General features: G+C 33.2%; 52 protein-coding genes, 5 tRNA genes, 1 pseudogene, 1 riboswitch and 2 other annotated features. Of the genes and pseudogenes, 43 read left to right on the plus strand and 15 right to left on the minus strand.

What is annotated here, in order from left to right; all coding sequences use genetic code 11:
- The first annotated feature begins 314 nt into the window (after nt 1-314).
- The 8 genes and pseudogenes from BUB48_RS11730 to pdxR all read left to right on the plus strand — a co-directional run bounded on the left by BUB48_RS11730 (nt 315) and on the right by pdxR (nt 8,240).
- A complete protein-coding gene (locus BUB48_RS11730) occupies nt 315-1,031 on the plus strand; it encodes a FadR/GntR family transcriptional regulator (protein ID WP_073026432.1) in 717 nt (238 codons plus the stop codon).
- Between the two features lie 321 nt (nt 1,032-1,352).
- Nucleotides 1,353-1,442 (plus strand): annotated as a pseudogene (locus BUB48_RS19150) (hypothetical protein); the annotation flags it as partial.
- 226 nt (nt 1,443-1,668) lie between these two features.
- Nucleotides 1,669-3,081: a serine hydrolase domain-containing protein gene (locus BUB48_RS11735; protein WP_073026433.1), complete on the plus strand. Its 1,413-nt coding sequence runs from the start codon at nt 1,669-1,671 to the stop codon at nt 3,079-3,081.
- Nucleotides 3,082-3,136: 55 nt separating this feature from the next.
- Nucleotides 3,137-4,183, plus strand: coding sequence for a P1 family peptidase (locus BUB48_RS11740; RefSeq protein WP_073026434.1), 1,047 nt, complete (start codon nt 3,137-3,139; stop codon nt 4,181-4,183).
- 1 nt (nt 4,184) lies between these two features.
- Complete coding sequence (gene cuyB / locus BUB48_RS11745) at nt 4,185-4,889, plus strand: cysteate racemase (protein WP_073026435.1); 705 nt, start codon at nt 4,185-4,187, stop codon at nt 4,887-4,889.
- 13 nt (nt 4,890-4,902) lie between these two features.
- Nucleotides 4,903-5,700, plus strand: coding sequence for a M55 family metallopeptidase (locus BUB48_RS11750; RefSeq protein ID WP_073026436.1), 798 nt, complete (start codon nt 4,903-4,905; stop codon nt 5,698-5,700).
- A gap of 113 nt (nt 5,701-5,813) precedes the next feature.
- Nucleotides 5,814-6,716, plus strand: coding sequence for a D-alanine--D-alanine ligase (locus tag BUB48_RS11755; protein ID WP_073026437.1), 903 nt, complete (start codon nt 5,814-5,816; stop codon nt 6,714-6,716).
- Between the two features lie 75 nt (nt 6,717-6,791).
- The gene (pdxR, locus tag BUB48_RS11760; protein ID WP_073026438.1) at nt 6,792-8,240 is read left to right on the plus strand and encodes a MocR-like pyridoxine biosynthesis transcription factor PdxR; all 1,449 of its coding nucleotides are present in this window, start codon (nt 6,792-6,794) and stop codon (nt 8,238-8,240) included.
- Between the two features lie 14 nt (nt 8,241-8,254).
- Here the strand turns inward: pdxR and BUB48_RS11765 are convergent, their stop codons facing one another.
- On the minus strand, nt 8,255-9,208 hold the full coding sequence (locus BUB48_RS11765) for a C40 family peptidase (protein WP_073026439.1): 954 nt from the start codon (nt 9,206-9,208) through the stop codon (nt 8,255-8,257).
- Nucleotides 9,209-9,363: 155 nt separating this feature from the next.
- On the opposite strand from BUB48_RS11765, the gene BUB48_RS11770 reads away from it, so the two are divergent.
- From BUB48_RS11770 to BUB48_RS11790, 5 genes are all read left to right on the plus strand, one after another.
- Nucleotides 9,364-10,644 carry an ATP-binding protein gene (locus BUB48_RS11770; protein WP_073026440.1) on the plus strand — a complete coding sequence of 427 codons (1,281 nt, stop codon included), beginning with the start codon at nt 9,364-9,366 and terminating at the stop codon, nt 10,642-10,644.
- 5 nt (nt 10,645-10,649) lie between these two features.
- On the plus strand, nt 10,650-11,552 hold the full coding sequence (locus tag BUB48_RS11775) for a response regulator (RefSeq protein ID WP_073026441.1): 903 nt from the start codon (nt 10,650-10,652) through the stop codon (nt 11,550-11,552).
- A 118-nt stretch (nt 11,553-11,670) separates the two neighbouring features.
- Nucleotides 11,671-12,627 carry a TAXI family TRAP transporter solute-binding subunit gene (locus tag BUB48_RS11780; protein WP_073026442.1) on the plus strand — a complete coding sequence of 319 codons (957 nt, stop codon included), beginning with the start codon at nt 11,671-11,673 and terminating at the stop codon, nt 12,625-12,627.
- A 55-nt stretch (nt 12,628-12,682) separates the two neighbouring features.
- Nucleotides 12,683-13,183 (plus strand): DUF1850 domain-containing protein, encoded by a 501-nt coding sequence (locus BUB48_RS11785; RefSeq protein ID WP_073026443.1) that lies wholly within the window; start codon nt 12,683-12,685, stop codon nt 13,181-13,183.
- The gene (locus BUB48_RS11790; RefSeq protein WP_073026444.1) at nt 13,176-15,146 is read left to right on the plus strand and encodes a TRAP transporter permease; all 1,971 of its coding nucleotides are present in this window, start codon (nt 13,176-13,178) and stop codon (nt 15,144-15,146) included. The genes BUB48_RS11785 and BUB48_RS11790 overlap by 8 nt, the downstream gene beginning before the upstream one ends.
- 12 nt (nt 15,147-15,158) lie before the next feature.
- Here BUB48_RS11790 and BUB48_RS11795 read toward each other — a convergent pair whose 3' ends face one another.
- Nucleotides 15,159-16,547 (minus strand): peptidoglycan D,D-transpeptidase FtsI family protein, encoded by a 1,389-nt coding sequence (locus BUB48_RS11795; RefSeq protein WP_073026445.1) that lies wholly within the window; start codon nt 16,545-16,547, stop codon nt 15,159-15,161.
- The gene (locus BUB48_RS11800; protein WP_073026446.1) at nt 16,540-17,844 is read right to left on the minus strand and encodes an FtsW/RodA/SpoVE family cell cycle protein; all 1,305 of its coding nucleotides are present in this window, start codon (nt 17,842-17,844) and stop codon (nt 16,540-16,542) included. The genes BUB48_RS11795 and BUB48_RS11800 overlap by 8 nt, the downstream gene beginning before the upstream one ends.
- A 104-nt stretch (nt 17,845-17,948) precedes the next feature.
- On the opposite strand from BUB48_RS11800, the gene BUB48_RS11805 reads away from it, so the two are divergent.
- On the plus strand, nt 17,949-18,590 hold the full coding sequence (locus BUB48_RS11805) for an HAD-IA family hydrolase (RefSeq protein ID WP_073026447.1): 642 nt from the start codon (nt 17,949-17,951) through the stop codon (nt 18,588-18,590).
- A 9-nt stretch (nt 18,591-18,599) separates the two neighbouring features.
- Here BUB48_RS11805 and BUB48_RS11810 read toward each other — a convergent pair whose 3' ends face one another.
- The 3 genes from BUB48_RS11810 to BUB48_RS11820 all read right to left on the minus strand — a co-directional run bounded on the left by BUB48_RS11810 (nt 18,600) and on the right by BUB48_RS11820 (nt 21,379).
- A complete protein-coding gene (locus tag BUB48_RS11810) occupies nt 18,600-19,412 on the minus strand; it encodes an ABC transporter permease (protein WP_073026448.1) in 813 nt (270 codons plus the stop codon).
- Complete coding sequence (locus BUB48_RS11815) at nt 19,405-20,172, minus strand: ABC transporter ATP-binding protein (RefSeq protein ID WP_073026449.1); 768 nt, start codon at nt 20,170-20,172, stop codon at nt 19,405-19,407. Before BUB48_RS11815 ends, BUB48_RS11810 begins: the two co-directional genes overlap by 8 nt.
- Nucleotides 20,173-20,374: 202 nt before the next feature.
- On the minus strand, nt 20,375-21,379 hold the full coding sequence (locus tag BUB48_RS11820; protein WP_073026450.1) for an ABC transporter substrate-binding protein: 1,005 nt from the start codon (nt 21,377-21,379) through the stop codon (nt 20,375-20,377).
- Nucleotides 21,380-21,574: 195 nt separating this feature from the next.
- Between BUB48_RS11820 and BUB48_RS11825 the strand changes: the two genes are divergently transcribed.
- The 3 genes from BUB48_RS11825 to BUB48_RS11835 all read left to right on the plus strand — a co-directional run bounded on the left by BUB48_RS11825 (nt 21,575) and on the right by BUB48_RS11835 (nt 26,459).
- On the plus strand, nt 21,575-22,087 hold the full coding sequence (locus BUB48_RS11825) for a CDP-alcohol phosphatidyltransferase family protein (RefSeq protein ID WP_073026451.1): 513 nt from the start codon (nt 21,575-21,577) through the stop codon (nt 22,085-22,087).
- Between the two features lie 72 nt (nt 22,088-22,159).
- Nucleotides 22,160-22,372: a binding site (T-box leader), on the plus strand.
- Between the two features lie 132 nt (nt 22,373-22,504).
- A complete protein-coding gene (locus BUB48_RS11830; RefSeq protein ID WP_073026452.1) occupies nt 22,505-25,159 on the plus strand; it encodes a valine--tRNA ligase in 2,655 nt (884 codons plus the stop codon).
- A 10-nt stretch (nt 25,160-25,169) separates the two neighbouring features.
- The gene (locus BUB48_RS11835; protein ID WP_073026453.1) at nt 25,170-26,459 is read left to right on the plus strand and encodes a bifunctional folylpolyglutamate synthase/dihydrofolate synthase; all 1,290 of its coding nucleotides are present in this window, start codon (nt 25,170-25,172) and stop codon (nt 26,457-26,459) included.
- Between the two features lie 21 nt (nt 26,460-26,480).
- On the opposite strand, the gene BUB48_RS11840 is transcribed toward BUB48_RS11835, so the two are convergent.
- Nucleotides 26,481-27,002: a DUF4364 family protein gene (locus tag BUB48_RS11840; RefSeq protein WP_073026454.1), complete on the minus strand. Its 522-nt coding sequence runs from the start codon at nt 27,000-27,002 to the stop codon at nt 26,481-26,483.
- 112 nt (nt 27,003-27,114) lie between these two features.
- Nucleotides 27,115-27,339, minus strand: coding sequence for an alpha/beta-type small acid-soluble spore protein (locus BUB48_RS11845; RefSeq protein ID WP_073026455.1), 225 nt, complete (start codon nt 27,337-27,339; stop codon nt 27,115-27,117).
- A 241-nt stretch (nt 27,340-27,580) separates the two neighbouring features.
- Between BUB48_RS11845 and BUB48_RS11850 the strand changes: the two genes are divergently transcribed.
- Nucleotides 27,581-28,699, plus strand: a complete 1,119-nt coding sequence (locus BUB48_RS11850) for a polysaccharide deacetylase family protein (protein WP_073026456.1) — start codon at nt 27,581-27,583, stop codon at nt 28,697-28,699.
- Between the two features lie 137 nt (nt 28,700-28,836).
- Here BUB48_RS11850 and BUB48_RS11855 read toward each other — a convergent pair whose 3' ends face one another.
- Nucleotides 28,837-29,007 carry an alpha/beta-type small acid-soluble spore protein gene (locus BUB48_RS11855; RefSeq protein WP_073026457.1) on the minus strand — a complete coding sequence of 57 codons (171 nt, stop codon included), beginning with the start codon at nt 29,005-29,007 and terminating at the stop codon, nt 28,837-28,839.
- Between the two features lie 113 nt (nt 29,008-29,120).
- Nucleotides 29,121-29,543, minus strand: a complete 423-nt coding sequence (locus BUB48_RS11860) for a CBS domain-containing protein (RefSeq protein ID WP_073026458.1) — start codon at nt 29,541-29,543, stop codon at nt 29,121-29,123.
- Between the two features lie 192 nt (nt 29,544-29,735).
- Here BUB48_RS11860 and pdaB point away from each other — a divergent pair, with 192 nt between their 5' ends.
- The 5 genes from pdaB (at nt 29,736) to BUB48_RS11885 (ending at nt 34,074) form a co-directional block, all read left to right on the plus strand.
- Complete coding sequence (gene pdaB / locus BUB48_RS11865; RefSeq protein ID WP_073026459.1) at nt 29,736-30,506, plus strand: polysaccharide deacetylase family sporulation protein PdaB; 771 nt, start codon at nt 29,736-29,738, stop codon at nt 30,504-30,506.
- Nucleotides 30,507-30,571: 65 nt separating this feature from the next.
- Nucleotides 30,572-30,772: a hypothetical protein gene (locus BUB48_RS11870; protein ID WP_073026460.1), complete on the plus strand. Its 201-nt coding sequence runs from the start codon at nt 30,572-30,574 to the stop codon at nt 30,770-30,772.
- A 123-nt stretch (nt 30,773-30,895) separates the two neighbouring features.
- Nucleotides 30,896-32,254, plus strand: a complete 1,359-nt coding sequence (locus tag BUB48_RS11875) for a hypothetical protein (protein WP_073026461.1) — start codon at nt 30,896-30,898, stop codon at nt 32,252-32,254.
- Nucleotides 32,255-32,343: 89 nt separating this feature from the next.
- Complete coding sequence (locus BUB48_RS11880) at nt 32,344-33,033, plus strand: single-stranded DNA-binding protein (RefSeq protein WP_073026462.1); 690 nt, start codon at nt 32,344-32,346, stop codon at nt 33,031-33,033.
- Nucleotides 33,034-33,201: 168 nt separating this feature from the next.
- Nucleotides 33,202-34,074, plus strand: coding sequence for a YitT family protein (locus BUB48_RS11885; protein ID WP_073026463.1), 873 nt, complete (start codon nt 33,202-33,204; stop codon nt 34,072-34,074).
- A gap of 108 nt (nt 34,075-34,182) precedes the next feature.
- On the opposite strand, the gene BUB48_RS11890 is transcribed toward BUB48_RS11885, so the two are convergent.
- The 5 genes from BUB48_RS11890 to BUB48_RS11910 are packed head-to-tail and all read right to left on the minus strand — an operon-like array spanning nt 34,183 to nt 38,786.
- On the minus strand, nt 34,183-35,388 hold the full coding sequence (locus BUB48_RS11890; protein ID WP_073026464.1) for an aspartate kinase: 1,206 nt from the start codon (nt 35,386-35,388) through the stop codon (nt 34,183-34,185).
- An 11-nt stretch (nt 35,389-35,399) separates the two neighbouring features.
- Nucleotides 35,400-36,113, minus strand: coding sequence for a 2,3,4,5-tetrahydropyridine-2,6-dicarboxylate N-acetyltransferase (dapD, locus tag BUB48_RS11895; protein WP_073026465.1), 714 nt, complete (start codon nt 36,111-36,113; stop codon nt 35,400-35,402).
- Nucleotides 36,106-36,879, minus strand: coding sequence for a 4-hydroxy-tetrahydrodipicolinate reductase (dapB, locus tag BUB48_RS11900; protein WP_073026466.1), 774 nt, complete (start codon nt 36,877-36,879; stop codon nt 36,106-36,108). The genes dapD and dapB overlap by 8 nt, the downstream gene beginning before the upstream one ends.
- A gap of 12 nt (nt 36,880-36,891) precedes the next feature.
- Entirely contained in the window at nt 36,892-37,770 is an 879-nt protein-coding gene (gene dapA / locus BUB48_RS11905) for a 4-hydroxy-tetrahydrodipicolinate synthase (RefSeq protein WP_073026467.1), read from the minus strand.
- 11 nt (nt 37,771-37,781) lie between these two features.
- Nucleotides 37,782-38,786, minus strand: coding sequence for an aspartate-semialdehyde dehydrogenase (locus BUB48_RS11910; RefSeq protein ID WP_073026468.1), 1,005 nt, complete (start codon nt 38,784-38,786; stop codon nt 37,782-37,784).
- Nucleotides 38,787-38,925: 139 nt separating this feature from the next.
- Nucleotides 38,926-39,100: riboswitch (Lysine riboswitch) on the minus strand.
- Nucleotides 39,101-39,262: 162 nt separating this feature from the next.
- Between BUB48_RS11910 and BUB48_RS11915 the strand changes: the two genes are divergently transcribed.
- From BUB48_RS11915 to BUB48_RS12010, 20 genes are all read left to right on the plus strand, one after another.
- Nucleotides 39,263-40,570 carry a hypothetical protein gene (locus BUB48_RS11915; RefSeq protein ID WP_073026469.1) on the plus strand — a complete coding sequence of 436 codons (1,308 nt, stop codon included), beginning with the start codon at nt 39,263-39,265 and terminating at the stop codon, nt 40,568-40,570.
- Between the two features lie 20 nt (nt 40,571-40,590).
- A complete protein-coding gene (locus BUB48_RS11920) occupies nt 40,591-41,331 on the plus strand; it encodes a class I SAM-dependent DNA methyltransferase (protein WP_073026470.1) in 741 nt (246 codons plus the stop codon).
- A gap of 17 nt (nt 41,332-41,348) precedes the next feature.
- Nucleotides 41,349-42,233 carry an Hsp33 family molecular chaperone HslO gene (gene hslO, locus BUB48_RS11925; protein WP_073026471.1) on the plus strand — a complete coding sequence of 295 codons (885 nt, stop codon included), beginning with the start codon at nt 41,349-41,351 and terminating at the stop codon, nt 42,231-42,233.
- Between the two features lie 80 nt (nt 42,234-42,313).
- Nucleotides 42,314-42,389: transfer RNA gene (locus BUB48_RS11930), tRNA-Val, on the plus strand.
- Between the two features lie 7 nt (nt 42,390-42,396).
- Nucleotides 42,397-42,473: transfer RNA gene (locus BUB48_RS11935), tRNA-Asp, on the plus strand.
- A gap of 5 nt (nt 42,474-42,478) precedes the next feature.
- A tRNA-Phe gene (locus tag BUB48_RS11940) sits at nt 42,479-42,554 on the plus strand.
- A gap of 11 nt (nt 42,555-42,565) precedes the next feature.
- Nucleotides 42,566-42,640 (plus strand) — tRNA-Gly (locus tag BUB48_RS11945).
- 3 nt (nt 42,641-42,643) lie between these two features.
- Nucleotides 42,644-42,718, plus strand: a tRNA-Cys gene (locus BUB48_RS11950).
- 211 nt (nt 42,719-42,929) lie between these two features.
- Nucleotides 42,930-43,682, plus strand: coding sequence for a DUF6873 family GME fold protein (locus BUB48_RS11955; RefSeq protein ID WP_073026472.1), 753 nt, complete (start codon nt 42,930-42,932; stop codon nt 43,680-43,682).
- Nucleotides 43,683-43,765: 83 nt separating this feature from the next.
- Nucleotides 43,766-44,674, plus strand: a complete 909-nt coding sequence (gene ytxC, locus BUB48_RS11960; RefSeq protein WP_073026473.1) for a putative sporulation protein YtxC — start codon at nt 43,766-43,768, stop codon at nt 44,672-44,674.
- A 64-nt stretch (nt 44,675-44,738) separates the two neighbouring features.
- Complete coding sequence (locus tag BUB48_RS11965) at nt 44,739-45,332, plus strand: DUF445 domain-containing protein (RefSeq protein WP_084524564.1); 594 nt, start codon at nt 44,739-44,741, stop codon at nt 45,330-45,332.
- A 42-nt stretch (nt 45,333-45,374) separates the two neighbouring features.
- Nucleotides 45,375-45,572 (plus strand) — a binding site (T-box leader).
- A gap of 51 nt (nt 45,573-45,623) precedes the next feature.
- Nucleotides 45,624-47,534, plus strand: a complete 1,911-nt coding sequence (gene thrS, locus BUB48_RS11970) for a threonine--tRNA ligase (protein WP_073026475.1) — start codon at nt 45,624-45,626, stop codon at nt 47,532-47,534.
- Between the two features lie 300 nt (nt 47,535-47,834).
- Nucleotides 47,835-49,472 carry an ABC transporter substrate-binding protein gene (locus tag BUB48_RS11975; protein ID WP_073026476.1) on the plus strand — a complete coding sequence of 546 codons (1,638 nt, stop codon included), beginning with the start codon at nt 47,835-47,837 and terminating at the stop codon, nt 49,470-49,472.
- Between the two features lie 20 nt (nt 49,473-49,492).
- On the plus strand, nt 49,493-50,092 hold the full coding sequence (locus BUB48_RS11980; RefSeq protein WP_073026477.1) for a DUF6305 family protein: 600 nt from the start codon (nt 49,493-49,495) through the stop codon (nt 50,090-50,092).
- A 36-nt stretch (nt 50,093-50,128) separates the two neighbouring features.
- Nucleotides 50,129-51,526: a HAMP domain-containing sensor histidine kinase gene (locus tag BUB48_RS11985; RefSeq protein WP_073026478.1), complete on the plus strand. Its 1,398-nt coding sequence runs from the start codon at nt 50,129-50,131 to the stop codon at nt 51,524-51,526.
- 23 nt (nt 51,527-51,549) lie between these two features.
- Nucleotides 51,550-52,179, plus strand: coding sequence for a response regulator (locus BUB48_RS11990; RefSeq protein WP_073026479.1), 630 nt, complete (start codon nt 51,550-51,552; stop codon nt 52,177-52,179).
- A gap of 195 nt (nt 52,180-52,374) precedes the next feature.
- Entirely contained in the window at nt 52,375-53,571 is a 1,197-nt protein-coding gene (locus tag BUB48_RS11995) for a DUF3798 domain-containing protein (protein ID WP_073026480.1), read from the plus strand.
- Nucleotides 53,572-53,717: 146 nt separating this feature from the next.
- Nucleotides 53,718-55,319, plus strand: coding sequence for a sugar ABC transporter ATP-binding protein (locus BUB48_RS12000; RefSeq protein ID WP_073026481.1), 1,602 nt, complete (start codon nt 53,718-53,720; stop codon nt 55,317-55,319).
- Nucleotides 55,320-56,363, plus strand: a complete 1,044-nt coding sequence (locus BUB48_RS12005; RefSeq protein ID WP_073026482.1) for an ABC transporter permease subunit — start codon at nt 55,320-55,322, stop codon at nt 56,361-56,363. It abuts the gene before it with no gap.
- Between the two features lies 1 nt (nt 56,364).
- Nucleotides 56,365-57,477 (plus strand): ABC transporter permease, encoded by a 1,113-nt coding sequence (locus tag BUB48_RS12010; RefSeq protein WP_084524567.1) that lies wholly within the window; start codon nt 56,365-56,367, stop codon nt 57,475-57,477.
- Nucleotides 57,478-57,671 lie beyond the last annotated feature (194 nt).

Here is a 57,671-nt window from a genome sequence, read left to right on the forward strand (position 1 = left end):
TTTTTGTGGTTATTAATGATAGGTTACATAATATGTTGGAGTTTTTCATTCGTAGATTTTTGGTAATTCAAAGCTAGCACAACAAGTTAAATTATTAAAATATTGAGTTAAAGCAAAGAAGGAAAATGTACAGAGGCAGCGAATAAAATTAAAATATAAGATAGTAACTTGGTGACTAAGTTAGTTACTGGTTAAAAACTAATCTGATGTTTAGCAATTCTTAAATATCTGATGGCAAAAGCAGTTATAACTGTTTCTGGAATTTTGATACACTACTAACTAAGTTTTAAATGTTAATTAAGGAGCTGATGTTTTTGGTTGATAGCAAAGAGATCGAACTTACACCCATTAAGCGAATCAGGCTTTATGAAGAGGTTGAGAGTCAGTTGATGTCCTTGGTGAAGAATGGAAGGATTCAACCCGGTGAAAAGTTCCCTTCGGAAAGCGAACTAGTAGAGCAACTTAATGTTAGTAGAGCGGTATTAAGAGAGGCTTTCAGAATATTAGAAGCAAAAGGGCTGGTTTATTCAATTCAGGGAAGAGGACGCTATTTGCGCTTTGTGGAAGAACCTAAATCAGTTAATAGTGAATATTTAGCACTTGAATTAGAAAAGACATCAATAATCGAAATTTACGAAGTAAGATTAGGGTTAGAGCCGATTGCGGCGAAACTAGCAGCTCAACGCTGGAAAACAGAAGATATTGAGTGCATGGAGATCATTGTTTCTAAGTTAGAGACAGAGGAACAGCATAAACAGTTTGATTATCCATTTCATTTAGCTATAGCAAAAACATCTGGTAATTATGTTTTAAGAAAGCTTATTGTTATGCAGTTAAATCTAGTATATGGAGTCAGCAATGAAAAAGTAAATTTCATTCTCAATTCCAGGAAAATAGAAGACTATGTTAATGAACACAAAAAAATATTAGAAGCCATTAAAAAAAGAGATGGAGATATTGCTTCAAAATTGATGGAAGAACACTTGAGTAAATCTCTATACTTACTTATGAAAGATAGAAATGACTTTTAATTTTCATTTTGGTATGAGAGTACTAATTTTGCTGTTCTATTTTGTCATTGCATATATAAAAGAGATGATCCATTGAAAGAATACATTATAAAAGGCTATTAATTGGTGTGATTCTTATATTCACAGTTATTTAGCGTGCTAAATAATGTGGCAGGGAGTTCAATAGATTTGAGGGTTGACAGAAAAGTTATTTAGAGAGGTATGAGGCCTTGAGAGCAAAGTATGGCCTGGATTGTCTTTTACATAAGAAAAATATAACTTGGATATAAAAATAGTTGAAGACCTTCGCTTTGGTATTTTTCTTGAAACAGACAATCTGTATGGAATATAAGTAACCAAGTTTGTAGGAGATACACAGATGAAAATTTTGAAGGCTGTGTTATGGTTCCATTTTGCTCAGATGTTGAATAATGTACATATCGTAGTGGTATAGAAGGACTTGTTGTAACTGAAAGTAGCGGCATTTATTACAATGATATAAAATAAAATTAATTAAATAAGGAGTAATCTTATGGCTAGGTTACTCCTTAAACTTGCTTCATTATTATTACTGTAAGTAAATGATTATATTAATGCTGATATTTTTATTATGTTGAAAATTGATAAACCTACGTAATGATTAAAGGAGGAATATAGTATGTATTTTAATGTTAGTGAACTTGATCAAAAGCTAGCTGAAAAAATTAAGGAAAAGAATTTACCTGGAGTTTCAGTTTGTATTCGCGGTCCAGAAGGAGTAATACTTGAAAAAGGTTATGGCTATGCAGATGGAAATATGACTAGGCTTGTAGATGGAGATACAATTTATGGTATAGCATCTTTGAGCAAGTCTATGACAACATTGGCCTGCGCTATTTTAGCCACTGAAGGGAAATTGTCATTTGATGATCCTGTATACAAGTATTTTCCAAACTTTGAGGTACCAGGGAATCCTAAGGATAGTGTAACTCTCAGGCATCTGGCCATGCACACTGCTGGTATACCACCTATGGAGCCATTGGAATGGTCAATAGCAATGAACACTAGTGGTCGTAACAGTAGGTGGCTGAGAGAGATGCGACGAACTGCAATAAACAAGATGGATAATATACATCAAATTATTGATTATATTGCAGAAGGAAGATATCCTACATTAGGCGGTCCAGGTGAATATATGAGCTATTCAAATGAGGGATATGCAATCCTATCTTATGTAGTCGATATGGCGGCAGGAGTAACTTTGGAGGAGTTTTTGAAGGAGAGGGTATTTGAACCTATAGGAATGAACAGAACCGTTATTGATTACGATTGCAGCGAAGCTAAGGCTATATCAGGAGGAAATATTACTCAATTATTTGGTTATGATGATGATGGAAAGTTGTATGCAGATGATAATTGGTCTATATTACCTCCATTTAGAGGTTGCGCCTGCGTTAAATCTACAGCTCATGATATGGCGAGATACTACCAATGCTTATCCAATAATGGCATAATTGATGGAAGACAAGCCATACCTTCAAAAGCGGTTGAAATTCTGGTAGGTGATGAATTCCCTGAACAAGAGAAGGCTTTTTATTGTCTAGGACTAAACAAACGTGTAAAAAATGGACATGTTATTTGTGAACATTCAGGCGGGCTTCATGGAGTATCATCATTTGGTGGATTCTTTAAAGGTGAAAATTATGGTTTTTCAGTTCTTTGCAATATGAGCGAAGAAGATGTTGAAGATTTAGGCTGGATGATGTATAACATGGTTATGGGAAGACCTCTTGAAGAAGATCATTATTGGCTTCATCCTACAGGAACAGATTTCACGCAACCAGAAATGTTAGTTGGAACTTATCGTTGTCATGAAGGTATTCCTGTAGATATAAAGGTCTATATTAAAGATGGAAAATTAATGGTGGCTGATAGTGTTGGTGAAATGACTACCAAGTATTGTGGTGAAACGTGGTTTCAAGCATTTCGCCAAGAGCCTGTACCTGCTAAGCGATTGCGTTTCTGGGTTCGAAATGGTAAGGCCTGGGGTGTTACTGTATATACTCGTTTGTATCAAAGAGTAGATGATTAGTAGTAAGCTTGATTAGTTATTAAAATCTTATATGGATTGATGAGGAGCAAATGATATGTTGAAACCAAAAAGAATAGAAGATTATGGAATTATTATTGGACAGCTTCCAAAAGGGAAGTTAAACAAAATTACTGACGTAGAAGGAATAAGAGTTGGACACTGCACAATTGATACTGAAGAAAATAAGACTGGTGTTACAGTTATCCTTCCAATAAATGATAATATTTTTACCAATAAGCTTGTGGCAGCTTCTTATGTATTGAATGGATTTGGCAAGACAACGGGTCTTATCCAAATAGATGAGTTGGGAACCCTTGAGTCTATTATAGCTTTAACCAATACATTAAATGTAGGACCTGTTTATGATGCAGTTGTTGAATATATGATAGAACAATGTAAGAAGGAAAATATTGAGTTGCAGTCAGTTAATCCAGTGATTTGCGAATGCAATGACAGTTATCTAAATAATATACAGTTGAGAGCAGTAAAAAAAGAACATGTTTTCAAAGCCATTGAGAATGCATGTATTGATTTTGAAGAAGGCGATATAGGTGCTGGCAAAGGAATGAGCTGTCACCAGCTTAAGGGTGGAATAGGATCTGCTTCAAGAATCGTAAAGCTTGATGGAAAGGACTATACGATTGGGGTATTGGTTTTATCAAACCATGGAAGGTTAGAAGATTTTATGATAAATGGAGATAGAATAGGCAGCAGAATATCTAGAAGTATTTCAGCTGAAAATGTACCCGATAAGGGTTCGATCATATCAATTATAGCAACAGATGTGCCTTTATGCAGCAGACAATTGAAAAGGATTTGCAAGAGAGCAGGTGTAGGATTGGCTAGATTGGGCTCATACATTGGCCATGGCAGCGGTGAGATTATGATTGCATTTTCCACTGCAAACATACTTAAAGCTAATGGTGAGAATGAGATAATTGATGTTAAAGTATTAAAAGAAGAAAAGATAGACATAATTTTTAGAGCAGTTGCGGAGTGTGAAGAAGAAGCTGTTCTAAATTCTATGATTACCAGCAGTAAAGTTGTAGGTTATAAAGGAAAATCCAGAGATACATTGAAGGATTATATTGAGGTGAGGTAGGATGATTCTTGGGATTATGGGGGGTATGGGTCCAGCGGCTACCTGCGATATATACAATAAAATAATTCAATTAACCCCGGCAACTTGCGATCAGGAACATCTGCATATTATTATAGACAGCAATTCTAAGATACCCGATAGGACAAGATATATTTGTGGTGATGGAGAAGATCCTAGAGTAGAAATGGTGAGATCAGCCATAAAGTTGGAAATGATGGGTGCAGATTATATTATTATACCTTGTAATACAGCCCATAATTTTTACGATGATATTGTAAAATATACTAAGGCAAAAGTTCTCCATATGATCAGAGAGACTGCATCTTTCTTAAAAAAAACTAAACCTGAAGAGAAAGATTATCTGCTTCTTGCTACTGCCGGTACGTGTAAATCAGGAATCTATAAGAAAGTGTTTAGGGAATTTGATTTGAATATTATAGAACCAGATGAAGATGATATAAGCGTTGTTATGAATTGGATATATTCTGTCAAGTCAGGTCAATTTAATGTGACTTCTGAGGAGTTTCAGAATTATGTATCAAAATATATGCAAAATAAAGAAATACCAATTATTCTAGGCTGTACTGAATTACCGCTTCTAGCTGATAATATAGGTATAAGAAGTAAATGTATAGATCCTGTGTCAATACTTGCTAAGCGTTGTGTTGAAATTTATCAGGAGCATGTAGGCGAAAGTAATATTTAAAGGAGGTATAAAAATGAAAATATTTATTAGTGCTGATATGGAGGGTACAACTCCAACTATAAAATGGGATGAATGTGAAGTTGATAAGAAATTTTACAACTTTTATGCTGAGCAGATGACAAGGGAGGTTGTAGCAGCATGTGAAGGCGCTATCAATGCAGGAGCAGATGAGATAGTAATAAAGGATGCCCATGATACTGCTGCTAATATAGATATAACTAAGCTGCCAGAATGTGCAACTTTGATAAGAGGTTGGTCAGGACATCCATACTCTATGGTCTATGGTATTGATGGCAGTTTCGATGCAGTTATGTTTGTCGGTTATCACAGCGCTGCTGGAAGAGAAGGTAATCCTCTATCACATACAATGACCGGCAGACCTTTGTTTATAAAGTTAAATGGTGAATATTGTAGTGAGTTCATGTTATACAGTTATGCTGCTGCTTTGGAAGGTGTACCAACAGTATTCTTATCAGGAGATAAAATGTTGTGCGAAGATGGCAAAAAGTTGCATCCTGGATTACATACAGTAGCAGTTAAGGATGGAGTTGGATCATCAGCAGCCTGTCTTTCTACAGCAAAATCATTGAAGTTTATAAAAGATACTGCTGAGAAATCATTGAAGCAAGATTTGAAAAAAGCCAAGATTACTTTACCGGAGCATTTTAGTGTAGAAATTTGCTTCAAAGAACATACTTACGCTAACAAGGTGTCATATTATCCAGGTATGAAAAAACTAAACAGCAATACTGTATTGTTTGAAACTAATGATTATTTTGAAGTATTAAGGATGGTAAGCTTTGTACTATAAAAACCATACCAGTTACAATTTAAAAAAATATACATGTGGTTCTAAAAAAAGGTCTGTTATCATGTTAGAATGATAACAGACCTTTTAATTTGATATAAATGGATGGTGTTTGTATGAGAATCGGAGTAATTATGGGTGGTATATCTTCAGAAAGAGAAGTGTCGCTAAACACGGGAAGAGAGATAGCAAGTAATCTGGATAAAAATAAATATGAGGTAATACCAATTGTTATTGATAAAAAAGAAGATATAATAGAAAAAACAAAAGATATAGATTTTGCATTTATTGCTTTACATGGAAAATTTGGAGAGGATGGTATAGTTCAGGCTGTATTGGAGACATTAAATATTCCTTATTCAGGTTGCAATCCATTAGCTAGTGGAATATGCATGGATAAGAGTATTACTAAGAGCATATTAAAAACAGCAGGAGTCAATATTGCGGAGTGGATAGTAGTAAGTAGTATAGATGAGCTGGATTACCAAAAAATATATGATATGGGATATCCGGTTGTTGTAAAGCCCAATAGCGGAGGATCTAGTGTTGCTACTTTCATTATAACAGATGAAGAAGGTATAAGCGAAGCTGTTATTGAAGCTTTAAAATGGGATGATGAAGTTATGATAGAAAAATATATAAGGGGAGAAGAGATAACCTGTTGTATTTTGGACGGTAATATTCTTCCAATAATATCAATTAAGCCTAAATCCTGTTTTTTTGATTATACATCTAAGTATGCAGATGGAGGAGCGGATGAAATAATAATTGAGCTGGATTCACCTATAAAAGAGAAAGTAGAGGAAACAGTTATTAAATGTTGGAAATATTTAAAATGCAGTGTATATGCCAGAGTTGATATGATAATCGGAGAAGACGAAATATATGTGCTAGAGATAAATACATTGCCCGGCCTTACTAAAAATAGCCTCTTCCCTAAGAGTGCAATGGCATACGGACTGAGTTTTTCGTCTTTGTTAGACAGAATAATAGAGCTTTCAATAAAAGAAAGAAGCTAATATTCTTTATTTTTGAGTATAAATATGTGAAAATGGTAATAGAATGACTATTACCATTTGTTTTGAGGTGAAAATATGTTTCACAATATTGAATTAGATAAAAGCCAGCCAATATATATTCAGATAAAAAATTACTTTAGAACAATGATTGCGAAGGGAATGCTTCAAAAAGGGGAGAGATTGCCTTCCACAAGAGAGCTTTCAATGACATTAAATGTAAGCAGAAATACAGTGATTTCTGCTTATGAATCATTGATGGATGATGGCTTTATAAATGTTATCGAAGGCAAAGGAGCTTTTGTAGCAGATATTAATGTCAGTTCAAATTCTGGATGGCATATTGATTGGAATAGCAGGATAAATGACTATGCTACGGCTGCTAGAGATTTAGATATTGTAAAACACGAAGCTGCTTGGAAAAAGGATATGATTCCCATGAGCAGCATATCTCCCGATCCGGAATTATTTCCAATGGATGATTTCAAGAGAGCATTCATGAATATTTTATCCTTGGAAGGCTATAAAATATTGAATTATGGTTATGCAAAAGGGTATAAGCCATTGATTGATTTATTACTTGAATATATGGAAGGCAAAGGCATTAATGTAGATGGTAAAGATTTAATAATAACAAATGGTTTTACAGAGGCTTTTGAAATTCTTTTATCTTGCTTGGTGTCAGAAGGGGATTCGATACTTTGCGAAAATCCCACTCACAATACAGCATTAAAGATAATGAAGTTAAAGAAACTAAATATATGTGGCGGAAACATGTCTGAGGATGGAATAAATATTGAAGATGTAAAAAGAATAGTACAAAGCAAAAAAATAAAGCTGGCCTATATTACACCTTCATATCATAATCCTACTGGCATAACAATGCCATGGGAAAAGAGGATGGAGTTATTCCATACACTTATGAGCTACAATATTCCTATTATAGAGAACGGTTTTAATGAAGAATTGAGATATTTTGGTTCACATATATCTCCAGTTGCAGCCATAGAAGGAAATGGTAACAGCGTAGTTTATATTGGAAGTTTTTCTAAGGTCCTTTTCCCTGGTTTAAGGATCGGATGGATTCTTGGAGATAAGTCTCTTATTGATTATGTAGAAAGCGTAAAGAGAAGCAGAAATATTCATACTTCATTTATAGATCAGGCTGTACTTTATCAATTTATCAGAGAAGGTTATTTTGAAAAATATATAAAGAAAGTAAGAAGAGTATATAGGCAAAAATATGAGGATGTAGTTTCGGCTGTAAGGGAGAATATTCCTGATGCAAAGCTTTATGGGGATGGAGGACTTCATGTATTTATTAAACATGAAGGAATTGATTCAAGGCAACTTCTGAAAGAATGCATAAAGAAAAATGTGATTTTTACACCTGGAGATATTTTTTATATAGATAGAGAAGTAAAAAATACATTCAGATTAGGCTTTTCAAGAGTAAAAAGCGAAGATATAGCAAAAGGGATAAAAATAATTGGCTTACAAATTAAAGAAATGAAAAATAAAGGATAGCAATAAGCCATCCTTTATTTAGGTATTATTTTATATCTCCTTGCTCCGAGGTATCTTTTTAAATAATAGCTTGAATTCATGCTTGTTATTATTATTTTTCTGTCCCCTGTACTAGCATGTATGAATTGACCCGAGCCTATGTATATGCCTACATGACTTGGTCCTGATTTATATGTAGTAAAGAATACTAAGTCCCCTGGTTCAAGATTTTCTTTTGAAATTTTCTCTCCGCCGCCATATTGGGAACTGGCACTATGTTCTAGTTCAACGCCAAAATGCTTAAAAATGTACTGTGTAAAACCGGAGCAGTCAAAACCCTTTGGTGTGTTTCCTGCCCAAGCATATTTAACTCCTAAATATTGCTTAGCAAAATCAACTACTTGCTTTCCGGCTGTTCTTCTGCTTTCAGCAGCTCTGGCAGTTTCCATATCATTGTAAGCTGTGTATAATTTGATTAGGGTCTGTTGTTCAGCGATACCTGTAGCTTCTAACCCCAGATCTGATTGAAATTTTTTTACTGATTGTTCTGTTATCTCATCAAAAGTACCATTGATTTCACCTTCGTAATAGCCAAGGTTTTTAAGTTTGCTTTGAAGATCTGTAACATTTTCTCCGCTGTCATTCAATTTCAATGTAATATCTGTCTTCTCCAGAAGTGCAAGTTGTTGAATTTTAGTGTTTATGTACTTTATAGTTTCTTTTCCTGCAATCCCATCAGCCTTTATGCCAACAGAAATCTGAAAATCTATAACGGCTTGCTTAGTTTTTTCACCAAAATAGTTTGTAAACTCATTTTCTTTAAAAAAGCCTAGTTTTGAAAGTTTTTCTTGAAGCTCCCGAACATCCGGACTTGTCATATTATATTTAAGAACTGTATCTCCTAAGTCAGCATATGTACTGGTTGACATGAAAACCATACAAAGGAAAATGATAAAAATTGAAATAAACAGCTTGAAATAACCGCCCAAACAAACACCTCCCGTTTAGTTTCCAAATTGGTAGTGTCACGTATTAAATTATACAATAGTTTGTCCAATATTTAAAGTAAAAAAATAAAATGATTTTACAAAACAATCTGAAAATTATAAAATAATAACAAAGATTAAGTTTGGATGTGGACTCAATGAGTAAAAACATTAAAGAGATGTTTATTGTAGCTATATTTACAGCTATGTTGGGTCAGATCAACTTTTATCCATTTGGTACGGAGTTTAGAATAACAATAGCTGTAATTATTTTTCCTTTTTTATTAATGTATTTCAGAAATCTGACTATAGCGGATACAGCTTTTTTGGTTGCTGTTTTTGTATTGATTACAAGGGTAGTCATTGATTTGTGGTTTTATAAACTTGGTTTTGAAGCTGCTTTTATAAGGCATATGCCTTCATCTTTTTTCTACATTTGTTACGGTATAACCATCGATAGATTAAAATTTAGAGCTAATGCAGAAAAACCTTTGCAGTTCTTATTAATTCTTATATTTGCTGATATTGCATCCAATTTCTTAGAACTCATTCTTAGAAAGCATTTTATATCAAATCCATTTGAATCAATATTAGAGACTGTTGTGATTACAGCCTTAATTCGCTCAACCATGACCCTATGCCTATATTGGATCATAAAATCATATAATCTTATTATAACTAAAGAGGAGCATCAGAGGAGATATCATGATCTTCTGCTTATTACTGCTAAAATGAAATCAGAAATATTTTTTCTTAAAAAATCAATGCAGGATATTGAAAATGCTATGAGCAAAAGCTACGGCATTTATAATAAAATAAATGATGCAGTCAAGCTTCTTGATAAAGATCTGGAGCAAATTAAGTCTGATTCACTGGAACTATCTATTCAGATTCATGAAATAAAGAAAGATTATAACAGAATAGTGCTAAGCATGGAGAAAATACTTCCTGCAAGAGAAATTGGAAACACAATGAAGATCAGCGATATTTTCAATGTTATACAAGGACAATTCATCCATTATATTGAAAGTTTAAACAAGGATATAAAACTGTCTTTTAAAGTTAAAGGAGATTATGATACAGATAAATACTTTATAATAATATCTATACTAAATAATCTCATACAGAATTCAATTGAGGCATGTATCTATGATAACTCATATATTAATGTCATTAGTGAATTGGATAATAATAAGGTGATTTTCAGAGTCATCGATAATGGAAAAGAGATTCCTGAAGAAGCAAAAGAATTGATTTTTGAACCTGGTTATACATCTAAATACGACCCAAATACAGGTTTGGTATCTACAGGGCTGGGCCTTGCTCATGTAAAGATGCTGACAGAATATTTAAATGGAACCATAAATGTTAAATTATACAAAAGGGAGAAAGAATTCACTATTATTTTTTCGGCTGAAGAGATACTTATCAGGAGGTAGCTTTTATGCATAGGTTTATTGTTATTGATGATGATAGAAGTATTAGAAGCATCCTTATTAAAGTAATTGAGCAGTATGATTTAGGTGAAGTCATAGGTGAAGCAGATAATGGAGAAGAGGGAGAAAAAATGATAATATCTTATAGACCGGATATTGTAATTATAGATTTGCTTCTTCCTATGAAAGATGGGATATCTATTGTAAAGAAAATAAAGGAACTAGAAATTGCAACAGTTTTTATCATGCTATCTCAAGTTACTTCTAAAGACATCATTGGTAAAGCCTATGAGAATGGTGTTGAGTTTTTTATCAACAAACCAATTAATATAATTGAAGTAGTAAATATAATAAAGAGAGTCAAGGAGTATATTACTTTAAGAAGAACTTTTCAGACTATAGAATCAGCAGCTATGCAATTGAAGAAAGATGAAAATTATGGAGATTACTATAGTAAGGATAGATATAGAAAATTATTGAATCAGATACTATCTGATATTGGAATTATAGGAGAGTTAGGAAGTAAAGATATAATTAAAATATGCTATGTCCTTATAAAAGATAATAAACTTAATAATGATCTAGAAGAAATGCAATTGTCGGACATTTTTAGAATAGTTAATGAAAGGATAGACAATGAAAGTAAGAATTCTAATTTAGATACTAAGACAATTGAAATGAGAATAAGAAGAGCGGTTGCGAAAGCTATGAAAAATGTAGCGACTATTGGTATAGAAGATTTTGCTAATGAGAAATTTGTGCTATATAGTTCTTCACTGTTTGATTACATTGAAATAAAAAATGAAATGGATTATATAAGAGGTAAGAGCAAAACAGGTGGAAAAGTAAATGTAAAGACTTTCATCAGAAGGCTTTTGACTATGTTAGAGGAATATGACAACCCTTTCTGATTTGCGCAAAGTTTCCTAATTTTCTAACAATATTGTTGGTTTTAGTTTTTTTTTGTTACCTCGTGTTACTGTAACATTAAAATCTAATTACAAAATTAAAAAATATAGGAGGGGTTTTATGAAAAAGAGTATTGCTATTATATTAGTGTTAATGCTCATTTTTACAGCATTATTTACAGCTTGTACACCTGCAAAGACAAACATGATCCTTGCAACTGGTGGTACTTCTGGGACTTATTATCCTTATGGTGGCGCTATGGCTCAGATATTTAACTCAAAAATTCAAAACATGAATGTTACTGCTCAATCTACTGGTGCTTCAGTTGAAAATTGCAAGCTTCTTGGGCAGAATGAAGCTGAATTGGCAATAGTGCAAAATGATATGCTTGATTATGCATATAATGGAATTGAAGCTTTTGCAGCAGGAAAAATCGAAAATATCAGAGGTATAGCCACACTGTATCCCGAAATAGTGCAAATTGTAGCTTCTGTTGATAGTGGAATAACTAACATTAAAGACATGAAAGGTAAAAGAGTATCTGTCGGAGCTCCTGGTAGTGGTGTTGAAGCTAATGCAAGACAGATATTTGAAGCTACTGGACTTACTTACAATGATATGAGTGTAAGCTACTTATCGTTCTCCGAATCTGCAGACGCTTTCAAAGATAAACATATCGATTGTTTCTTTGTAACTTCAGGTATTCCTAATGCAGCAATACAAGATATTACTGCACAGAATGACATAGTTCTTGTTTCACTTACTGATGATGTAGTGAAAACATTGACTCAAAAATATCCTTTCTTTGTTGAATATAACATACCAGCAGGAACGTATAAGGGTCAGAGCTCAGATGTTAAAACAGTTGCAGTTATGGCTACATTAGCTACTAATTCTAATGTTTCTGAGGATGTAATATACAGTATTACAAAGGCATTATTTGAAAATCAGCCTGAGCTTGCGCAAGCTCATGCAAAAGGAGCCGAGCTAGTGCTTGAAGAGGCTGTTAAAGGGATATCCATACCATTCCATCCAGGTGCAGAAAAATATTTCAAAGAAAAGGGATTGCTAAAGTAATTAATATATACAGGGAGGATTGCCGGGCCGGTCATATCCGGTCCGGTATATTCAAATGAGTAAAAAAATTATTATTCCTGTTATTATGAGGTTACTAACATTCATCATACTTTTTGCACCAATATTCGAGATGATTACTATATCTGAAGCGGAATCCAAAAGGATTGTTTTTGTAAGTAACATCCATGAGAACAAAGAGTTCTATACGAGTTTTATACATTCAGTAAATAGAATGCCTGTTTACGAGTATTACAGAATTGTAGATGGTCATTTTACTATTTATAAGACTTCATTCTATGCCTATGGTGCAGGAATGCCAGATTTTCAGGATTATAATCAAAAACCTTATCTAAAAGATGGAATGGTGCATATCGATAATTTGAATATTGAAATGGATTCATTTTCTATATTTGTGGGAAGAGTAGCAGATCATAGCTTAAATATTGATAATAAGACATATAAATTATCAGATTTTATAGAACCTGGCAAAACAGCACATTTCAAAATTCAAAAAGTATCGCTATTTGCACTCTTAAGGAGGTTAAACCATGAATGAAGAAAAGAACCTAAAGAAAGAGGTAAAAGAAATAGATTTTGACGAGATTATAGCTAAGTATGATAGAGAGTCAGCCTATAGGAAGCTTGCAGGTTTTCCAGGAAGATTTATTGCTGTTATTGCTATATTGTTTTCTTTATTCCATTTATACACTGCCTTTGTAGGTGTATTGCCAGCTCAGATACAAAGGTCCATACATTTAACATTTGCTTTGGTTCTTGCTTATTTGTTATATCCTGCAAAGAAAGACATGCCAAGAAATAAGCTGCACTGGAGTGATATCATTCTTGCTGCATTGGGAGCCATTGTAGGACTTTATATAAGTTTTAATTATGAGGCACTTATTTATAGAGCTGGAGAACAGACAACTCTAGATATTATTGTTGCCTGCACAGCAATTTTACTAGTATTAGAGGCAACTAGAAGAGTTGTTGGATTACCTATAGTAATAATAGCAAGTACTTTCTTGCTATACGCTAAGTTTGGACCTTATATGCCTGGTTTTTTAAATCATCGTGGATATTCAATCGCAAGAATAGCAAGCCACATGTATTACACTACTGAAGGTATCTTAGGAATACCTATAGGGGTTTCTTCAACTTTTATATTCTTGTTTATACTGTTTGGAGCTTTCTTAGAAAAGACTGGTATAGGTAAATTTTTTATAGATTTGGCAAATTCTATTGCAGGAAAAGCTGTAGGAGGTCCTGCTAAGGTTTCTGTATTGAGTAGTGCTTTAACCGGTACTATATCTGGAAGCTCAGTTGCTAATACTGTTGGTACAGGAAGTTTTACTATACCTCTTATGAAAAGTTTAGGATATAAGCCTGAGTTTGCAGCTGCTGTTGAAGCAGCAGCTTCAACAGGTGGTCAAATCATGCCTCCTATTATGGGTGCAGCGGCATTTCTAATGGTAGAGTTTATAGGAGTACCTTATATTACAATAGCAAAAGCTGCTGTTATTCCAGCTTTATTGTATTTTACAGGCATTTGGATAATGGTGGATTTAGAGGCTAGAAAAACTGGATTAAAAGGATTAAAAGCAGAGCAATTGCCTAAGTTTAAAACTGTTATGTTGCAGAGAGGTTATTTATTATTACCTATAGTTGGAATTGTTTATTTTCTTGTAAATGGAGCGACACCTATAAAAGCTGCCTTATATGGTATAATAATATCAGTATTGGCTGGAGCAGTAAGAAAAGAAACAAGGTTAAATCTGAAAATGCTTTTAGAAGCATTAGAATTAGGTGCTAAGAGTGCTTTAGGAGTAGCTATTGCGTGTGCTTCTGCTGGTATAATAGTAGGAACAGTTACTTTAACAGGGTTAGGATTAAAACTTGGTAACGGACTTGTTAGTTTAGCTGGTGGCAATCTTCTTTTAACTTTAATATTTACAATGATAACATCATTGATATTAGGTATGGGTGCTCCTACTACAGCTAACTATATAATTACCTCAACAATAGCGGCTCCAGCGATCATGAAATTGGGAGTACCTGCATTAGCAGCTCATATGTTTACATTCTACTTTGGAATAGTGGCAGATGTAACTCCTCCCGTGGCTCTAGCAGCTTTTGCTGGGTCTGCCATAGCTGGTAGTAACCCACTTAAAACAGGTATAAATGCCAGTAAGATTGCTATTGCAGCCTTTATAATACCTTATATATTTGTATTGAATCCTCAGATTTTGATGATCGATACTACAGCTTTGGGTGTTATTCAGATTATCATAACTTCTATAATAGGTATGCTGGGCGTAGGTGCAGCTATGGAAGGATATTTCTTTACTAACATAAATACAATACTACGTGTAGTATTGTTTATTGTTGGATTGTTGTGCATAGATCCAGGTGCATATACAGACTTGATCGGTATTGCTTCTATTGTTGCGATTTTCACATACTTAAGATTTAAGTCCAAAAAAGCTGTAAACATAGCTTCAAATAAAGGAGAGTCATTATAATGGCTCTCCTTGTCATTTCAAGACACTAATAGCTTTTTTCATAACCTTACCTGCAATAGGGGCAGCATTGCTTCCACCACTACCACCATTTTCAATTATGACTGCAATGGCTATTTGGGGGTCTTCAGCAGGGGCAAATCCTATAAACCATGAATGGGGTTTACCATGGGGATTTTCTGCAGTACCCGTTTTTCCTGCTACTTCAATACCGCTTATTTTTGCGCTTTTGCCTGTTCCTGATTTTACTACATTAACCATCATTTCTTTAATCGTTTTAGCTTTATCAGCATCTATAATAACATTAGCTGATTTAGATTTAAAGCTTTTTATAGTCTTCCCATTGATATCCTTTATTTCTGATACAATATAAGGTTGTAATAACATTCCATCATTAGCTATTATTGATGCTATTACTGCAGCATGGAGGGGGGTTATGAGAACATCTCCTTGTCCAATAGATTGTGAAGCTAGGGATTTATTATCATACTTCATATTAAATCTGCTGGTTTTGGCTATAATATTTCCTGAAATACTCTTGTTAAAGAGGAACTTATTTGCTTCATTGTATAATTTCTCATTACCCAGCTTAAGCCCTAGATTTACAAAGTATGAATTACATGATAATGTGAAAGCTTTATTTAAGTTAATATTGCCATGTCCTTTTTTATTACTGTCTTTTATTTCATATCCATTTACATTCGAACTTCCGGTACAATCAATTTCATAGTCTTTATAATTTCCATATAATGCTGCAGATGTGGTTATTATTTTGAATATTGATCCAGGCGGATATAATCCATCCAAAGCTCGATTTAGAAGGGGACTATTCTCATCTTCTATGAGATTTTTCCAGTTGGCATTAATTTTTGATGGATTAAAATCCGGCTTGCTTACAAGAGCTAATATTTCACCAGTTTTAGGATTAAGAGCGACTATAGAGCCTTTTCTATTACCTAGTAATTCGGAAGCATAAACTTGAAGGGTCTTATCCAGAGTCAGTTTAACTGTATTACCCTTAATTTCTTTACCATTAATAATGCCCTTTATAGTATCTAATATTTTTGCAGAGGAAAGCTCCTTATCATATAAAGCTTCAATTCCTGTTGAGCCTATTTGCTTTGAATGGTAGCCTATAACATGGGAAAAATGGCGACTGTATATATAATCTCTTTTGATACTATTGTTGCTTATCTTGCTGGTTGCTAAAATTATATCATTTCTATCTTGTATATCTCCCCTGACAATATATGTGTTCTCGTTTCTTAACCTTTTGTTGTAGGAGTTTGAGTATATATATTTAGCTTCAAAAAAGTTGAAGATTATTAAATATATAGCTATACCTAGAAAGGATACTATAAAAAAACATTTTATTATATTAAGTTTCTTTGAAAGTTTATTCATGGCTATCACCTGTTTCTTTCATGCTCACAAAGTATAGCAAGCATATGTTGATCATTTGTGATAATAAAGAACTTCCTCCATAGCTTACAAAAGGTAATGTTACACCTGTTATGGGTATAATGTTTAAAACCCCTCCTATAATGACCAGTGTCTGAATGCCTGTCATGGATGAGAGGCCCAAGCAAATTAGCTTATTGACTATTTCATTGCAGTTCTTGCTGTAATTCAAGCCAATCAATGTAATCATGCTCAATAGCAAAATGATTATTATACCGCTGAGAATTCCTACTTCTTCACATATTGCGGAAAATATAAAATCTGTATGAACAGCTGGAATGTATTTTGGGTATCCTAAGTTCAATCCGGCACCTAACAATCCTCCGGAAGCTATGGCAAACAAGGATTGGGTCACTTGGAAAGATTTATCAGAAACATATTTCCAGGGGTTAAGCCACGCTTCAACTCTAGATCTAATATGGCCGAATAAAAAATAGCTTGCTGCTGCCATAACAAGAGCTGCAGCAGCAGATGCCAGTGTAGGATAAATTTTATCATCTATAACGAATAGTAATATAAGATATACAGCGAAAAAGATTAATGCAGAACCTAAATCTCTTTGTAAAGCAAAGAATGCTACAGCTACAAGTATAGAAGCACTTGAAATAAGCAAAGTTTTTTTATTTGGTCCTTTACTTAAAACCATAGATATATATATAACGAAAATTATTTTAAGAAATTCTGACGGTTGAAATCTATAGCCCAACAATTCAAGCCAGTTCTTTGAACCGTAAACTTCTACACCCCAGACCTGCGTTGTTATAAGTGCTGCTAAAATACTTAAACCAAGGTATATAGTATAATCTTTTTTTAAATCTACCTTTTTTAGCAAGAAAAATATAAAAAAGTACATTGTGTCTCCTAATACAGCAAACAGGGTTTGTTTTATGGCATATTCGGGATTTAAGCGATAAAGCCATATTAATCCAATTGCCAACAGCATGTTCGTTAAATCAAACAAAAGAATATCATTTATTTTCAATAATCGATCAAGCAATATTCTCATTACTATATACTGCAAGCAAAAAGCAACACCCGTTGATATGCCGTGGTAGTCTATGTTTTCGCTGCTAATAGATAATAGTCCAAAACAGGAGAATGCTGTAATAATTGTAATAACAGGTAAAAAAGGCTGAAGAAATTTTTTATTGTAAAAGTATATGGCTATGTTTATTATAAAGAAGACAGCAAGTAAAAATATAAATATATATCTATGAAGCCATGAAAGTATATCAAACATTTAAACACCTGCCTTTTATGTAATTATATTATACTAAATGATAAATTTCATCACTTAAACCTATAATATGTTAAAATAGTGTAGAAGGGGGCAAGGGTATAGCGATGAAATACAAATATATATTATTTGATTTGGATGGAACTTTATTAAATACAAATAAACTTATAATTGAATCATTTAAATATACTTTGAAGAAACATTTAGATATTTATATAGACGATGCAGATATACTAAAATACTTCGGAGAACCTTTGATGGTTACATTAGAAAGATTCTCAAAAGAAAAGGCTAAAGAGATGTATGATACATATATAAAGTATAATGAAAGCATTCATGATGATATGGTAGAGGTTTTTGGTGATGTAGAGAGTGTGTTGAAAGAAATATTGAATATGGGATGTAAAGCTGCTGTTGTTACTTCAAAAAGAAAAGCATTAGACAAGAGAGGTTTACAACTATTTGATCTTTTAAAATACTTTGATGATGTTATTGCATTGGAGGATACGGAAAAGCATAAACCTAATCCGGAACCCATATTGGAAGCATTATCAAGGCTTAAAGCAAAAAAAGAAGAGGCTTTAATGGTAGGTGACAGTGAGTTCGATATAATGTGTGCACATAACGCAGGTGTTGATAGCGTGTTTGTCAGTTGGAGCCAGGCAAGGGATTATCAGGACAATAACATTAAACCACATTACATTATTAAGGATATATGGGAAATAATATATATACTAAAAATGATGTGAGCTAATGGCTCACATCATTTTCAATACTCTTTTTTCTATCCATAAAACAGAAAGATAGAGCACTGCTGCAACAATAGCAAGTATTATAACACTAGTCATCACCAGATCCATTTTAAATACCTGACCGCCATAGATTATCAAGTATCCCAGACCAGCTTTAGATACCAAGAATTCACCAACGATGACACCAACGAGAGATAATCCTACATTTATTTTTAAGGTTGATATGATTGATGTAATACCTGAAGGTAAAACTACTTTACGAAGTATTTGCTTTTTATTTGCACCAAAAGTTTTCAGAAGTTTTATTTTATCTTCATCGCAGCTTCTAAAGCTGGTATATACATTGATTATTGTTACAACTATAGAGAAGAGGAGCGCCATTACGATTATTGATTTTGTGGTTCCACCTATCCAAACAAGTATTATAGGACCTAGGGCGGTTTTGGGTAGAGCGTTCAATACAACCAGATAAGGATCTAATACGCTTGCTAGAAAATCTGACCACCATAATGCTATGGCAATCAAAGTGCCCAATATTGTGCCTATAACGAATCCTACTATTGTCTCATACACAGTCACTCCTGTATGAATAAATAGAGAGCCATCCTTTCCCATTGTAATCAGAGTTTCCAATATCCTGCTTGGTTGGCTCATTATAAAAGGATCTATCCATTCTTTTTGAGCAGCTATTTCCCAAAGCACAAATATAAATATCAATAAGATTATCCGGGATATTCTAATAGCTGATTTCTTACGTCTATGGCTTTTCAGATACTTTTTATATTCTTCAGATATGTTGGTATTGATATCATCATACATGAACATCCAGCTCCTTCCATATCTTATTGAAATATATCCTGAATTCAGGAGCTTCTCTACATGTAATGGGAGTTTTACAATCACAGCTGAGATTTATTTGGTGCATGGATTTTATTTCTGCGGGTCTTTTTGTAAGGACAATGATTCTATCACTCATGGAAATTGCCTCTGCTAGATCATGAGTTACTAGTATTGCTGTCTTTTTTTCTTTTTTCAATATTAGCCATACTTCTTCCGAAATTGCTATTTTTGTCTGATAGTCTAAAGCTGAGAATGGTTCATCCAATAACAATATATTAGGCTTGGTAGCTAAGGTTCTTATCAGAGCTACTCTCTGTCGCATACCTCCCGATAATTGTCTTGGATAATGATTTCTGAATTCATAGAGCCCATATTCCTTTAGCAATTGCTCCACAAATTCTTGATTTTCCTTATTTAATTTGCCTTGTATCTCAAGTCCTATGGTAATATTTTTCATTATGTTTCTCCATTCGAACAAATGGTCTTTTTGCAGCATATATCCTACACTGGCTGAGGGACCTTCTACTTTTTTTCCATTTATAAGGACTTTTCCGGATGTTGGAGTTAAAATGCCTGAAATTAAAGACAATAGAGTAGATTTACCACAGCCACTGGGCCCTACAATGCTTACAAACTCTCCATTCATAATATCGAAATTTAGCTTTCGTATAGCCTCAGTCTCTCCTTCAAGGGTATGGTAGTTCATAGATACGTCTATCACTTCAACTACCTTATCCATAAAACCACCCCTTCGATAACTTCCATCACTTTATAATATTCCAAACAGGATTAAAAGTGATTGAATCATTTATCAATAAAATTAAGTAAGGGTAGCATTATATGCTACCCCTACTTAAGGAGGTCATATGGTATTGGGTTTTATCAGGACATATCTCTTGTCCCAGTAACATATTATTATGAAAGAGTAAAAATGTTACGTGCTATTTTATTTTTTTTACAGCTTCTTTGGCAAATCGGTCATCAAACAATTTGCTGTGTTCTACTCTCTTATCCAATTCACCGGCGGTTTCCATAATATCCTGAAGTAATTCAAAGGATTCTGGGATGGAAATGGGGTTTGTGTTCCATGCATCAATTTCTTTATACCTGTTTATAACGGTAATTAATATATCATCATCTGCATCTGGGAAGAATGATTTAATTTCTTTTACAATATCTTCAGCTTTGTTATTCTGTACCCATAGTTGTCCTTTATATATTGCATTGGTGAAGCGTTGAATAATATCTGGATTTTTTTCTATATAGCTTTTCTTAGCAAAGTAAGCAGTATAAGATATTAAACCGCTATCTTTACCTAATGAAGCAACTATGCTGCCTGCATTTTCTTTTTCCAACATGGAAGCAGTAGGTTCAAAAAGGGCTACATAATCGCCGGTCCCGCCTTTGAAGGCTCCTGCTGTTGCTGTAAATTGAAGGTTTGTTATTATTTCAACATCTTTGCCAGGTATTACACCATTTTTCTTTAATATATACTCTAAAGTCATTTCAGGAACTCCGCCAGGTCTTCCACCTATTATGGTTTTTCCTGCTGTCTTTTTCCAGTCAAAGTTGGGATCTGGTTCTCTGGCTACTAAGAAGGAACCGTCGCATTTTGTGAGTTGAGCAAATATTACTGCATGATCTTCTTTGCCTTGATTATAGACATATATACAGGCTTCTGGGCCTGCAAAGCCTATATCACATTCACCTGCAAGCAAAGCAGTCATAGTTTTGTCTGCTCCTTGTCCTGTGGTAAGTTCGATTTTTATCCCTTCTTCTTCAAAGAAACCTTTGCTTATTGCAATGTAATGAGGAGCGTAAAATATTGAACGGACAACTTCGTTGAGCCTGATGGTTGTCAACTCACTTTTGCTGCAGCCTGCAAACATTGACAGACCAAGGATAAGAATCAGGAAAAAGCAAATTGTCTTTTTTAGGGCCTTCATATCATCACTCCTAAGAATATATTTATCATTTACAGTTTATTCCTTATTGCTTTGATTGTGCTTGTCAGCTCAATAATGGTCTTGACTGGTCTTTAATGACATTATTGTATATAATGTAAATAAGAGACTTAATAAAGAATTACTTATCGGAAAAAATATGTTTGATGGTTATTTTTTAAGATAGGGGCTGAGGCTATGATAACACCTAATATGCTCACATCCATAAGAATAGGATTAGTGCCTCCCATGTTATACAGCTATCTATATATGCCAAAGAACGGTGAAACAGTAGCTTTTTTTATTTTTATATTCTCAGCTTTAACAGATGTTCTTGATGGATTTATTGCAAGAAAATATGGCATGGTGACTAAGCTAGGTACAGTTTTAGATCCATTGGCGGATAAAATGATGTTAATTTCTGTACTAACCATATTTGTTTTGAAGCAAAAAATCAGTATTTGGATTTTGATTGTTATGACATTAAAAGAATTATTAATGATAGGTGGTGCATACTTTTTATATAGCAATGAGGATGTTGTAATACCTGCAAATATATATGGAAAAGCATCAACATTCATGTTTTATGTTTCTGGATTTTCTATAATACTTGATTTGGGCATGGGCTCAATTTTTATGAATCTATTTGCTTTATTGAATATAATATCCCTTTTTATATATTTTTACAGGTTCGTATCTGTAAAAGCATAATATAGAAAATTTCTACAAATCTTATTGACAATGCTCATCATTGATGATATAAATAAAAATATTAATAGATTATTAAAAGCTATGAAGAAGAGGAGTAGGCGAAAATCACCTTACAGAGAAGAATACCCTAGGCTGAAAGGTATTCCAGGCAAGATTTAGCTGAAGGTAGCTTTGGAGCTCTTGTGTCGAATTGAGTAGATACAAGCGGGTCTGCCCGTTATAGTGTAAAGAGCCGGTGTTGGCCGGAATTAAGGTGGTACCGCGAACTAACCCTTCGTCCTTTTATTTGGACGAAGGGTTTATTTATTATAACAAAGCCTTTTGATGGTATATCAATTAAAATCAATACAGGCTTTCATGAAAATTAAAGTATAAAGAAAATATTATTCTATATTAAAGTGAAAAGGAGGTAATTATATGGAAGATGCAAAAAATTTAAGCAAAGCTTATGATCCTAAGCAAGTAGAAGAGAGATTATACAAAATATGGGTGGAAAAAGGATATTTTATGCCGGAAATAGATTATGAAAAAGAGCCCTATACAATAGTGATTCCACCTCCAAACATTACTGGACAGCTTCATATGGGTCATGCGTTGGATAATACTATCCAGGATATATTGATCAGATGGAGAAGAATGCAGGGATACAGCACATTGTGGCTTCCAGGTACGGATCATGCTAGTATTGCAACTGAGGCCAAGATAGTTGAAACCCTTGCAAAGGAAGGAAAAACCAAATATGAGCTTGGAAGAGAAGGATTCCTTGAAAGAGCATGGGAATGGAAGAGAGAGTATGGCGGCAGAATCATAAATCAGCTAAAGAAATTAGGCTGCTCTTGCGATTGGACCAGGGAAAGATTTACGTTAGACGAAGGTTGCTCAAAGGCAGTTACCAAGGTGTTTGTAAGCCTTTATGAGAAAGGGCTCATTTACAGAGGAGAGAGGATCATCAATTGGTGTCCCAATTGTAAAACATCCATATCTGACATAGAGACCATTTATGACGATGAAAAGGGACATTTCTGGCATATCAAATACCCTGTTAAAGGATCCGATGAATTTATAGAAATTGCAACCACAAGACCTGAAACTATGTTAGGAGATACTGCTGTAGCGGTACATCCAGAAGATGAGCGATATAAGCATCTTATAGGCAAGACACTAATTTTGCCTCTTATGAATAGAGAAATACCCATAATAGCTGATGAGTATGTAGATATGGAATTTGGAACTGGTGCTGTAAAGATAACACCAGCTCATGATCCTAATGATTTTGAAGTTGGATTGCGTCATAATTTACCTATGCCTAGAGTAATGAATGATGATGGTACTATAAATGAACTTGGCGGAAAATACTGTGGGCTTGATAGATATGAAGCAAGAAAGCGAATAGTTGAAGATTTGAAAGAGCAAGGCTATCTTGTAAACATAAAAGATCATGATCATAGTGTTGGTCATTGTCAGAGATGCAATACAATAATTGAACCTATACTGTCTAAGCAGTGGTTTGTTAAGATGAAACCTCTTGCAGAGCCTGCCATAGAAGTTGTAAGAGATGGAAGAGTTAAGTTCGTTCCTGAAAGATTTTCAAAAATCTATTTCAATTGGATGGAGAACATACAAGATTGGTGCATATCTAGACAATTATGGTGGGGACATAGAATACCTGCATACTATTGTCAAGATTGTGGAGAAATAATTGTAGCGGAGGAAGCTCCGGAAAAATGTTCAAAATGCAGTGGAGAATTAAGACAGGATGAAGATACATTAGATACTTGGTTCAGTTCTGCCTTGTGGCCTTTCTCAACATTAGGCTGGCCTGAGAAAACAGAGGATTTGAAGTATTTCTATCCAACCAGCGTTTTAGTAACTGGATATGACATCATTTTTTTCTGGGTAGCCAGAATGATATTTTCAGCAATGGAGAACATGAAAAAAGAACCATTTAAATATGTCTATATACATGGTATTGTGAGAGATTCTGAAGGAAGAAAGATGAGCAAGTCTTTAGGCAATGGAATTGACCCATTGGAGGTAATAGACAAATACGGTGCAGATGCATTGCGATTTAATTTAATATCCGGTAATTCACCAGGAAATGATATGAGATTTTACTGGGAAAGAGTTGAGGCCTTTAGCAACTTTGCTAATAAGATTTGGAATGCAGCTAGATTCGTATTGATGAATACCGATGAGAATAAGGATTATAATGAAATATTCAACTCAAACGAAGATAAGCTCACCAATCCAGATTATTGGATTTTAAGCAAGCTTAACAAACTAATAAAAGAAGTTACAGAAAATATGGAGAAATTCGAATTGGGTATAGCTGCACAGAAAATCTATGATTTTATCTGGTTTGAGTTCTGTGATTGGTATATTGAGCTTGTAAAGCCTAGATTATATTCAGAAAATGAAGAAGATAAAGCTATAGCCCAAGCTACTCTAATAAATGTTTTGGTAAACTCTATGAAACTGTTGCATCCATTCATGCCATTTATTACAGAAGAGATATATTCACATATTCCTAAAGCTTCAGAATCAATCGTTATAAGCAAATGGCCTGAATATGACGAAACTATGAATTTTACATCTCAGGAAGAAAACATGGAAATAATAATGGATGCCATTAAAGGCATAAGAAATATAAGAGCAGAGATGAATGTAGCACCATCAAGGAAATCCAAGACTATAATCGTATCTGAAAGAGAAGAAATTAGAAATGCCATGCTGGAAGGAACCTCATATATCCAGAAACTTGCATACTCTTCAGAAGTAATTATAAAAGAAGAAAAGAAAGACATACCGAAAGATGCGGTTTCAGTAATTATCGAAGGAGCAGAAATATTCTTGCCTTTGGAAGACCTAATAGATAAAGAAAAAGAAATCGAAAGACTTGCAAAGGAAAAGGAAAAGTTAGAAAAAGAACTAGAAAGAGTAAGAAACAAACTGACCAATGAAAAGTTTATAGCTAAAGCTCCTGAGAAAATAATACAAGAAGAAAGAGATAAGGAGAAGAAATATACAGAGCTAATGGAGAAAGTGTTGGAGCGCCTTAAAGCGTTAGAATAGAGGTGTAAATATGAATTATATAGAAGCCTTAGAATATATAGATTCGAACCTTAAAGGTGGCTGTAATCCAGGATTGAGTAGAATAGAAAATCTTCTGGAGCTTTTAGGTAACCCGCATAAAGCTATAAAAGCTGTTCATATAGCCGGAACTAATGGTAAGGGCTCCATCACTGCCATGATATCTAGCATATTAAAGGAAGAGGGATATAGGGTAGGAACCTATATCTCTCCTCACCTCCAAAGCATAACGGAAAGATATCTCATCAATAATGTTGAAATTGAGGAGGATGTATTTGCCAGTTATGTTTCCATAATAAAGGAAAATATCGATAAGATGATTGCAGAAGGAAAAGAAAAGCCTTCTCAGTTTGAAGCTTTAACAGCTTTGGCTTTTTTATATTTCAAGGATAAGGGCGTTGACATAGCTGTGGTTGAAGTAGGGTTAGGCGGCAGATATGATGCTACAAATGTTTTGGATTCACTTATTTCGGTCATAACATCAATAAGCTATGATCACATGGATATACTTGGTGATACTATTGAAAAAATAGCTTTTGAAAAGGCTGGAATAATTAAAAGAAATCAAATTACTATATTATATCCCCAGAGATTCCAAGAAGCTGAGAAAGTCATTGAAGCTGTTTGTAATGATCAAAAAACCACTTGCATAAAAGTATTGCCAAAGTATGTTACACAAAAAGGTTTTGGGTTAGACGGACAAATAATGGACTATTCATATAATGGACAGACTTTTAGAGATATTAAATTACCACTGTTGGGAGATCATCAATTGCTCAACGCGGCAGTGGCAATAACTGCTGCAATGAAGCTGAATAAATTGGGATACAAGATAAGTGAAGAAAGCATACGAAAAGGAATAAAAAATGTTAAGTGGCTTGGAAGGCTTAGCATTGTTTCGAAGAATCCTTTTATAATTATCGATGGGGCTCATAATGAAGATGGAATATATGCATTATCAAAAGCATTAAAAAAATATTTTCATAATAAAAATATTGTTATGGTAATTGGAATGCTTAGAGACAAAAATCACAGAGATAGCATAAGCTTATTAGGGCCTTTAGCCAGCAAAATGATAGCCACAGAACCTATGAGCGAAAGAGCTCTCAGTGCTGAAGAACTGGCGGAGGAAGCTAGAGAGCATTGTTCGGAGGTTTATGCAATACCATCTATAGCTCAAGCAATAGATAAGGCGAAAGACATTGTGGACAGTAACTCTATAATATTGATATGTGGCTCATTGTATTTAATAGGAGAAGTTTGCAGGATAATAAAGCCATGAGGATAAGTATTTTACTTATTCTCATGGCTTTATTAATAAGTTCATTATCTGGTCGTATACTTGATAGTATTTTTTTTCCCAATTAGAGCAAATTATTTTGGCCTGTTTTGAAGATACCACATTAAGACTAAGATTAATCAATTCTATATCTTTTTCTACAACTTTAAGATTAACAATGTACTCGGTATTACTTTTTTTAATGATTTTTGATCGAACTTGAGTTTCCAGTCTTATTTTTTCTTTGTTCATTAATACATAATTCTGTATGGTTGATTTTATTTTGCTATCTATATGGGATTTAAACAGTTCCAAGGTTTTGATTCCCATGTCTGTTGCCTTATACATTTCTCTGTTTCCAAATTTCATAATAAGATTAGATTCTTCTAATTCTACAAGGCTTTGTTGAAGATCAAAATAGTTTGCAAGATTGTTTTCAAGAACTATATCTGTAAGTTGACTACTTGTTACCGGCATATCTATTTCTCTTAATATTAATAACACAATTAATTTAATTAGGGCAATATCATTGCTGTTGTTATTCATATAATCACCTCTGGCTTTAATCATCTAATATTATATCATATAAATAATAAAAATCAGACAAACATATGTCTGATTTTTATTATTTATATATCTAAATTTTATTTATTTATTTTTACTGATTTGTAAGTTGGTTTTGTGCCATAGCGATCATTCTTCTAACCATTTCTCCGCCTACCCTGCCGCAGTCTCTTGCTGAAAGATTTCCCCAGTAATCTTCAGAACCCTGATAGACAGGTAAATTAAATTCTGCAGCTATTTCATACTTCATATTATCTAAAGCAGGATGAGCTTTTGGTACTTCTAATCCTTTATTATAATTGCCACTTCCTAATGCCATTAATTATTCCTCCTAATTTGATATTTTTTTGCTTGTGATAATAATTTGCCCAGAAGAAAAAATAAAATACTAGAACTTATTTCTTTTATGAATAAAATCATTAAGAGAAACATATAATTAATAATTTAACCTATATTTTCAATGGAAGCCTTAGTTAAATATTGGAACGAATACAATTTTTGTCGATTAACAAATTTTTTTGTGGTATAATATTTACAAAGCATTTATATAGGAGGCAAAAATGAGAAAATTAGCTGTTATTTTGTTATTGATATTAACTATATTAGTAAATGGCTGTACAAATGCTAATATTTCAAGTGTAGATAACTTGGACAAGCCAACTACAGAACAAGGTTATCAGGAAGAAGAAGGAAAAGACAATGAAAGCAATGAGAATATTGAAGAAAATAGCAGAATTGATTATAAAAAGGTAAAACCAAATGAAAATGGACAAATTATGATACTTATGTATCATGGTATCGGGGAAGAAGAATCTGAATGGGTAAGAACATCTGAGAATTTTAAAAAAGATTTGAAAACTCTATATGATAGCGGTTATAGGCTTGTAAGCTTAAGAGATTACATAAATAATAATATAAATGTAGAAGCAGGTTATACGCCTGTAGTATTAACTTTCGATGATGGTTTGCAAAATCAGTTTAACTTAATTGAAGAAGATGGCAAAATGAAGATTGATCCAAATTGTGCAATAGGGATATTAGAGGATTTTTATAAAGAACACCCTGATTTTGGAAAAGGTGCAAGTTTCTTTGTATATTACCCTATTCCATTTAGACAAAAAGAATTGATAAAAGAAAAATTTCAATTTTTGATTGAAAACGGTTATGAAATTGGGAATCATGGATATAATCATGAAAATCTTGCTAAAGTTGGCATAGAAGGGGTTCAGAAATCTCTGGCGAAGAATGTGAAGGAGACTCAAGATATTCTTGAAGGTTATGTGGTTGAATCCTTAGCTCTTCCTTATGGAGCTGCTCCTAAAGGTGATGACTATAAATATGTTGTGTCAGGTAACTATGAAGGAGTAAGTTATAATCATAAAGCCGTGTTAAAGGTTGGTAGTAATCCTGCACCTTCACCAAATAGCGTGAAATTTGATCCTCAGAGATTACCGAGAGTAAGAGCTAGCGAGATGGAGGTTCAAGGAACAGGTATTTATGATTACCTTAATTATTTTGAGAAAAATCCACATAAGAGATATATAAGCGATGGGAATCCCGATATAATAACAATTCCTGAAAGCGAAGTAGAAAATGTCGATATGGATAAAATAGAACAAAGCAATAAAAAGTTGATTATATATAGTTCGGAAACATATAAAATAGTGGATGAGAGTTAACTCCCATCCACTATTTTATATGCAATTGGAAAGTATAATTATACCTTGATATTGACTTTCCGTAATGGGTTTCAAAAAGGGCTATCTTGATTGTTTAAACGCTTCTAAAGGAAGCCTTTCTTATAACATCTCATTTGTCATTGCATTTTCTCCTGATATGCTTTTATCATTCTCCTAACCATTTCTCCACCAATTCTACCGGCATCTCTTGCAGAAAGAGTTCCATTATCTCCCGGTTTCCAGTTGATGCCCAATTGGCTGGCTACCTCTTCTTTAAATTTGTTTCGTGTATTCTTATTGTCGTTCATACAAGCACCTCCAAGATTACATGATGTTATGTTTTGCCTTGCTTACTAAGTATTATTTTGCCTTTATTGCTATTTATTAATCATGAAAATATTACCTTGGAGATTTATAATAGTTATTGATTGTCCTTTGAGTTTGAAATATATTTTTTTGCGAAATACTCTATTATTTCTCTTCTTCTAATTATTCCAATAAAAATACCATTGTCATCAATAACGGGAACAAAATTTTGAGCGCTTGCTAAAGTGAGCAAATCTTCCATTTGAGCATTTATTCTTACAGCTATATTTTTTATTCTTTGAGGTACATCTTCCAGAAGAATTTTATCAGTGTTTTCAAATGTAAGTCCAGGAGTGTTCTTAAGCTTCCATAAAAGATCACCTTCGGTTATAGTTCCGACATATCTGCCTTTATTATCTATTAAAGGAACGGCAGTGTAACCATGATGCTGCATCTTTTCTAAAGCCTGCCGCATAGTGTTTTTAGGACTCAAAAATATTACTTCCGATTTTGCTACAAGAAAAAAAGCTATATTCAAATATACCACTCCAATCATAAGTCATTATAGCAATAAACTGTGATGACAACTTTATTATAATTATATTTGAACTTTAATACAACAATGCAAAATTTATTTATAAATCTTGGATATTGGACTTTGATGATATCATATACTTTATAGAGATTCAAATTGCTATATGATGATTAATTATGTTTAGGGGGGGTTTAAATGAAACTTATTATAATAGACAAAAGAAGTATTAAAATATTTGTTTCAGCATTACTTATAATAATTTTGTCAGCTATATATACCCTAGGATTCAATAGAGGAATTATAAGCGCCTTTGTTAATAATGAAAAAATGATACCTATATACTGTGTAGACACAGAAGAAAAGAAAATTGCCATAAGTTTCGATGCTGCTTGGGGATCAGATAAAACTGAAGATATTTTAAGTATACTTAAAGAACATAATGTGAAAACAACATTTTTTCTGGTGGCATTTTGGGTTGATAAGTATCCGGATATGGTAAAGAGAATTGATGAAGAAGGGCATGAGATAGGAAATCACTCTGCAACCCATCCAAATATGTCGAAATTGAGTGAAGAAAAGATAAGGGAAGAATTAACAATAACGTCAAATAAAATAGAAGCCATAACAGGAAAAAAAGTAACCTTATTTAGACCACCATTTGGTGATTATAATAACAGAGTGATAAGAGTTTCCAAAGAGTTGGGCTACTATGTTATCCAATGGGATGTAGATTCACTGGATTACAAGGACTATGGTGCAGAAGCCATAGTAGATAGAGTAATATCAAAAGTGAAAAATGGATCTATTGTTCTGTTCCACAATAATGCAACCTATATAACAGAAGCTTTGCCTGTAATACTTGATAGGCTTCAGGAAATGGGTTATGAGGTTGTACCAATATCAGAATTGATATACAAGGATAATTATTATATCGATCATACAGGGAAACAAATAAAACATAAATAGTGTAAATAATATATTTTGCTTAATATAATGTACTGAGGACAAATATTCTGGAGGTGGATAGCATTATGGATGAGAAACACATGATCAAATCTCTAAAAAGAGCCATACGAATGGCCTTTGCTATTGAAAAGGTTATTAAAATATCCAATGCTATTGATGATATATCTGATGGAATAGAGGAAATTGAACAAAGTTTAGGCAGAAACAAATACCAAAGAAATGAAAACAGGCATCAACATATAGAAAAAAGTAAAATAGGCTATTAATGTAAATATATAAAATATATATAATAAATGTTATAATCATACTAAAGTCCAAGTTCAATGAAATACATAAAAATATATTATCAGCTAACTATATATTATACTACGGATATAGGAGATGATAATATGTTTGGGTGTTTAGAACACATAGTTGGAGATAGTAGAATTACTTTGGAATCGGATAACATAACTCCAGGAATGATTTATATAGATATGGATAGAAGGACAAGAAAAGGTATTTATAAAGCATATAAAAATGGAGCTTCTCTAATTATTACAGATAAGATTGTGTCAGACCCTAGGATTCCAACAATTAAAGTCAAAGATACTGAAGAAGCATATTTATTTTTATTGAATCTTTTTTATGGAAAGCCAATAGACAAAGTAAATCTTATTGGAGTATATGGAGGTAATAAAGCGGATATTGTTGTTAAACTTCTTGATGGAATATTTGCTAATTATTTTTCTAAATCCGTGGAAAGTAGAGAGCTTACAGATTTTGCATACACCATTATATCAAATAAGTTAAAGTATGCTGCGGAAAGGCTATTTTACTATATAGCATTATGTGTTTCTAAAAATATTAGAACAATACCTATAAACTCTTCCAGAGGACTTGAGAGATTTGGGGAAGTATTAAATAGCAGATATGATTGTAATATACTGATAGATGAAAGTACTATTAGAGAAAGTGAAGTGAATAACATTGGCCCTAATAAGGTTCTGTTTATAAACATTGATAATCCCTATATTTTAAAAACTATTGATGGACAAAAAGAAAACATTGTGATTACATTTGGACTAAATAAAAAGGCTGCGGTTACCGCTACCAGTATAGAGTATGGAGAGGTCACTAAATTCAATTACTGCTTGCAGAGATCAATTTATAGCAAATCTGGTAGGATAATTGAGCCTTTTGAAGTGCCTGTTGCCATGAAAGGCTTAGGTATCAATAAGATATATTCGGCATTGGCTGCCATAAGTTGCTCATTATATTATGATATTGATATTGAGTGTATTAAAGAAGCTTTATGTCAATATGACGGTAGTGGAAGAGACTTTTCAATAGTTAATTGTGACTGTTTTACATTAGTAAACAGTTATTGTATGACACAAAATGATTATAAAGAAACCTTTGAAAAAATTCAAATGCTGGATTATGAAGATTTGCATATCATCATTTCAGAAGCGCAATTGAATCATGATAATTTTGGTAATTATTTCCTTAACCTGATTAATGAATGGAGTTCCAGCTTGAATATTAAGGAGTTGATAATTCTATCGAATCAAAGTGAAGATATTATAAAATGTAATTGTAAGATTCTGACTAACATTCAGGTCAAATATTTTAATCAATTATCAAAGGCTTTGATGAGTTCTATAGGTTACTTATCACAAAGGGATATTCTTCTATTACTTGGTGGTGATGAGATAAGTTCAGCCCAATACATAATAGAATTACTTATTCAATACAAATTATTATGATAAATATATTCATAATATATTAGACATGTGAATATTAATAGTGTAGATTATCGAAAAACTCAAGAGCAAGGAAGGAGTGGGGGTCAATAATGGTTGACAAAGTTATTTCCAATAATGTAGTTACAGTCTCAGGGATTGTAAAAGATAATCCTGTATTCAGTCATGAAATGTTTGGTGAGGATTTTTATAATGTTAATCTGATAGTGCCCAGATTGAGTGATGTTTCGGATGAATTGCCTGTAACCATATCAGAAAGATTAATGGTTGGTATCAATATTGAAAAAGGTACTCAGTTGATAATAGACGGGCAGCTTCGGTCTTATAATAAAGTTGTTGATGGAAGTAATAAATTAATATTAACGGTTTTTGCTAGAAATGTAAGCTTAGCGAATGAAGAGTTAAAGAATCCGAATCAGATATTCCTTGATGGTTACATATGTAAAAAACCAATTTATCGAACTACCCCTTTTGGAAGGGAAATAACAGATATGCTTATTGCTGTAAATCGTCCCTATAATAAGTCTGACTATATACCATGTATAGCTTGGGGTAGAAATGCAAGATATTCAGAGAAACTCCAAGTTGGAGAAAGAATAAGAGTATGGGGGAGAATTCAAAGTAGAGAGTATCAAAAGAAAATTTCAGAAGAAGAGGTGATTACAAGAGTTGCATATGAAGTTTCAATATCGAAGATGGAAGTAGTAGATAAAAATACTCTAGATATGAAAAACTCAGAAGATCGCAGGGATGATGATGGTATAGAGGAAGATAAAGAATAGTAAAAAGGAGCTTCTAGTTCCTTTTTTCTTTGTTTTATTAACTATTGTGGTATCGTATAAATCTATATATAATGTATGTAATGAAACTTGTGATGCATATACTCGAATGGGTGTGGAGCATGAATCCGATTAAAAAGACTATAGACATAAAAATATGGAGGTAAAATTATGGGTTTAATTGATAGAATATATAACGGTAAATTGAAATATCCGGTAATGATTTTTACTATATTGTTAGGCAGCCTTATTAGTGGCATATCATTTAATGCATTTATAATGCCACATAAACTACTTAGCGGAGGTATTAGTGGAATAGCACTCATAACCAATTATCTTACAGGTATTAGTCCTGGAGTTCTTATTTTTGCTCTTAACGTACCTATATTTGTTTTAGGTTATAAATTTATAGATAAGGAATTCATTATCCTCAGCTTAATCGGTATGACATCTTTTTCTATATTCATAGATGCCTTTAGTTTTCTAAGGGGGCTTTATATAGTAGATGATGTAATGTTGTCCTGTTTGTATGGTGGAATATTAAACGGAATTGGAATGGGAATAGTTTTCAGAAACAGAGCGTCCCAAGGTGGAATTGATATAGTAGCTGTAATAGTAAAAAAGTATATGTCAATTAATCTTGGAAGTACTTCTTTAGTTATTAATCTTATAATAATACTTGTTGCTTCTTTTATATATGGCTTAAAACCTGCTCTTTATACTTTGATAACTATTTATGTGGCTTCTCAAGTTCTTGATAAAGTTCAGCAAGGCTTTGATATAAGAAAACAGGTTATTATAATATCTGAAAGGGAAGATGAAGTTGTGCAAGAAATTCTTAAAAAACTTCATAGAGGTGTTACATATTTAGATGGAGAGGGAGCATTTACAGGTAAAAAGAAGAAAGTAATATACTGTATTGTAGCTTTAAATCAACTTGCTAAGTTGAAGCAAATAGTCAAAGAAATAGATCCTAATGCATTTATGGCAGTAAGTGATACAGCAGAGGTTTTAGGGAGAGGTTTCAGTAAGAGAGGAGTATAAAAATGGAATGGGTGTTTCCATTCCATTTTTTATAACACATAGAAAAGTATCTAACTTATTATAATCTTTTCATAATGGGTTACAAAAGGATTCCAAAGTAAGCCTTTCTTATAGATTATATTCTCTTGCAACTGCTTCAATGGCTTTCTTTTGATCTTCAGGATTGATTACGTAAGAAATCTTTATTTCTGAAGTTGTTATAATATGAACAGCTATATCATTTTCCGCCAATATTTCAAACATTTTAGAAGCTACACCTGACTGGCTTTTCATTCCTATTCCAATAACGGAAAGCTTTGTTATGTTATCAAATGTTTCATAACTAAAAGTAAAGATTTCCTTTTTATATTGCTCAAGTATACTAATGGCTTGAGACAAATCATTTTTAGGCAAAGTAAATGATATACTTACAAGCTTATTAACAGGAGTTGTCTGGCTTATCATATCTATATTTATATCTAATTTAGCAATTTTGGAAAAAATATCTGCAATAATCTTTATATCATGAGGTACTCCATTTAATGTTATCATTGCTTCGTTATTATCAACCGCCAGTCCTGTAATTGCTGTTTTTTCCATAGTTTCATCCAACTCCTTAATTATTGTTCCTTTGATGTTGCCTGTGTTTAGTGCAACTGTTACAGGTACATTGTAAATTTCAGCTAACTCAACTGCACGAGTATGTATTACTCCTGCACCTGAGCTTGCAAGTTCTAGCATTTCCTCGTAGCTTATAACTTCTAGTTTTCTTGCAGATGGATACAGTCTTGGATCTATAGTATATATGCCATCTACATCTGTATATATTTCACATGGGCAACCTAGTTTAGCAGCAATTGCTACTGCAGTAGTATCTGAGCCACCACGTCCCAAAGTAGTAATTTCATTCTTTTCATTTACACCCTGAAACCCAGCAACTATAACTACTTTACCTTTGTTGATAGCATCTAATATAATGTTTTTATTAATTTCTGCTATTCTTGATTTTGTATGATATCCTTCTGTTTTGATACCTAGTTGAGGACCAGTAAATGATATTGCAGCAACTCCAATTTCATTTAATGCGATAGATAAGAGAGATATGGAAACTTGCTCACCAGTTGCCATGAGCACATCCATTTCTCTTTTTTTAGGTGTATCACTTATTTGGTGAGCCATGTCAATGAGATAGTCTGTAGTCTTTCCCATTGCTGATACTACTACCACCAAATCAAAGCCTTCTTTTTTACATTCGGCAATTCTTTTTGCTACATTTTTAATTTTTTCAATATTTTCAACTGAACTGCCGCCATATTTTTGCACAATTATTGGCATAAAATCACATCCTACTTTCTCAAATCATCTAGTAGTTCTTTTTTATTTTCATCTAATTCATTGGTATTTTTAATTATTTTAGCTGGGATGCCTGCAACAACAGTTCCTGGAGGTACATCTTTAGTGACTACAGAACCGGCTGCCACAACAGATCCTTTTCCTACAGTGACACCTTCAAGTACTACGGCATTTGCACCAACTAATACATTATCTTCAATAACCACCGGTTTTGAACTTGGTGGTTCTAAAACTCCTGCCAGTACAGCTCCTGCACCAATATGACAGTTACTACCTACAATTGCTCTGGCACCTAGTACCGCATTCATATCTATCATTGTATTGCTTCCTATTTCAGCGCCAATATTGATTATTGCTCCCATCATTATTACGGCATTGTTTCCAATGGATACTCTATCCCTTATAATAGCGCCTGGTTCTATACGTGCATTTACTTTTCTTGTATCTAATAAGGGTATTGCGGAATTTCTTCTATCGTATTCAATATGATATTTTTCTATTTTATCTGAGTTACACTCTATATACTTTTCAACTTCTTCATTTTCTCCAAATAATATCCAAAGACTGTCCATGCCATAAAAATCTATGGAACCAAATGCCATATTATCAAGTGAACCTTTTATATATGCTTTAACTGGAGTGCTTTTCTTAGAATTTTTAATAAACTCTGCAATTTTATATGGGTTTGTTAGTTCAATATCACTCATTGCTAATTATCATCTCCTTTAGTAAATCTTGCATATTATAATAACCGGGCTTTTTACCAACAATAAACTCTATAGCTTTTATTGAACCTTCAGCAAAAATCTTTCTGGAAAATGCAGTATGTTTAACTTCTATTATTTCATCTTTGCCTGCAAAAACTATTGTATGTTCTCCCGGAATTGTACCTCCTCTGAGAGAATATATACCAATTTCATTTGGTTTTCTGGTTCCTTTTTGGTGTCTATCATATATAAATTCTAAGCTATTGTGTAACGTTGAATTAATTTCTTGTGCAATCATTAATGCAGTACCGCTGGGAGCATCCTTTTTCTCGCTGTGATGTTTTTCGATGATTTCTATATCGAAATCTTTACCAAGAATCTTTGCAGCATTCTTGCATAATTCAACTGTTACATTGACTCCATAGGACATGTTTGCAGATTGAAATATAGGTATTTTAGTTGAGGCTTTTGACAGAGCTTCGTAATGTAGTTCACTCAGGCCTGTTGTAGCAACTATTAAGGCTATGCCTTTATTTACACAATATTCGATTATCTTATTAATGCTGTTTGGATGAGAAAAGTCCAATACTAAGTCTGCAGTTTCTTCAACATCCATTATTTCATTATATACTTTATAATCATTCTTGAATTTTACAGCATTTGTATCTATGCCGGCAGCAATTTTAATATGGGGATATTCTTTAAGTATTTGAGTTATAGTTTGCCCCATTTTGCCATTGCAGCCGTTTAGCAATATGTTTATCAAAATTTTACCTCCTTAAAGAAGACCGTATGATATAAGAGTATTCTTTAAATAGTCCAGATTCTTTTCTGTCATTGATGTTAAGGGAAGCCTTAAATCCCCAACTTCAAATCCCAAAAGATTCATGGCTGTTTTAACTGGTATAGGGTTAACTTCGCAAAATAAAGCGTCATTCAGTGGCTTTATCTTTAATTGGAGTTTCATGGCATGTTTTACATCACCATTAAGATAGCTCATAACCATATCATGCATTTCCTTTGGAGCAATGTTAGCAACAACGGAAATAACTCCTACGCCGCCTACCGATAGAAGAGGTACAACCTGATCATCATTACCCGAGTACATTACAAAATTCTCATTGCAGAAGGTTCCAATCTCTACAACCTGACTTATGTTTCCGCTGGCTTCTTTAATACCAGCAATGTTTTTATGCAAAGAAAGCTTTCTTAAAGTCTCAGGCAATATATTCAGTCCAGTTCTTCCCGGTACATTATAAATAATTATTGGGATGTTAACCGAGTCTGCTATGGCGGTATAATGTTCTAGCAATCCTTTTTGAGTAGTCTTATTATAGTAGGGAGTCACGCATAATAAGCCGTCACATCCTACACTTTCTGCATATTTTGAGAGTTCTATGCTATGGTGAGTATTATTGCTGCCAGTTCCTGCAATAACAGGTATTCTCTTAGCTACCTTCTCTACGGTGAATTTATATGCAGCCTTCTTTTCTTCATCTGTCATAGTTGAAGCTTCACCAGTTGTGCCACATATAATGATTGCATCAGTGTTGTTTTCTATATGCCATTCTATCAATTCACCTAGTTTATCAAAATTAATGCCATCTTTTGTAAAAGGGGTTATGATAGCAACACCAGAGCCTTTGAATAAAGCCATTTCAGTACCTCCTAATTATATATTTTAGATTTTTTTATTAAGGACTCTGCAATCTGAACAGCATTAGTGGCTGCTCCTTTTCTTATATTGTCAGCTACAATCCACATGTTTACTCCACTATCTACCGATTCATCTCTCCTGATTCGGCCAACAAAAACCTCATCTCTGCCATTTGCTATTGTAGCCAAAGGATATATATTTTTTTCTGGCTCATCCAATAGTACAATACTAGGAGAGGTTTTCAATATATTTTTTAATTCCTCTAGTTCAAAATCTTTGTAAAACTCCACATTTACTGATTCTGAATGACAGTTGGATACAGGTACTCTGACAGTGGTAGCAGTTATCTTTAAACTATAATCATTAAGTATTTTTTTAGTTTCATTTATCATTTTAAGTTCTTCTTTTGTATAACCGTTTTCAGTAAAAACATCTATATGGGGTAGGCAATTGTTAGCAATAGGATGAGGATAGAAAGTGTGGGGCCTATTTGCCAAACCATTTTCTAAATCAGTAACTCCCTTAACACCAGAACCGGATACTGCTTGATAAGTTGAGTAAACAATTCTCTTTATATTGTATTTGTCGTGGAGCGGTTTTAATGCAACAACAGCTTGTATTGTGGAGCAATTAGGATTGGCAATTATTCCATTATGCTTAAAAATTTCGGATTCATTTACTTCGGGCACAACCAAAGGTACATTTTCATCCATTCTGAAAGTGCTGCTGTTATCAATGACCACGACGCCTTTGGATGTTGCAATAGGTGCATATTTAGCACTCACAGAGCCTCCGGCAGAGAAAAGAGCAATATCTATATCTCTATCAAAGGAACTTTCACATAATTCTTCTACTGTATAATTCTTGTCTCTGAATTGAACTTGTGTTCCTGCGGACTTGGATGAGGAAAATACATAGAGATTATTTATCGGGAAATTCCTTTCCTCCAAAACTTTTAACATAGTTCTACCAACCATGCCCGTAGCACCAACAACTGCGATATTATAACTTTTCATTTAAAAACCTCCTATGAAGTAGTTTAATTATTATATGATATTAGTGAAATGTTTGATATATGTAAATTAAAAAAGCCAGCTTGAAAGCTGACATGAATAATGAAAAAATACATTCATATAAAATGTATTTATAACATAATTCATGGATAGCTCTCCATCTCGAAAGATGACAGTCCAGGTATTATTCATACATGAACCAGGCGAGAAAAACAGTGCTATTTTTCTCCCTTCGGCGCTTTTACCTTTCAACAGTACTCATCGGCAGGCACTACCTCATGCTGTTTAATAATTAAAAGCGCACCTCTATCTCGTGAATCTATTCAATATTTAATTTTATTAATATTAACATGAAAAAACTAACATGTCAATATTTGTATTTGTACATTTGTTATAAATTAATTTTTCATTCAATTGTATAATTTGGATTATTATTGTAAAATCAAATATAGTATAATAATTGTCTGGGAGGTGGCATTTTGAGAGAAAAGCCTATCACTATGATATTAATGTTTATATCAATTATTCTAGTTTGTGTTTTTTCAATTACCATGGCTGATACAGAAGAGCATGTTTGGAATGGTTATGATATTCAAATACTAAATACCTACAATATTCAGTTTGTAGGTCAGAGTTCCAAAATCGAGATAAATGAGGACAAGCTAGTTTTTAATGGTGAATATGTATTAAAAAATATGACCCAGAACACTTTAGAGGCAATATTGGGGTTGCCAACAAACAATCTGGAAAATGTTCAGATAATGGAAAAGAGTAGTTTAGTAAAGCATTATTACAGAAGCAAAAGCTATATTGAAGATAAATATCCTACAGAAAATCTTCCTGATGTTGCAAAATGGTATACAGCTAGTTTATGGTTTAAAGCGGGTGAAAGCAAAGTTATAAATGTTAGGTATGAGACTAAGCTTATTAACAACAGCAAAAGTTTATTTAGCATTAGATATCATAAAAACAAACAACTAATTAATTCTGATGCAACACAAGTAATATTTTCAATGTACAATTTTTTTCCATATAATATCTTAGATGCAATTGGAGTATCTGAAGAGAAGACAGTTTTGGCAGGTAATGATAGATTTACAATGGAAATGAACAAAGGAAGCGATATAATTGGTATAGACTATGAGCTAGTTGATAAGCTAGCTATTGATAGATTTGATTACAGTTCTGATAAAAAATTAAAGAATATTGCAACATCATTCAAGAAGAAAGATTATAACTCTGTGCTTACTCTTTGTGATGAGTATATCAATAATCCCACAGATATGGCTTTCAGCTTAGATCAAGTAAAATATATAAAAGCTGAAGCTTATAGAAAACAGCTTGACTTCTCAAATTATATAGAGTATATTAAAGAATTGAATTTTGACATGTTGTATCCTAGTAGATTAAAATACAAGATATTATTCGATTTAGATCAGTTGATGGGGGAGAATATACAGGATTTAGAGATTCTTGATATTATGAAAACATTGTATACCAAAGCATCTGAGGATACTGAATATATAGGAAAATGGATAGAGACCATGGCAAGAAGTTATATTGACACAAGTGAAGTTATGAAGCCCAAGATGCCTGATAAAGATACTGAAGAAGATGGTATTTTTAGTAGGACTATAGCTTTCTTAAAACTAGAAAACTTAATTGGAAAGATTAAGGATTTTAAGTATCTCTATATAATTGGAGTTGTTGTTTCATTTTTAGCAGGGTATTTGCTAGGAAAAAGAAAAAAGAAGAGAAAAAATACCATTTCATATTATAAATTTTGAAGATAAGGGAGTATGGCTATATGACTAGTTATGGAGGTTTTGCTCAAATATACGACTCATTAATGGATGAAGTAGATTATGAAAAATGGGCAAAATACTTACAGGATATAATGCATTATAATAATGTGACAGCAAGACATGTTTTAGATTTAGCTTGTGGAACTGGGAATATAACCATACCTCTATCTCAGCTTGGTTATAGTTTGTGGGGAGTGGATATCTCAGAACAGATGCTTTCTATAGCTGAAAATAAAGCTAGAGTATATGGAGAGAGGATCAGGTTTTTAAGACAAGATATGAGAAATCTGAGTTTGACTAAGAGTTTTGATGCTGTGGTATGTGCATGTGATGGAGTTAACTATATAACTGATGAAAAAGAATTAATTCAAGTGTTTAAAGAAGTGTACAAAATTTTGAATCCTGGCGGTATATTTATTTTTGATATTAGCAGCTTTTTTAAGTTAGAAAGTATACTAGGGGATAACATGTTTATTGAAGAAAAAAACGGGATTTTCTATTGTTGGGAGAATTCTTTTGATGAAGAGTCTTCTACAGTTGCTATGAGGTTGAATTTTTTTATACCCGAAGGCAAACTATATACAAGAATAGAAGAGATTCATATTCAAAAAGCATACAAGATTCATGATATATATGAAATGCTATTGAAAAGCGGTTATACGAAAATAAAGGATTTTGATGAATTCACATTTGAAAAAGCAAATGAAAAAAGTGAGAGAGTATTTTTCTCGGCAATAAAATGATAAATACAGGAGGCAGTATGAAAGATATATTACTAAGATGTGCCAGTGTTGATGGAAGTATAAGACTATTTTGTTGTACAACAATAAATATTGTTGAAGAAGCTAGGTTGATACATAATACATATCCTGTCACAACTGCAGCATTAGGGAGAATGCTAACTGCCGGAAGTATGATGGGAACCATGCTTAAATCTGAAAAAGATCAGATTACATTGCAGATCAACGGCAGAGGACCTGCTGGAAGTATTGTTGTTGTATCAGATATAACTGGTGATGTAAGAGGTTATATAGCAAATCCTTATGTAGATATTCCATTAAATGATATAGGGAAGCTAGATGTTGGGGGAGTTGTAGGAAAAAATGGTGTATTTACTGTTATAAAGGATTTAGGTTTAAAGGAACCTTATATTGGTCAAGTACCAATAATCAGCGGAGAAATTGGGGAGGATTTAGCATCTTATTTTGCATCATCTGAGCAAACTCCGACTGCGGTTGCATTAGGTGTAAGAATTGCCCAAGATGGCAAGGTTGATTCAGCAGGTGGATTTATTGTTCAAGTAATGCCTGAAGCTAATGATCATACAATAGATTTGTTAGAAAATAATGTATCTAATATCAAATCAGTAACAGATATTATTTCTGATAGAGGAATAGAAGGACTTATAGAAATTGTAATGAAAGATATTGAATATACAATTCATGAAAAGAAGGAAATCAAGTATAGATGCAATTGTAATAGAGATAGATTGGAAAAGGCATTGGTAGCTTTGGGATCAAAAGAAATAAAAGAAATCATTGATGATCAGGGGCAAGCAGAATTAATATGTCATTTTTGCAACAAAAAGTATCAGTTTAATAAGGAGCAACTTCAAGAAATATTGAAAAAGATAATACAAGATTAATCCAATTAGTTATTTTTTTAATTTTTTATCTTGACTTTGAATAATATATAATGTATACTAAATCTTGTCGTTGAGGCAATGGGCGCATAGCTCAGCTGGGAGAGCATCTGCCTTACAAGCAGAGGGTCATAGGTTCGAGCCCTATTGTGCCCACCATTAAAATGGCCCAGTAGTTCAGTTGGTTAGAATGCCAGCCTGTCACGCTGGAGGTCGACGGTTCGAGCCCGTTCTGGGTCGCCATTTGAGCCTTGGTAGCTCAGTCGGTAGAGCAGAGGACTGAAAATCCTCGTGTCGGTGGTTCGATTCCGCCCCAAGGCACCATATGAATATTTGCGGGTGTAACTCAGTGGTAGAGTGTCACCTTGCCAAGGTGAAAGTCGCGAGTTCGAATCTCGTCACCCGCTCCATAAGGCGACATAGCCAAGTGGTAAGGCAGAGGACTGCAAATCCTTTATTCCCCGGTTCAAATCCGGGTGTCGCCTCCATAATAAGTTAATTTTAAATACTTCTCAAAGGAGGAGTATTTTTTTATTATGCTTAAGAAATGCTTACTTGATTTTATAAATGCTTACAATGGAAGAATTTATTATTTTGCCAAAAACGTTTAAATTGGAAATATTTTTATCAAGAAAATACTATGATATCTTTAAAACAGTGAGGTAAAATAATAATCATTAAGTTATGAGGTGGAGACAAATGAGTACATTTTTAGAAAATCCCAATCTTCCTCAAAATAAAGTTAAAATTGTTGTATTAGACTATAGAACAGATGATGAAATACTATCGAACTTGTCAAATATGGGCATAGAGATAATAAGGACTGAGAGATGTTTTGAATTATATGAGGCTATAGATGGCCATCCCGATATATTAATGCATCATGTAGGAGGAAACTCTTTGGTAATTGCGCCAAACATATATGATAAGGTTGCAGAAAGATTTCATAAAAAAGGATTTGCATTGACAAAAGGTGCAACATGGCTACAACGAAACTATCCTCAAAACATTGCATATAATGTATTAAGACTGGGCAAATTAGCCTTTCATAATACAAAATACACAGATCCGGAAATTATCAGGATTTATGAAAAAAATGACGTGAGACTTGTTCATGTAAACCAGGGCTATACTAAATGTTCTGTTTGTATTATTGATGAAAATTCAGTAATAACTCATGATATAGGGGTAGCTAGGGTTATGGAAAAGCATGGAATAGAAGTCTTGGTTATAGAACCTGGAGGTATTGATATAATAGGCTTGAACTATGGCTTCATTGGAGGAACATCGGGTTTAATTTCAAAAAATACTATAGTTTTTACAGGATCTATGAAAGAAATGAAATGTTATAACAAAATTCTGGAGTATGTAGCTTTAAAAGGGATTGATATCAAAATACTCAGCAATAAGAAAATCATGGACATTGGTTCAATAATGCCACTAAGCTATTGATGCTCAATGATTTTCTACTAAAATGGCTATTGAATAATTGTTCTAGTAACACAAATAATACTTAACAGGAAGGAGTTGAGCAGATGTACTTAACAACCATCGCTGTTAGAAATAATGATGAAAAGATTAAAAATCATATCTTTTCAGGACTTGAGTCCATAAGCAGTGGAGATATGCGCATCACACACGAAGAGTATACAGCAGGAGATACGGTTTTTATAAGATGTGGATATAAAGAAGGATTTATGTCAAAATTAATTGAAAACAGATCAAGTGAAGATTTTAAATATTTGCTAGCTCAAGTGCTATGTGATGTTATAATAGATAATTATGAATCTAAAATATTAAAAAAGATAATTAAAGAATATTATATATATCTGACAGAATATGAGAGAGAATTAATTTATGAATCAGTCAAAAAAAATCTTGCTGTAGAAGATGGATACAAAGATGGATTTTATGGTCAAACCAGACGAACAAGAATAATAAGAAAAATTATGAATTACTTGAAGTCAGAGAACTTTTTAATAATAGATGGATTTGTCAACTTTAGACTTAATGATTATATAAAAGAGCTAGGAGACATAGTAGAAAAGACTGTAGAAGAATATATTGCTGAAAGAGAATATAATGAGTTTATAAAACTTTTGAGATATTTTGTTGAAATACAAGAATGCAAAATGGACGTAGTAAACATAGTTCCTATTGAAAATGGAGGATATTTTCTTATTGACAGCAAAAATAGTCCCATTAATTGTGAATGCTTTGAAGAATTAAAAGCTGAAATTGGTGATAGTGAAATCAGTTTTGATGATTTTCTCATAAGTACTCTTATCACCATTGCACCAAATAAAGTAGTAATCCATGATTGCCAAAATTTTAAAAATAAAGAGCTATTTAAAACCATTACCAATATTTTTTATGATAGGATAGAACTATGTAGAGGTTGCGACCTTTGTGGAATTTTAAAGGTAAATAAAGAATTAAATTGATGAATTATGTCACCTGTTATATACTATATTTATTACTAAAATTGTATATGGACAGGTGATTTATATGTTAAAAGTTCTGTTTTCAGTTGCTATAGGCAGTATGATTGGCTGGATAACAAATGTTCTTGCCATTAAAATGCTTTTTAGACCATTAGAGCCGGTAAGGGTATTAAAATTAGAGATACAAGGGCTTTTACCCAAACGAAGAACTGGAATAGCTATAAGCATTGGTCAGACTGTGGAAGAAGAATTAATAGATTTCAAAGAAATATTTGATAGAATTATTGATGAAGGCAACAGAACAGGAATAGTAGATATGGTAAAAATGAAAATTTGTCAGAACATATATGATAAATTACCGACATTGGTTCCTCAAATAATTAAAAACGCAGTGGTTCAATATGTTGAAGAGCAAATAGATAAGGAAGCTCCTAATATGATTGAGAGCTTAGTGGAAAACATTTATGAAAAGGCTTCTGAGAACATAAAGATAGGCAAGATGATAGAAGAAAAAATTAATTCTTTTGACTTATTGAAGATTGAAGAGTTAATTTTAAAAATTGCTAAAAGAGAATTAAAACATATTGAAGTACTTGGTGGAGTACTAGGTGCTATCATAGGTTTGATGCAAGGTTTATTTATGTTTCTAATAAATTAGTCTTGACATAATTATATATTGGTTTTAAAATATTATAAATAATGAAATGCTGTGAAGAGGAAGAGTAAAGCAACTTGAACCATAAGAGAGGAAGCGCCATGGGCTGTAAGCGCTTCTTGGGAAGAGTGTTTGAAAACCACCTCGGAGCAGAGAGCTGAATTCAGTAAGCTTATCCGTTGATTACGTTACAATCATAGAGTTAAAAATAGGGTGGAACCGCGACTAACTCTCGCCCCTTTGGGGACGAGAGTTTTTTGTTTTTGAATTTAAATTTTTGAAGGAGGATGTAATATGATAAAGATAACACTAAAAGATGGTTCTGTAAGAGAATATGAAAAGGGAATAAAAGTGGAAGATATTGTTGCTTCAATAGGAAGTGGATTGCTAAAAGCTGCCTTAGCTGCAAAAGTTAATGAAAAGATATGCGATTTAAGTAATACTGTTGAGGAAGATGCTACATTAGAAGTGCTTACATTTGATGATGAGGAGGGAAGGCTTTCTTTAAGGCATACTTCTTCTCATATACTAGCTCAAGCTGTAAAGAGATTGTATCCTGATGTAAAGCTAGCTATAGGACCAGCTATAGAAAATGGTTTCTATTATGATTTTGATTCTGACAGGACTTTCAGCGAAGCGGATTTAGAGTTAATCGAAAAGGAAATGGAAAAGATAGTAAAAGAAGATTATAAGCTTGAAAGATTTGTGCTTCCAAGAGAGGAAGCTATAAAGCTTATGGAGGAAAAAGGAGAAATATATAAAGTAGAATTGATTAAAGACTTGCCAGAAGGTGAAATAATTTCATTCTATAAACAAGGTGAATTTGTTGATCTCTGTGCAGGACCTCATGTTCCTTCAACAGGTAAGGTAAAGGCTTTTAAATTGCTTAATGTGGCAGGTGCTTATTGGCGTGGAAATGAAAAGAATAAAATGCTCCAAAGAATATATGGAACAGCTTTTGTTAAGAAAAGTCAGTTGGATGAGTATCTCAACATGCTTGAAGAAGCCAAGAAAAGAGATCACAGAAAGTTAGGAAAAGAACTTGATTTATTTAGCATTCAGGAAGAAGGTCCTGGTTTCCCATTCTTCCATCCAAAAGGAATGGTATTGAGAAACATTCTTGAAGATTTCTGGAGAAAGGAACATAAAAAGAGAGGCTACCAAGAAATCAAGACTCCTATAATTCTGAATGCTGATCTTTGGCATAGGTCGGGACACTGGGATCACTACAAAGAGAATATGTATTTTACACAGATTGATGAACAGGATTTCGCTGTTAAGCCTATGAACTGTCCTGGTGGTATGTTGATGTATAAGAGAGGACTCCATAGTTATAGAGATTTACCTATAAGAATGGGAGAATTAGGCTTAGTGCACCGACATGAGTTATCAGGAGCACTTCATGGATTGATGAGAGTTAGATGCTTTACACAGGATGATGCTCATATCTTTATGATGCCTTCTCAAATAAAAGATGAGATAATAGGCGTAATTGAAATGGTAGATTACTTCTATAACTTGTTTGGATTCAAGTATCATGTAGAACTATCAACTAGACCTGAAAATTCTATGGGATCTGATGAAGATTGGGAATTGGCTACTAATGCATTAAAAGATGCATTGGAATCCAGAGGTATTGAATACAAGATAAACGAAGGTGATGGTGCATTCTATGGCCCCAAAATTGATTTTCATTTACAGGACTGCATAGGACGTACTTGGCAGTGCGGTACAATACAATTGGATTTCCAAATGCCCGAAAGATTTGATTTGACTTATGTTGGTGCAGATGGAGAAAAACATAGACCTGTAATGATTCACAGAGTAATATTTGGAAGCATTGAAAGGTTTATTGCAATACTGACAGAACATTTTGCAGGTGCTTTTCCGGTATGGATAGCTCCTGTGCAAGTGGTGGTTATACCAGTATCTGAAAAGCAATATGAATATGCAAAAAAAGTTGAGAAAATATTAAGCAGTATGGATATCAGAGTAGAGGCTGATCTGAGAAGCGAGAAAGTTGGTTATAAAATTAGAGAAGCTCAAGTAAAAAAAGTGCCATATATGTTAATTGTAGGAGATAAGGAAGTTGAAAGCTCAAGTGTTTCAGTCAGAGACAGAAAAGAAGGTGATAAAGGTGTCATGAAGCTTGAGGAATTTATTGAAAAAATACAGGATGAAATTAGAAGTAAAATAAATAAGTAAAATAAGTAAGTTCATAAAGATGATAAGGCAGTAAAGCATAATATATTATGCTTTACTGCTTCCTTTTTTATAATGTTTAGGTTATTATAATTTCCTTAATATGTATTTTACGTTAAGAGTATAAAAAAAGTTTCCTAGGTTGTTAAGATATTTCCATAGTAAGTTTTTCTTGTATATTTTATTTCAACATTTACAATATTTTGATTTTTTATTAATATTAATATAAAGTAAATTAACAGATATTTCTGAGTATAAAACACATTATAAGTATAAAAGGGATCAGTTTTCGGAGGCGAAATCATGGCTAAAGATAATAAAATAATTATTATGTTTTTAGTTATGACACTAATTATCGCTATCATATTTTTATCCTTAGGTGCTTTTTTTAACATAAAAAAGCCTACATTAAACTTCATTGATATAAAAAACAACAACCATGGAAAATTAATTATAGGAAGAGCTAATGACTCTATGACTTTAGATCCGGCGTGTGCAACAGAGATGGATTCTTTTAAGGTTACAGCTAATATATTTGAGACCTTGGTAAGATATAGCAAGGATCAAGGAGAGATAGTTCCTTGTTTGGCTGAAAGCTGGTCATGTAGCGAAGACGGATTGGTATGGAGTTTTAAACTTAGAAAAGGAGTAAAATTCCATGATGGAACTTTATTTAATGCATATGCTGTAGCCTTTAATTTTAATAGATGGATGGATGCCAATAATCCATACCATAATGATGTTTTTAGGTATTGGAACTACATATTTGGAGGATTTCCTGGTTTTGTAGAAAGTGTAAAAGCTGTATCCGATTATAATTTAGAAATAAGACTCTCGGAACCTTATGCTCCTTTTCTTAATGCTTTAGCCATGCCTGCCTTTGGCATTGCTAGTCCTGAAGCTATTAAAAAATACAATGATTCTTTAAATGAAAATCCCATAGGAACAGGGCCTTTTATTTTTAAGAGTTGGGAGAAAAACAAAACTATAGTTCTTGAACGCAATGACAATTATTGGAATGGATTGGCCAAAGTAAATGAGTTGGAGTTTAAGGTAATTCCTTCAAGCAAAGAAAGATTAGAGGAGTTAAAGCAAGGAAACATTCATATAGCTGATTACCTTAGTCCAGAGGATATAGAAAAAGTTAAGTATGATCCTAATCTTCATTTATATTTGAGGCCCAGCTTTAATATAGGCTATTTGGCTATGAACAATGAAAAGCATCCTTTTTATTTGAGAAAAGTTAGATTGGCAATAAATCACTGCATAGATAAGGACAAGCTAATAAGAGATGTGTTTGATAATATGGCAAAACCTGCAATCACATATATGCCTCCTTCATTATGGGGCTATAATGAAAATATTGAGACCTATGAATATGATCCAGAACGAGCAAAACAACTGCTGAAAGATGCAGGATTTCCTGAGGGGTTCAAAACAAGATTATGGGTTATGGATGCTTCAAGGGAATACTTTCCTAAACCATATGAGGTTGCTGAATTTATTAAAGAAAGTCTTGGGCAAATAAATATTGATGTGGAAATAATGGTATTAAGCTGGAATGAGTACATTAAAAAAATTAATAGGGGAGAACATGACATGGCACTTATAGGTTGGACAGGAGATTATGCAGATCCTGATAATTTTTTATATACTATGCTATCTTCAGAGAATGCTAAGCTAGGTTTGACTGGTAATTATTCTTATTATAGGAGTAAGAATGTTGATCAGCTATTGTTACAGGCAAGACAGACAAGTAATATTTATTTCAGGAGAAGTCTTTATAGAAGCATACAAGAAATTGTTAATTATGATTCACCTTCTGTTCCGCTTGTACATACAATGCCTATATTGGCTGCAAGCCTTTCTGTTAAAAATTATGTACCAAGTATGACTGGGATTGAATCTCTAGAGAACGTATATATTGACACAGAAAGATAATAAGAAATGGAGCACTAAATATGAAAAAGAATGTTTGGAGAATTATGCTTATTATTGTTTTTCTCTTTTCATACTTAATTATCAATACAAAAGTGCTAGAATCAAATAATAAAAATGTTTTTAGTATTCCAGGGTTACCACGGCCTATTGGGAAAGAACCTGTAATTATTACTTCAGCAGGTCAAAGCACAAATACATATATAATAAAAGATATATCTAACAGGTTAATGTTAAGAAGCTATTTTTTACCTCAGGCAAAGAGCAATGATCTAAAAGAGGCAAAAACAATAGTATTTTCAATAGATTATAGTCCTTTAAGCCTAAAACTACAAGGGAAAAAATATGAAGAAGAAAAAGAAAGAATCAAAGAGCTTGTAGATAAAGCTGATCACATAGACATGAAAATTGTATCCATTGTATTTGGAGGAAAAAAGCAAAATAAAAAAGAGAATATCGAATTGTTAGATATTGTTCTGCCTAAATCAGATTACATAATAGGAGTAAAAGAATCCTACTGCGAAAGTTATATTATCCAAATAGCAAAAGATAATGATATTCAGATTACTCTTGTTGATGGAGTAAAGGCAATATATGAGCCCTTTGCCTCGATTTTTCGATAGTATATAAATAGCAAAAAATATGGAAAGAAGGGATTTATGTTCAGAATGTGTGAAACAAAGTATACTGAGATAAAGCACTGTAAAATTATTATGGCAGAAGGAATCTTACTATTATTTGCAGGATATGCTTATCCTTTTTTAACTCAGCAATTTTGGTTTAGAATAATAATTATGATAAGAGAAGCAATAAATACTGGAGATAGCGGACATTTGATACTTGCCTCTGCAACAAATAATTCTTTATATGCCGTTCAAAGCACTCTTATTTTTATGGGAAATATATTTATAATATTTTATTTTGCAAATAAGTATAAGCTTGATAGATACAACATATTACTAATATCCATGATTATGAATATTGCATTTCACTGGTTTAGCTACTTGACCTTTAAGATATGTTGGGAACCTATATCAACAATTCTGGCTTTGCTTGTAACTTTATTTCTCGTCGATAGGACATTTAATGAGACAAATAGTTTTGTTCAGGTTTTCATAGTATCCATTCAAGTATTTTTCGGATTCTATTGGTTAAATATTATGCCTCTTTTTTCTTCATATGGGTTAGGACAAAGTGAAAGTTTATATAGCATAAAAAATGCAGGTATATACCTTAATTCAGAGATAGTTTTAAATTTCGTTGGTATAGCATTTTTTTTACCATTTGTGATATCTGCGTTTATTACCGCCACGTTGTTTATAAGCTTCTCCCATAATATTAGCGTAATGAAAGATAATTATGAGAAAGAAAGCAAATTAAAAGATATGAGAGCCAAAGCCTTGGAGAATCGTATATATCAGGAAGTAAAATCTCTAATCCATGATTTAAAAACACCTTTGGTAACAATACGAGGACTTAACTCATTAATATTGTCCTGTAAAGAGCAAGGAAAGCTGGCTGAATACAGTCAAAGAATTGAGAATTCTGTAATGAAAATGAGCGAGATGATTTCTGGTTTTTTATATGAAACATCAAGACAAAGATTGAAAGTTAGTGAACTGGTAAATTATATAAGAGCACAGCTCCCTCTAGAGGATGAAAATATTAAGTTCCATATAGAAATTGAAGAAGGACTTCCAGAAATATATATAAATAAGATTAGAATTGCTAGAGCAGTTATTAATATACTGGAAAACGCAATTAATGTTCCTAGCGCATATCAGTTTAAATTGATTAAATTTCTAGTTAAGTCAGCAGATAAAGGCATAAGTATAATTATTGAAGATAATGGCATAGGGATTAAAGAAGGAGATCTATTAAAAATATGGGAAGTTGGTTATTCCACAAACAATACATCAGGACTTGGATTGCCATTTGCTAAAGCAATTATAGAAGATAACGGAGGTTCTATAGAGATAAGCAGCGTTATTGGAGAAGGAACTAAAGTGATTGTTTTTTTACCACAGTTTAATGATATCAATGAGCAAAATGATTAATATATGGAATTGAGGTGGTACATATGGAAAATGGAAACAGGATTGTAATAATAGATGACGAAGAGGATATCCTTTACACAATTAATGAAATATGTACTTATGGGGGGTGGGAGGCAGTTACTGCATTAAGTGGTAAGGAAGGATATGAATTATGTAAAAAATACAAACCAAATATGGCAATAGTTGATTATCACATGCCTGATTGGGATGGATTATCTACGGTAAAGAAAATCAGGCAATTGGATGAAGCTATATCCATACTTGTTTTAACTGTAGACGAAAGACAAGAAATTGCAGAAAAGTTTATTAATGCAGGAGCAACTGATTTTGCAGTTAAGCCTATCAAATCACCAGATTTGATATCTCGTATAAATATAAATTTGCGTATAAATGAGATACAGCGAAAATATGTTGAAGAAAAAAAGCAAGTTTATATAGATAAAGGAATTAGTCCTGCTACACTTGGCATAATATGTGATTATTTAAAAGAGCACAAAGAAGGTCTAACGATACAAGAAATAACAGCAGGTGTTAATCTGGCCTATCAAACTGTGCATAGGTATATACAATACCTTCTAGAGGAGAATGAAATACAAATAGTTCCTATTTATGGACAACTGGGAAGACCAAAAAACAGGTATAGACTTATCTGAATTTTCAGAGAAAAATGTTATAAAAATAGGAGTATTAAATTATTAGTAGAATTTACAATAGCAAGCAAATACTTTTTTAACTGATATCAATCAAATTAGAATTTTATTTTCCACTTTGAATATATATATATCGATTAGTATCTGGCAAGCTTTGCTTCCAGACTAAAATATAATATAAAAAATGGAGGGGAAGTAATGTTAAGGAAGTATTTGGCGCTATTGTTAACAGTTGTTATGGTTCTTAGTCTTGCAGCTTGTTCTGCACCGGCCAATGAACCTACTTCAACGCCAGCTGAAGAAGCTTCAGCACCAGAGTCAGCTGCACAAGGAAATTCCAAATTTAAGATCGCTGTTTACACAGGTACAGTATCTCAAGGTGAAGAAGAATTCAGAGCCGGAGAAAAAATGGCTAGAAAGTACCCAGATATTATAGTAACTCAAACATATCCAGACAACTTTACTAAAGAACAAGAGACAGTTATAGCTAATGCTCTTGCTTTAGTATCAGATCCTGATGTAAAAGCATTGGTAATGGTTCAGGCAGTGCCTGGAGCATGTGCAGCCTTTGAAAAGGTAAGAGAAGCAAGACCAGATGTACTCATAATTGCCGGAGTACCAGGTGAAGACCCAGATATTATAGCTAAAAAAGCTGATATTGTAATGCAAGGTGATGAGCTTGCAATGGGTTATTCAATACCTGCTCAAGCACAGAAGCTAGGTGCAAAGACCTTTGTTCATTATTCATTCCCAAGACATATGTCTTATCCCCTTTTAGCTCAGAGAAGAGATATTTTCAAAGCTGAATGTGAAAGACTTGGTATGAAGTTTGTTGATGCAACAGCTCCAGATCCAACAGGTGATGCTGGTGTACCAGGAGCACAGCAGTTTATACTTGAAGATGTCCCAAGAAAAGTAAAAGAATATGGTAAGGATACAAACTTCTTTAGCACAAACTGTGCTATGCAAGAGCCTTTGATTAAATCTGTACTTGAACAAGGAGCAATTTATGCTCAGCAATGTTGTCCTAGCCCGTATCATGGATATCCAGGAGCTTTGGGTATAGAAATTCCAACAGATAAAGCTGGGGATGTTGATTACATTGTTGAGCAAATAAGATCAAAAATTGCAGAAAAGGGAGGAACAGGGAGATTCTCTACATGGCCGGTTCCAATGAACATGATGTTTATAGAAGCTGGTGTTGAATATGCAAAAGCTTGGTGTGAAGGTACAATAACAAGTAAAAATGATGGAGAAGCATTGAAGAGAATTTGCTCTGAAGTAGCTGGTGGAGCTCAAATGCAATTCAATACCTATACTGGTAAAGATAAAGACGGAAATGATGTGAGCTTTGATAATTTCTATATGATTTTAAGCGACTTTATTACTTTCTAAGCTAATTTTAGATAATTCCAAAAATAAGGTTGCCGACTAATCGGCAACCTTATCCATGTATCTATTGCGGCTTTTGCTTAGTTACATAGTGTTTTATCATGAAACCTAAAGTATAAATCATTAACTCTGCATAAGGAGGAATGTATATGGATGAGCAGTATATTCTTCAACTAAAGAATATAAGCAAAGAGTATTTTGGAAATAAGGTCTTAAAAGAAGTAAATTTGAATGTAAAAGCCGGTGAAATTCATGCATTGGTAGGAGAAAATGGTGCAGGAAAATCTACACTTATGAATATTATATTTGGAATGCCTGTCATTCATAGTACAGGAGGATATACAGGAGAAATTATCTTTGACGGCAAAACGGTCGATATAAAATCTCCAAAGGATGCACTAGATTTAGGAATAGGAATGGTACATCAGGAATTTATGTTGCTTCCTGGTTTTACAATAACAGAGAATATAAAATTAAATAGAGAAATAACAAAACATAATCCGGTTAGTCGTATTTTGGGCGATATCATGAAGTCCTTGGATATAAAAGCTATGAGAAAGGATGCTAAAGAAGATTTGCAAAAGTTAGGTATGGATATAGATGAATGGCTTCCTATTCAGGGGCTTCCAGTAGGTTATATGCAGTTTGTTGAAATAGCTAGAGAAATTGATAAAAAGAATATAAGGTTGCTGGTGTTTGATGAGCCAACTGCAGTACTTACTGAGAGTGAAGCAGAAAAGCTTCTGGAAGCTATGAAGAAGATATCTTCTCAGGGAATAGCCATACTTTTTATAACCCATAGATTAGATGAAGTTTTGTCTGTTTCTGACAGTATAACGATTATGCGTGATGGTGAACAGGTTAGCCATATGAATACCAAAGATGCTACTTTGGCTAAAATTGCAGAGCTTATGGTAGGTAGGAAGATAGAAAGAGTTGTGCATGAAATTAGAGAAAGTAAAAATAATAATGAAATTATAATGACGATAAAGAATCTTAAGGTTAATATGCCTGGTGAAGAAGTAAAGGGGTTAGATTTGGAAGTAAAAAAGGGCGAGATCCTAGGTATAGGAGGATTAGCAGGGCAGGGTAAAATTGGAATAGCCAACGGGATTATGGGACTTTATAAATCTTCAGGTGAAGTATATTTAGGGAACACGAAACTTGAACTGAATAATACAAGAAAAGCAATAGAAAATAAGCTTGCTTTTGTATCTGAAGATAGGCGTGGCGTTGGTTTGCTATTAGATACCTCAATTGAAATGAATATAGTAATTACAAGTATGCAGGTGCAAAATAGATTTCTTAAGAGTTTATTTGGAATTAAACTATTTAATATTAAAGATGATAAAGCTATTAGAAGCTGGGCTTTAAAAATGATAAAAGATCTTGACATAAGATGTACAGGGCCAACTCAACTTACTAGAAGGCTTAGCGGTGGGAATCAACAAAAAGTATGTATAGCAAGAGCTTTGACTTTGGAACCGGAAATTTTGTTTGTATCAGAACCTACCAGAGGAATAGATATTGGAGCAAAGAAACTTGTGTTGGATCTGCTTGTAAAACTCAATAGAGAGCTGGGTGTGACTATAGTAATGACATCCAGTGAATTAGGAGAGTTAAGATCTATCTGTGATAGAATCGCCATAATTTATGATGGTAAATTGGAAGGCATATTGAATCCGACAGATTCGGATGCTGATTTTGGTTTAATGATGGCGGGGAAATATGGTGCAAAGGAGGTTGTATAGATGAAGGAGTTTTGGAAAAGGATCACTGATAAATATGGTTATCCAAAAGTTTTAATTACAATATTCTTGATAATATTATGTATAATTGCAGTAATACAACAGCAAAATCTACCTGGTCTTTTGAAGGATTCGTTGGTTAGAATTGGCATGAACGGTGTCCTTGTATTAGCCATGGTACCTAGTATAAACTCCGGAACTGGTTTGAATTTCGGATTATCTATAGGCATCCTTTGTGGAATATTAGCAGGATGCATCAGCATAGAATTAAAGCTTACTGGAATGACTGCTTTAATTGCAGCAATTCTAATGTCTATACCTTTCTCAGTTATTGCTGGATATTTGTATGGCCTATTGCTAAATAGAGTAAAGGGCGATGAAATGACTGTAGGAACGTATATGGGATTTTCTATTGTTTCTTTGATGTGCATAGGATGGTTACTACTTCCTTTCCAGAGTCCAGATATGATTTGGGCTATTGGAGGAAAAGGATTAAGGACAACCATAGCTTTAGCAGATAAGTTTGGTAAAGTCTTGGACGATTTTTTATCATTTAATGTTTTAGGGGAACCAGTTCCAACAGGATCACTGTTGTTTTTCGGTTTAATGTGTGTGATAGTGTGGCTGTTTTTTAAAACAAAGACTGGTGTTGCAATGATAGCTGCTGGTGACAATGCTAAGTTTGCAGCTGCAAATGGAATTAATGTTAATCAACAGAGAGTTATTGGAACAATATTATCTATGGTTCTTGGAGGTATAGGAATAGTAATTTATGCTCAAAGTTTTGGGTTTTTCCAATTGTATACTGGCCCATTGATGATGCCGTTTATGGCGGTGTCTGCGGTACTCATAGGAGGAGCTTCAGCTAAAAAAGCCAATATTGCTAACGTAGTATCTGGTACAACTCTGTTTTTCGCATTGTTAGCAATATCACTACCTGTAATTAATAAAATGATGCCCGAAGGCAACTTATCAGAAGTAATAAGAATCATTGTAACTTATGGTGTTATCCTGTATGCGTTGACTAAAGTAGGGGGTGACAATTAGTATGAATACCCAAATAGACATAAGCAAAAGAAAACAAACAAGCAAGATATCTTTTATGAATATACTGGCTAATTACTCTGTGCCTATTTTGTTTGTTATAATATGCATGTTAGGCATATATGCATCAAAGCTAAACATGACGTATATTTTGAATGAAATTGTAATAAGGCTTTCGCGAAACTTATTTCTGGTTTTGGCATTGATAATACCTGTTATGGCAGGAATGGGCCTGAATTTTGCTATTGTAATTGGAGCTATGGCTGGCCAGATAGGACTAATAGCAATAAAAGTACTAGATATGGGAGGCTTCACCGGCTTTTTAATGGCACTTTTGATTTCTACTCCATTTGCCTTGCTCTTTGGATATGGAACAGGACAAATTCTTAATAAGACAAAGGGAAAAGAAATGATAACTGGATTAATGTTGGGCTATTTTGCAAATGGATTATATCAACTTGTATTTCTTACATTTATGGGGACTATTATTCCTGTAAATAATCCAGAGATCATACTAAGTGGCGGTGTAGGATTAAAAAACGCGTTGGATCTTAAGTTTATTCAATATTCACTTGATAATCTAATTAAATTGGATATAGCAGGAGTTAAAATACCTGTGGTAACAATATTATTTATTTTAGTACTCTGCTTCGTGCTAAGATTTGTCATAAAAACAAAGCTTGGGCAGGATTTTAGAGCATTGGGTCAAGATATTAATATAGCTGAAGTATCGGGCATTAATACAAACAAGACACGATTGATTGCCATTACTATATCAACTGTACTTGCTGCATGGGGACAGATAATATTTTTACAAAATATTGGTACTTTAAACACATATAATAGCCATGAACAAGTAGGAATGTTTGCTATTGCTGCATTGTTGGTAGGTGGAGCATCTGTCACAAAAGCAACCATTGGTCAAGCAGTAGTAGGAACTTTGCTATTCCATACTTTGTTTATTGTATCTCCATTTGCAGGTAAAAATCTTTTCGGAGATGCGCAGATTGGAGAATATTTTAGATCCTTTATCGCTTACGGAGTTATTGCATTGTCTCTTGTACTCCATGCATGGCAGAAATATATGAAGGAACATAATAAAGAAAAATTAGGTTAAAATAATATAAAATAAATATTGACAATAATCAATATATAGTGCTATTATATATAGGTCAAGTAGAAGGTCCACTTCTCACCTTACGGTTTTGCTGGTAAGGTAAATAATTAGTCCATATAGTATTTAATGGGCAGGTGGATATTTCTACCTGCCCAATTTTAATATGGAGGTGATTGGTTATAAGCATTAACAAG

Source organism: Lutispora thermophila DSM 19022 (assembly GCF_900142105.1).
GTDB lineage: Bacteria > Bacillota > Clostridia > Lutisporales > Lutisporaceae > Lutispora > Lutispora thermophila.

Bases quoted from the DNA above. Each gene is read 5' to 3' on its own strand.
- BUB48_RS11755 (WP_073026437.1), top strand. From the start codon at position 5,814: ATGAGAATCGGAGTAATTATGGGTGGTATATCTTCAGAAAGAGAAGTG.
- BUB48_RS11815 (WP_073026449.1), bottom strand. From the start codon at position 20,172: ATGGATAAGGTAGTTGAAGTGATAGACGTATCTATGAACTACCATACC.
- BUB48_RS11855 (WP_073026457.1), bottom strand. From the start codon at position 29,007: ATGAACGACAATAAGAATACACGAAACAAATTTAAAGAAGAGGTAGCC.
- BUB48_RS12000 (WP_073026481.1), top strand. From the start codon at position 53,718: ATGGATGAGCAGTATATTCTTCAACTAAAGAATATAAGCAAAGAGTAT.
- BUB48_RS11775 (WP_073026441.1), top strand. From the start codon at position 10,650: ATGCATAGGTTTATTGTTATTGATGATGATAGAAGTATTAGAAGCATC.
- BUB48_RS11985 (WP_073026478.1), top strand. From the start codon at position 50,129: ATGTTCAGAATGTGTGAAACAAAGTATACTGAGATAAAGCACTGTAAA.
- BUB48_RS11835 (WP_073026453.1), top strand. From the start codon at position 25,170: ATGAATTATATAGAAGCCTTAGAATATATAGATTCGAACCTTAAAGGT.
- BUB48_RS11975 (WP_073026476.1), top strand. From the start codon at position 47,835: ATGGCTAAAGATAATAAAATAATTATTATGTTTTTAGTTATGACACTA.
- dapD (WP_073026465.1), bottom strand. From the start codon at position 36,113: ATGAGTGATATTGAACTAACAAACCCATATAAAATTGCAGAGTTTATT.
- BUB48_RS11850 (WP_073026456.1), top strand. From the start codon at position 27,581: ATGAGAAAATTAGCTGTTATTTTGTTATTGATATTAACTATATTAGTA.
- BUB48_RS11780 (WP_073026442.1), top strand. From the start codon at position 11,671: ATGAAAAAGAGTATTGCTATTATATTAGTGTTAATGCTCATTTTTACA.
- BUB48_RS11910 (WP_073026468.1), bottom strand. From the start codon at position 38,786: ATGAAAAGTTATAATATCGCAGTTGTTGGTGCTACGGGCATGGTTGGT.
- BUB48_RS11790 (WP_073026444.1), top strand. From the start codon at position 13,176: ATGAATGAAGAAAAGAACCTAAAGAAAGAGGTAAAAGAAATAGATTTT.
- BUB48_RS11820 (WP_073026450.1), bottom strand. From the start codon at position 21,379: ATGAAGGCCCTAAAAAAGACAATTTGCTTTTTCCTGATTCTTATCCTT.
- BUB48_RS11740 (WP_073026434.1), top strand. From the start codon at position 3,137: ATGTTGAAACCAAAAAGAATAGAAGATTATGGAATTATTATTGGACAG.
- BUB48_RS11810 (WP_073026448.1), bottom strand. From the start codon at position 19,412: ATGTATGATGATATCAATACCAACATATCTGAAGAATATAAAAAGTAT.
- BUB48_RS11870 (WP_073026460.1), top strand. From the start codon at position 30,572: ATGGATGAGAAACACATGATCAAATCTCTAAAAAGAGCCATACGAATG.
- ytxC (WP_073026473.1), top strand. From the start codon at position 43,766: ATGTACTTAACAACCATCGCTGTTAGAAATAATGATGAAAAGATTAAA.
- BUB48_RS11990 (WP_073026479.1), top strand. From the start codon at position 51,550: ATGGAAAATGGAAACAGGATTGTAATAATAGATGACGAAGAGGATATC.
- BUB48_RS11845 (WP_073026455.1), bottom strand. From the start codon at position 27,339: ATGGCATTAGGAAGTGGCAATTATAATAAAGGATTAGAAGTACCAAAA.
- BUB48_RS11825 (WP_073026451.1), top strand. From the start codon at position 21,575: ATGATAACACCTAATATGCTCACATCCATAAGAATAGGATTAGTGCCT.
- BUB48_RS11750 (WP_073026436.1), top strand. From the start codon at position 4,903: ATGAAAATATTTATTAGTGCTGATATGGAGGGTACAACTCCAACTATA.
- BUB48_RS12005 (WP_073026482.1), top strand. From the start codon at position 55,320: ATGAAGGAGTTTTGGAAAAGGATCACTGATAAATATGGTTATCCAAAA.
- hslO (WP_073026471.1), top strand. From the start codon at position 41,349: ATGAAAGATATATTACTAAGATGTGCCAGTGTTGATGGAAGTATAAGA.
- BUB48_RS11995 (WP_073026480.1), top strand. From the start codon at position 52,375: ATGTTAAGGAAGTATTTGGCGCTATTGTTAACAGTTGTTATGGTTCTT.
- pdaB (WP_073026459.1), top strand. From the start codon at position 29,736: ATGAAACTTATTATAATAGACAAAAGAAGTATTAAAATATTTGTTTCA.
- pdxR (WP_073026438.1), top strand. From the start codon at position 6,792: ATGTTTCACAATATTGAATTAGATAAAAGCCAGCCAATATATATTCAG.
- cuyB (WP_073026435.1), top strand. From the start codon at position 4,185: ATGATTCTTGGGATTATGGGGGGTATGGGTCCAGCGGCTACCTGCGAT.
- BUB48_RS11800 (WP_073026446.1), bottom strand. From the start codon at position 17,844: ATGTTTGATATACTTTCATGGCTTCATAGATATATATTTATATTTTTA.
- BUB48_RS11795 (WP_073026445.1), bottom strand. From the start codon at position 16,547: ATGAATAAACTTTCAAAGAAACTTAATATAATAAAATGTTTTTTTATA.
- BUB48_RS11885 (WP_073026463.1), top strand. From the start codon at position 33,202: ATGGGTTTAATTGATAGAATATATAACGGTAAATTGAAATATCCGGTA.
- BUB48_RS11980 (WP_073026477.1), top strand. From the start codon at position 49,493: ATGAAAAAGAATGTTTGGAGAATTATGCTTATTATTGTTTTTCTCTTT.
- BUB48_RS11770 (WP_073026440.1), top strand. From the start codon at position 9,364: ATGAGTAAAAACATTAAAGAGATGTTTATTGTAGCTATATTTACAGCT.
- BUB48_RS11735 (WP_073026433.1), top strand. From the start codon at position 1,669: ATGTATTTTAATGTTAGTGAACTTGATCAAAAGCTAGCTGAAAAAATT.
- thrS (WP_073026475.1), top strand. From the start codon at position 45,624: ATGATAAAGATAACACTAAAAGATGGTTCTGTAAGAGAATATGAAAAG.
- BUB48_RS11920 (WP_073026470.1), top strand. From the start codon at position 40,591: ATGACTAGTTATGGAGGTTTTGCTCAAATATACGACTCATTAATGGAT.
- BUB48_RS11965 (WP_084524564.1), top strand. From the start codon at position 44,739: ATGTTAAAAGTTCTGTTTTCAGTTGCTATAGGCAGTATGATTGGCTGG.
- BUB48_RS11890 (WP_073026464.1), bottom strand. From the start codon at position 35,388: ATGCCAATAATTGTGCAAAAATATGGCGGCAGTTCAGTTGAAAATATT.
- BUB48_RS11785 (WP_073026443.1), top strand. From the start codon at position 12,683: ATGAGTAAAAAAATTATTATTCCTGTTATTATGAGGTTACTAACATTC.
- BUB48_RS11955 (WP_073026472.1), top strand. From the start codon at position 42,930: ATGAGTACATTTTTAGAAAATCCCAATCTTCCTCAAAATAAAGTTAAA.
- dapA (WP_073026467.1), bottom strand. From the start codon at position 37,770: ATGGCTTTATTCAAAGGCTCTGGTGTTGCTATCATAACCCCTTTTACA.
- BUB48_RS11875 (WP_073026461.1), top strand. From the start codon at position 30,896: ATGTTTGGGTGTTTAGAACACATAGTTGGAGATAGTAGAATTACTTTG.
- BUB48_RS11805 (WP_073026447.1), top strand. From the start codon at position 17,949: ATGAAATACAAATATATATTATTTGATTTGGATGGAACTTTATTAAAT.
- BUB48_RS12010 (WP_084524567.1), top strand. From the start codon at position 56,365: ATGAATACCCAAATAGACATAAGCAAAAGAAAACAAACAAGCAAGATA.
- BUB48_RS11880 (WP_073026462.1), top strand. From the start codon at position 32,344: ATGGTTGACAAAGTTATTTCCAATAATGTAGTTACAGTCTCAGGGATT.
- BUB48_RS11830 (WP_073026452.1), top strand. From the start codon at position 22,505: ATGGAAGATGCAAAAAATTTAAGCAAAGCTTATGATCCTAAGCAAGTA.
- BUB48_RS11840 (WP_073026454.1), bottom strand. From the start codon at position 27,002: ATGAATAACAACAGCAATGATATTGCCCTAATTAAATTAATTGTGTTA.